At 66.6% G+C, this 57671-nt stretch carries 54 protein-coding genes, 2 tRNA genes and 1 pseudogene (2 of these 57 cut by a window edge); 23 read left to right on the top strand and 34 right to left on the bottom strand.

Features of this window, described 5'->3' with window-relative positions; translation table 11 throughout:
* Both E0T84_RS11655 and fmdA read right to left on the bottom strand, forming a co-directional pair.
* The coding region annotated (locus E0T84_RS11655; RefSeq protein ID WP_171054988.1) for a serine/threonine-protein kinase crosses the window boundary (this coding region is incomplete at its 3' end): on the bottom strand, positions 1–164 show 164 of its 878 nt. Its footprint begins 714 nt before the window's first position.
* Between the two features lie 100 nt (positions 165–264).
* Positions 265–1521: a formamidase gene (gene fmdA, locus E0T84_RS11650; protein ID WP_075909552.1), complete on the bottom strand. Its 1257-nt coding sequence runs from the start codon at positions 1519–1521 to the stop codon at positions 265–267.
* A 482-nt stretch (positions 1522–2003) separates the two neighbouring features.
* Between fmdA and E0T84_RS11640 the strand changes: the two genes are divergently transcribed.
* From E0T84_RS11640 to E0T84_RS11625, 4 genes are all read left to right on the top strand, one after another.
* On the top strand, positions 2004–3938 hold the full coding sequence (locus E0T84_RS11640; protein ID WP_138744519.1) for an ABC transporter ATP-binding protein/permease: 1935 nt from the start codon (positions 2004–2006) through the stop codon (positions 3936–3938).
* Positions 3939–4078: 140 nt separating this feature from the next.
* Complete coding sequence (locus E0T84_RS11635) at positions 4079–6946, top strand: RND family transporter (protein ID WP_070186961.1); 2868 nt, start codon at positions 4079–4081, stop codon at positions 6944–6946.
* A 308-nt stretch (positions 6947–7254) separates the two neighbouring features.
* Entirely contained in the window at positions 7255–9723 is a 2469-nt protein-coding gene (ponA2, locus tag E0T84_RS11630; RefSeq protein ID WP_075909549.1) for a transglycosylase/D,D-transpeptidase PonA2, read from the top strand.
* A 117-nt stretch (positions 9724–9840) separates the two neighbouring features.
* Positions 9841–9996, top strand: coding sequence for a hypothetical protein (locus E0T84_RS11625; protein ID WP_110765202.1), 156 nt, complete (start codon positions 9841–9843; stop codon positions 9994–9996).
* 63 nt (positions 9997–10059) lie between these two features.
* Here E0T84_RS11625 and E0T84_RS11620 read toward each other — a convergent pair whose 3' ends face one another.
* From E0T84_RS11620 to E0T84_RS11610, 3 genes are all read right to left on the bottom strand, one after another.
* Positions 10060–11340: an acyl-CoA dehydrogenase family protein gene (locus E0T84_RS11620; RefSeq protein WP_070943404.1), complete on the bottom strand. Its 1281-nt coding sequence runs from the start codon at positions 11338–11340 to the stop codon at positions 10060–10062.
* 127 nt (positions 11341–11467) lie between these two features.
* Positions 11468–12070 (bottom strand): sensor domain-containing protein, encoded by a 603-nt coding sequence (locus E0T84_RS11615; protein ID WP_083339160.1) that lies wholly within the window; start codon positions 12068–12070, stop codon positions 11468–11470.
* Positions 12071–12364: 294 nt separating this feature from the next.
* A tRNA-Ile gene (locus E0T84_RS11610) sits at positions 12365–12438 on the bottom strand.
* A gap of 112 nt (positions 12439–12550) precedes the next feature.
* On the opposite strand from E0T84_RS11610, the gene E0T84_RS11605 reads away from it, so the two are divergent.
* Positions 12551–13609 carry a low specificity L-threonine aldolase gene (locus tag E0T84_RS11605; RefSeq protein ID WP_138744518.1) on the top strand — a complete coding sequence of 353 codons (1059 nt, stop codon included), beginning with the start codon at positions 12551–12553 and terminating at the stop codon, positions 13607–13609.
* On the opposite strand, the pseudogene E0T84_RS11600 reads toward E0T84_RS11605, so the two are convergent.
* The 5 genes and pseudogenes from E0T84_RS11600 to E0T84_RS11580 all read right to left on the bottom strand — a co-directional run bounded on the left by E0T84_RS11600 (position 13600) and on the right by E0T84_RS11580 (position 18691).
* Positions 13600–14385: pseudogene (locus tag E0T84_RS11600) on the bottom strand (carboxymuconolactone decarboxylase family protein). The gene E0T84_RS11605 and the pseudogene E0T84_RS11600 overlap by 10 nt on opposite strands.
* A gap of 139 nt (positions 14386–14524) precedes the next feature.
* On the bottom strand, positions 14525–15223 hold the full coding sequence (locus E0T84_RS11595) for a TIGR02206 family membrane protein (RefSeq protein ID WP_171054987.1): 699 nt from the start codon (positions 15221–15223) through the stop codon (positions 14525–14527).
* 1 nt (position 15224) lies between these two features.
* On the bottom strand, positions 15225–16586 hold the full coding sequence (locus E0T84_RS11590; RefSeq protein WP_138744516.1) for a TldD/PmbA family protein: 1362 nt from the start codon (positions 16584–16586) through the stop codon (positions 15225–15227).
* Complete coding sequence (locus E0T84_RS11585; protein ID WP_075909546.1) at positions 16583–18100, bottom strand: TldD/PmbA family protein; 1518 nt, start codon at positions 18098–18100, stop codon at positions 16583–16585. The genes E0T84_RS11590 and E0T84_RS11585 overlap by 4 nt, the downstream gene beginning before the upstream one ends.
* 36 nt (positions 18101–18136) lie before the next feature.
* Positions 18137–18691 carry an AAA family ATPase gene (locus tag E0T84_RS11580; protein ID WP_138744515.1) on the bottom strand — a complete coding sequence of 185 codons (555 nt, stop codon included), beginning with the start codon at positions 18689–18691 and terminating at the stop codon, positions 18137–18139.
* A 33-nt stretch (positions 18692–18724) separates the two neighbouring features.
* On the opposite strand from E0T84_RS11580, the gene E0T84_RS11575 reads away from it, so the two are divergent.
* Positions 18725–20392 carry a sulfatase-like hydrolase/transferase gene (locus tag E0T84_RS11575; protein ID WP_138744514.1) on the top strand — a complete coding sequence of 556 codons (1668 nt, stop codon included), beginning with the start codon at positions 18725–18727 and terminating at the stop codon, positions 20390–20392.
* Between the two features lie 74 nt (positions 20393–20466).
* Positions 20467–21453 (top strand): NAD-dependent epimerase/dehydratase family protein, encoded by a 987-nt coding sequence (locus E0T84_RS11570; protein ID WP_070943411.1) that lies wholly within the window; start codon positions 20467–20469, stop codon positions 21451–21453.
* A gap of 18 nt (positions 21454–21471) precedes the next feature.
* On the opposite strand, the gene E0T84_RS11565 is transcribed toward E0T84_RS11570, so the two are convergent.
* Positions 21472–22254, bottom strand: a complete 783-nt coding sequence (locus tag E0T84_RS11565; protein ID WP_075909545.1) for a cutinase family protein — start codon at positions 22252–22254, stop codon at positions 21472–21474.
* 197 nt (positions 22255–22451) lie between these two features.
* On the opposite strand from E0T84_RS11565, the gene E0T84_RS11560 reads away from it, so the two are divergent.
* From E0T84_RS11560 to E0T84_RS11545, 4 genes are all read left to right on the top strand, one after another.
* Positions 22452–23324, top strand: a complete 873-nt coding sequence (locus E0T84_RS11560) for a carbohydrate ABC transporter permease (RefSeq protein ID WP_070189125.1) — start codon at positions 22452–22454, stop codon at positions 23322–23324.
* Positions 23311–24123, top strand: a complete 813-nt coding sequence (locus E0T84_RS11555; RefSeq protein WP_070943414.1) for a carbohydrate ABC transporter permease — start codon at positions 23311–23313, stop codon at positions 24121–24123. Before E0T84_RS11560 ends, E0T84_RS11555 begins: the two co-directional genes overlap by 14 nt.
* Positions 24124–24241: 118 nt before the next feature.
* Positions 24242–25528: a sugar ABC transporter substrate-binding protein gene (locus tag E0T84_RS11550; RefSeq protein WP_075909593.1), complete on the top strand. Its 1287-nt coding sequence runs from the start codon at positions 24242–24244 to the stop codon at positions 25526–25528.
* A gap of 114 nt (positions 25529–25642) precedes the next feature.
* Entirely contained in the window at positions 25643–26572 is a 930-nt protein-coding gene (locus tag E0T84_RS11545) for a DUF4349 domain-containing protein (protein WP_165688706.1), read from the top strand.
* On the opposite strand, the gene E0T84_RS11540 is transcribed toward E0T84_RS11545, so the two are convergent.
* Positions 26462–27304, bottom strand: a complete 843-nt coding sequence (locus E0T84_RS11540) for an energy-coupling factor transporter transmembrane protein EcfT (RefSeq protein ID WP_070943416.1) — start codon at positions 27302–27304, stop codon at positions 26462–26464. The two genes, E0T84_RS11545 and E0T84_RS11540, sit on opposite strands and share 111 nt — an antisense overlap.
* Entirely contained in the window at positions 27301–29346 is a 2046-nt protein-coding gene (locus E0T84_RS11535; protein WP_070943417.1) for an ATP-binding cassette domain-containing protein, read from the bottom strand. The genes E0T84_RS11540 and E0T84_RS11535 overlap by 4 nt, the downstream gene beginning before the upstream one ends.
* Positions 29347–29442: 96 nt before the next feature.
* Between E0T84_RS11535 and E0T84_RS11530 the strand changes: the two genes are divergently transcribed.
* From E0T84_RS11530 to E0T84_RS11515, 4 genes are read left to right on the top strand one after another with little or no spacing between them, the layout of a single operon-like run.
* Positions 29443–29931: a MarR family winged helix-turn-helix transcriptional regulator gene (locus E0T84_RS11530; protein WP_120764852.1), complete on the top strand. Its 489-nt coding sequence runs from the start codon at positions 29443–29445 to the stop codon at positions 29929–29931.
* Between the two features lie 14 nt (positions 29932–29945).
* Positions 29946–31166: an MFS transporter gene (locus tag E0T84_RS11525; RefSeq protein ID WP_138744513.1), complete on the top strand. Its 1221-nt coding sequence runs from the start codon at positions 29946–29948 to the stop codon at positions 31164–31166.
* Between the two features lie 53 nt (positions 31167–31219).
* A complete protein-coding gene (locus tag E0T84_RS11520; RefSeq protein ID WP_075909542.1) occupies positions 31220–31897 on the top strand; it encodes a YoaK family protein in 678 nt (225 codons plus the stop codon).
* Between the two features lie 28 nt (positions 31898–31925).
* Positions 31926–32339: a VOC family protein gene (locus E0T84_RS11515; RefSeq protein ID WP_070189149.1), complete on the top strand. Its 414-nt coding sequence runs from the start codon at positions 31926–31928 to the stop codon at positions 32337–32339.
* 53 nt (positions 32340–32392) lie between these two features.
* Here E0T84_RS11515 and E0T84_RS11510 read toward each other — a convergent pair whose 3' ends face one another.
* Both E0T84_RS11510 and E0T84_RS11505 read right to left on the bottom strand, forming a co-directional pair.
* A complete protein-coding gene (locus E0T84_RS11510) occupies positions 32393–33454 on the bottom strand; it encodes an esterase-like activity of phytase family protein (RefSeq protein ID WP_075909541.1) in 1062 nt (353 codons plus the stop codon).
* Positions 33454–34188 (bottom strand): VIT1/CCC1 transporter family protein, encoded by a 735-nt coding sequence (locus E0T84_RS11505; RefSeq protein ID WP_138744512.1) that lies wholly within the window; start codon positions 34186–34188, stop codon positions 33454–33456. Before E0T84_RS11505 ends, E0T84_RS11510 begins: the two co-directional genes overlap by 1 nt.
* Positions 34189–34284: 96 nt before the next feature.
* On the opposite strand from E0T84_RS11505, the gene E0T84_RS11500 reads away from it, so the two are divergent.
* On the top strand, positions 34285–36207 hold the full coding sequence (locus E0T84_RS11500; RefSeq protein WP_138744511.1) for an acyl-CoA dehydrogenase: 1923 nt from the start codon (positions 34285–34287) through the stop codon (positions 36205–36207).
* A 5-nt stretch (positions 36208–36212) separates the two neighbouring features.
* Here the strand turns inward: E0T84_RS11500 and E0T84_RS11495 are convergent, their stop codons facing one another.
* On the bottom strand, positions 36213–36704 hold the full coding sequence (locus E0T84_RS11495) for an LppP/LprE family lipoprotein (RefSeq protein WP_070943423.1): 492 nt from the start codon (positions 36702–36704) through the stop codon (positions 36213–36215).
* A 108-nt stretch (positions 36705–36812) separates the two neighbouring features.
* On the opposite strand from E0T84_RS11495, the gene E0T84_RS11490 reads away from it, so the two are divergent.
* On the top strand, positions 36813–37127 hold the full coding sequence (locus E0T84_RS11490) for a hypothetical protein (protein ID WP_070943424.1): 315 nt from the start codon (positions 36813–36815) through the stop codon (positions 37125–37127).
* A gap of 23 nt (positions 37128–37150) precedes the next feature.
* Here E0T84_RS11490 and E0T84_RS11485 read toward each other — a convergent pair.
* Positions 37151–37223, bottom strand: a tRNA-Asn gene (locus E0T84_RS11485).
* 176 nt (positions 37224–37399) lie between these two features.
* Here E0T84_RS11485 and E0T84_RS11480 point away from each other — a divergent pair.
* Positions 37400–37663 (top strand): hypothetical protein, encoded by a 264-nt coding sequence (locus E0T84_RS11480; RefSeq protein ID WP_019343335.1) that lies wholly within the window; start codon positions 37400–37402, stop codon positions 37661–37663.
* A gap of 2 nt (positions 37664–37665) precedes the next feature.
* Here the strand turns inward: E0T84_RS11480 and E0T84_RS11475 are convergent, their stop codons facing one another.
* From E0T84_RS11475 to E0T84_RS11465, 3 genes are all read right to left on the bottom strand, one after another.
* Positions 37666–37962, bottom strand: a complete 297-nt coding sequence (locus tag E0T84_RS11475) for a hypothetical protein (protein ID WP_083339162.1) — start codon at positions 37960–37962, stop codon at positions 37666–37668.
* Between the two features lie 61 nt (positions 37963–38023).
* Positions 38024–39934 carry a DNA primase gene (gene dnaG / locus E0T84_RS11470; RefSeq protein WP_138744510.1) on the bottom strand — a complete coding sequence of 637 codons (1911 nt, stop codon included), beginning with the start codon at positions 39932–39934 and terminating at the stop codon, positions 38024–38026.
* Positions 39935–39938: 4 nt separating this feature from the next.
* Positions 39939–41213 (bottom strand): deoxyguanosinetriphosphate triphosphohydrolase, encoded by a 1275-nt coding sequence (locus tag E0T84_RS11465; RefSeq protein ID WP_070189113.1) that lies wholly within the window; start codon positions 41211–41213, stop codon positions 39939–39941.
* Between the two features lie 59 nt (positions 41214–41272).
* On the opposite strand from E0T84_RS11465, the gene E0T84_RS11460 reads away from it, so the two are divergent.
* Complete coding sequence (locus E0T84_RS11460) at positions 41273–43312, top strand: YgcG family protein (protein ID WP_138744509.1); 2040 nt, start codon at positions 41273–41275, stop codon at positions 43310–43312.
* A 17-nt stretch (positions 43313–43329) separates the two neighbouring features.
* Here the strand turns inward: E0T84_RS11460 and E0T84_RS11455 are convergent, their stop codons facing one another.
* Positions 43330–44736 (bottom strand): glycine--tRNA ligase, encoded by a 1407-nt coding sequence (locus E0T84_RS11455; protein ID WP_138744508.1) that lies wholly within the window; start codon positions 44734–44736, stop codon positions 43330–43332.
* Between the two features lie 173 nt (positions 44737–44909).
* On the opposite strand from E0T84_RS11455, the gene E0T84_RS11450 reads away from it, so the two are divergent.
* Both E0T84_RS11450 and E0T84_RS11445 read left to right on the top strand, forming a co-directional pair.
* Positions 44910–45203 (top strand): helix-turn-helix transcriptional regulator, encoded by a 294-nt coding sequence (locus E0T84_RS11450; protein WP_234998594.1) that lies wholly within the window; start codon positions 44910–44912, stop codon positions 45201–45203.
* Complete coding sequence (locus E0T84_RS11445) at positions 45200–45598, top strand: Fur family transcriptional regulator (protein WP_070943427.1); 399 nt, start codon at positions 45200–45202, stop codon at positions 45596–45598. The genes E0T84_RS11450 and E0T84_RS11445 overlap by 4 nt, the downstream gene beginning before the upstream one ends.
* Before the next feature lie 3 nt (positions 45599–45601).
* Here the strand turns inward: E0T84_RS11445 and E0T84_RS11440 are convergent, their stop codons facing one another.
* Genes E0T84_RS11440 through recO form a run of 4 tightly spaced genes read right to left on the bottom strand, consistent with a single transcriptional unit; the run spans position 45602 to position 48149 of the window.
* Entirely contained in the window at positions 45602–46021 is a 420-nt protein-coding gene (locus tag E0T84_RS11440; protein WP_138744507.1) for an NUDIX domain-containing protein, read from the bottom strand.
* Positions 46018–46464 (bottom strand): hypothetical protein, encoded by a 447-nt coding sequence (locus E0T84_RS11435; protein ID WP_070943429.1) that lies wholly within the window; start codon positions 46462–46464, stop codon positions 46018–46020. Before E0T84_RS11435 ends, E0T84_RS11440 begins: the two co-directional genes overlap by 4 nt.
* Before the next feature lies 1 nt (position 46465).
* On the bottom strand, positions 46466–47359 hold the full coding sequence (locus tag E0T84_RS11430; RefSeq protein ID WP_070189106.1) for a decaprenyl diphosphate synthase: 894 nt from the start codon (positions 47357–47359) through the stop codon (positions 46466–46468).
* Positions 47295–48149: a DNA repair protein RecO gene (recO, locus tag E0T84_RS11425; protein ID WP_070943431.1), complete on the bottom strand. Its 855-nt coding sequence runs from the start codon at positions 48147–48149 to the stop codon at positions 47295–47297. The genes E0T84_RS11430 and recO overlap by 65 nt, the downstream gene beginning before the upstream one ends.
* Positions 48150–48212: 63 nt before the next feature.
* Here recO and E0T84_RS11420 point away from each other — a divergent pair, with 63 nt between their 5' ends.
* A complete protein-coding gene (locus E0T84_RS11420; protein WP_138744506.1) occupies positions 48213–49721 on the top strand; it encodes an amidase in 1509 nt (502 codons plus the stop codon).
* A 5-nt stretch (positions 49722–49726) separates the two neighbouring features.
* On the opposite strand, the gene era is transcribed toward E0T84_RS11420, so the two are convergent.
* The 8 genes from era to hrcA all read right to left on the bottom strand — a co-directional run bounded on the left by era (position 49727) and on the right by hrcA (position 57040).
* Positions 49727–50635 carry a GTPase Era gene (gene era, locus E0T84_RS11415; protein WP_138744505.1) on the bottom strand — a complete coding sequence of 303 codons (909 nt, stop codon included), beginning with the start codon at positions 50633–50635 and terminating at the stop codon, positions 49727–49729.
* Positions 50632–50949, bottom strand: a complete 318-nt coding sequence (locus tag E0T84_RS11410) for a cytidine deaminase (RefSeq protein ID WP_138744504.1) — start codon at positions 50947–50949, stop codon at positions 50632–50634. The genes era and E0T84_RS11410 overlap by 4 nt, the downstream gene beginning before the upstream one ends.
* Positions 50942–52243 carry a hemolysin family protein gene (locus E0T84_RS11405; RefSeq protein ID WP_070943434.1) on the bottom strand — a complete coding sequence of 434 codons (1302 nt, stop codon included), beginning with the start codon at positions 52241–52243 and terminating at the stop codon, positions 50942–50944. Before E0T84_RS11405 ends, E0T84_RS11410 begins: the two co-directional genes overlap by 8 nt.
* Complete coding sequence (gene ybeY, locus E0T84_RS11400) at positions 52240–52776, bottom strand: rRNA maturation RNase YbeY (RefSeq protein ID WP_070943435.1); 537 nt, start codon at positions 52774–52776, stop codon at positions 52240–52242. The genes E0T84_RS11405 and ybeY overlap by 4 nt, the downstream gene beginning before the upstream one ends.
* The gene (locus E0T84_RS11395; RefSeq protein WP_070943436.1) at positions 52773–53819 is read right to left on the bottom strand and encodes a PhoH family protein; all 1047 of its coding nucleotides are present in this window, start codon (positions 53817–53819) and stop codon (positions 52773–52775) included. The genes ybeY and E0T84_RS11395 overlap by 4 nt, the downstream gene beginning before the upstream one ends.
* 238 nt (positions 53820–54057) lie before the next feature.
* The gene (locus tag E0T84_RS11390; protein ID WP_138744503.1) at positions 54058–54807 is read right to left on the bottom strand and encodes a 16S rRNA (uracil(1498)-N(3))-methyltransferase; all 750 of its coding nucleotides are present in this window, start codon (positions 54805–54807) and stop codon (positions 54058–54060) included.
* A gap of 15 nt (positions 54808–54822) precedes the next feature.
* Positions 54823–55965, bottom strand: coding sequence for a molecular chaperone DnaJ (dnaJ, locus tag E0T84_RS11385; protein ID WP_070943438.1), 1143 nt, complete (start codon positions 55963–55965; stop codon positions 54823–54825).
* A gap of 43 nt (positions 55966–56008) precedes the next feature.
* Entirely contained in the window at positions 56009–57040 is a 1032-nt protein-coding gene (gene hrcA, locus E0T84_RS11380; protein ID WP_070943439.1) for a heat-inducible transcriptional repressor HrcA, read from the bottom strand.
* A gap of 205 nt (positions 57041–57245) precedes the next feature.
* Here hrcA and E0T84_RS11375 point away from each other — a divergent pair, with 205 nt between their 5' ends.
* Positions 57246–57560, top strand: coding sequence for a type II toxin-antitoxin system VapB family antitoxin (locus E0T84_RS11375; protein WP_036394222.1), 315 nt, complete (start codon positions 57246–57248; stop codon positions 57558–57560).
* A 6-nt stretch (positions 57561–57566) separates the two neighbouring features.
* Here the strand turns inward: E0T84_RS11375 and E0T84_RS11370 are convergent, their stop codons facing one another.
* Positions 57567–57671, bottom strand: the end of a protein-coding gene (locus tag E0T84_RS11370) for an MbtH family protein (RefSeq protein ID WP_070943440.1). It continues 114 nt past the right edge of the window; only the last 105 of its 219 coding nucleotides appear in the window; the start codon falls outside the window, past its right edge; its stop codon occupies positions 57567–57569.

The following is a 57671-nucleotide window of genomic DNA, read 5'->3' as shown; positions in this document are numbered from 1 at the left end:
TCGGCGGCGATCTCGGTGCGCAGCAGTTTGACCGCCACCATGCGTTCCTTGACGGTGTCGTAGGCGCGGTACACCTCGCCCATTCCACCGACGCCGATCAGCGACTTCAGTTCGTACGGCCCGAACCGGGTGCCGAGGCGCGAGGCACCGGGAGGCGGCGTCATTGCACGATCCTTTCAGCCCTCCCCGACTGTCAACGGTCCGCCGACCGTGCCGCACCGGCGCGGCGAATCGGGGTCCGGTGACGAGGATATACGTGCGCCGTCAGCCGAACGACGAGTGCGGAGCTCCGATGCCCGGGGCGATCTGCACCGGCCCGGTCGCCGACGGTGCGATCGGAAAATCGAAGATGGCCGTCGGAATGTACACCGTCGCACAGGCATTCGGGATGTCGACGACACCGGACAGCCGTCCTTCGATGGGCGCGGCGCCCAGCAGCAGGTACGCCTGCTCGGGGCTGTAGCCGAACTTGGTCAGATAGTCGATCGCATGCAGGCAGGCCCGCTGGTAGGACAGGTGGGAGTCCAGGTAGCGCTGCTCGCCGTCTAGGGTCACCGACGTACCGGAGAACGCCAGCCATTCGGAGTACTGCGGATCGGTGTTGCCGGGCATGAATATGGCGTTCTCGCTCACCCCATAGGTCTCCATGCCGCCGGGAATGACGTCGACGCGCAGGTCGATGAACCCGCCCATCTCGATGGCGCCGCAGAAGGTGATCTCGCCGTCGCCCTGGGAGAAGTGCAGATCGCCGACTGACAGGTTGGCCCCGTCGACGAACACCGGATAGAACACCCGGCTGCCCTTGGTGAGGTTCTTGATGTCCTGGTTGCCGCCGTTCTCGCGCGGCGGCGCGGTGCGGGCGGCCTCGGCCGCCGCCGAGGTGGCGGCGTCACCGGTCAGTCCGCCGAGGATCGCGTCGCGCGGTTCGGGGGGCAGGGCCAGCGGCGGCACGCGGTCGGGATCGGTGGCGATCAGCGCGGCTTCGCGCGTGTTCCACTTGGCCAGCAGCCCGCGCGAGGGCGCGGTGCCCATCAGACCGGGGTGCACGATGCCGGTGAACTCCACCTGCGGCACGTGACGCGACGTGGCCTTTTGTCCGGAGAAGTCCCAGATCGCCTTGTACGCGTCAGGGAACTGGTCGGTGAGGAAGCCGCCGCCGTTGAGCTTGGGGAAGATGCCGGTGTAGCCCCAGCCCTGACCGGCCAGCGGCCCCGAATCCTCTTGCGGAATAGGGCCGACGTCGAGGATGTCGACGATCAGCAGATCGCCCGGCTTGGCGCCCTCGACGGCGATCGGGCCCGAGAGCACGTGCACCGTCGTCAACGGAGCGTTGAGGATGTCGTCGGCAGAATCGTCGTTGACGATGGCACCGTCGAACCATTCGCGGCAGTGCACCCGGAACGAATCGCCCTGTTTGACCGTCACCGCCGCCGGGATGTCGGGATGCCACCGGTTGTGGCCGAGTTTTTCCTGATCGGTGAACTTCTTGGTCGAGTCGAGCGGGAAGACAACCTCGGGCATTGATCCTCCTTCAGGGGCGGGGCAACTTTTGATGAAGTGGGTTGGTGGTTACTTTCCGTCGCCGGGTGCCCGGTGGCGGGCCGGCGGTGACCGTCGGACGATCGGCGGTCGCGCGGGTGGCGTCCTGAAGTGCCATGGCGGAGGTGTCGGCACGGCTGAGGTTCGGTGAGCAGATCGTTCGGCGTGCGGGCCCGCCACAGCTCGGACAGTCGACCACGTCGGGGCGGGAGTTCATCGAAAATCGCCGCTCGATGGAAGCACAGCCGGACGCACAACGAAACACATAGAGCACCAACGGTTTTCCTCACATTCGCGAAGAGGTGCGACATATGCAACCGTACCTATAAATGCTGATCTTGGCGCGGGATCCGGCTCAACGCCCCGGATTGTCCCGGGCGGATCACTGCGGCGTAGCGCCCACGACTCGATCCCTGGGTGCGGTAGCTTCACGCAGGTCCGTCGGCGGATCAGGAGGGGCCCTGGTGAGTGATCTGAAACCGTTCTCGCCCTCGATCGATTGGGGCACCGAACTGCTGCACTCCCTGTGGTGGCTGGCCCAAGCCTGGACCGTCACCGCGATCTGCACCATGGCGGTGCTGACCCTGCTCGCCCGTTACACCACGTGGGGCCGGCAGTTCTGGACCGTCACCGGGGCCTACTTCACCGGAGGCCACAGCCTCAAGCCCTGGCTGACGCTGGCCGCGATGTTGCTGTCGGTGATCGTCGGGGTGCGGCTGGCGGTGTTGTTCAGCTATCAGAGCAACGACCTGTACTCCGCCGCGCAGGTCGCGGTGCAAGGTTGGGCCACCGGCGACGACGCGGTGAGAGCCTCCGGTGTCAGGGGCTTCTGGACCGCATTGCTCATCTTCTCGGTGCTGGCGGCGATCCTGGTCACCCGGGTGCTGGTCGACCTGTTCATGACGCAGCGCTTCATGCTGGCCTGGCGGACCTGGCTGACCGACCGGCTCACCGGCGACTGGCTCGACGGACGCGCCTACTACCGTTCCCGGTTCATCGACCAGACCATCGACAACCCCGATCAGCGCATCCAGTCCGACATCGACGTGTTCACCGCACTGTCGGGCCCACAACCCAACACCCCGCACCAAACCAGCAATGGCACGCTGCCGTTCGGGGCGATCTCGTCGATCGTCTCGGTCGTCTCGTTCACCTCGATCCTGTGGAACCTCTCGGGCGACCTCAGCGTGTTCGGCATCGAGATACCGCGGGCGATGTTCTGGTCGGTGTTCGTCTACGTCGCCTTCGCCACCGTGATCGCCTTCGCGCTCGGCCGTCCGTTGATCCGGCTGTCGTTCAACAACGAAAAGTTCAACGCCGCATTCCGTTACGCGCTGGTGCGCCTGCGCGACGCCGCCGAGTCGGTCGCGTTGTACCGCGGCGAGAACGTCGAGCGGTCACAGTTGCGGGAACGCTTCCGCGCCGTCGTCAGCAACTACCGGCACTTCATCAATCGGACCATGGTGTTCACCGGATGGAACCTGTCGATGAACCACATCATCATCCCGCTGCCGTGGGCCCTGCAGGCGCCGCGGTTGTTCAGCGGCCAGATCCAGCTCGGGACGGTCAACCAATCGGTGGCCGCCTTCGGCGCCATCCAGGATGCGCTGTCCTTCTTCCGCAATTCGTATGACACGTTCGCCGGCTACCGCGCATCGATCATCCGTCTGCACGGGTTGGTCACCGCCGACGAGCAGAGCCGCGCGCTTCCCCAGCTTGATGTCGTCGGCCTCGCCGCGGGCACCGACAGCCTGGTCGAGCTCGGCGATGTCGAGGTCCGCAACCCGGCCGGCGAGCAGTTGATCGAGGATCTGAGCCTGTCGCTGGGCGTCGGCGAGGCGATGATCATCACCGGCAAGTCGGGCACCGGCAAGACGACCCTGTTGCGCAGCATCGCCCAGCTGTGGCCCTACGCTTCGGGCTCGGTGCGCTGCCCGCAGGGCGATGACGAGACGCTGTATCTGTCGCAGGTGCCCTACGTTCCGTTGGGCGATCTGCGAACCGTGGTGTCCTACCCGCACCAGCCGGGCCACCTACCCGACGAGGCGCTGCGCGATGCCCTGCTCGCGGTCGCCCTGCCGCGCTACGTCGACCGGCTCGACGAGGACGGCGACTGGGCCAAGGTGCTCTCCCCCGGCGAGCAGCAGCGCGTGGCATTCGCCCGGGTGCTGCTGACCAAACCCAAGGTGGTCTTCCTCGACGAGGCCACCTCCGCGCTCGACGAGCCGCTGGAATTCATGATCTACAGTCTGATCCGACGGGAACTGCCCGATACGGTGTTGGTCAGCGTCACCCACCGCACCACGGTGCATCGCCACCACACCACCCACCTGGAACTACTCGGCGAGGGACGGTGGCGGCTGGGACGTGTCGACCAGAGCGAACCGGCCGGCGTGTAGTGCCTGCTGGAGACGGCTGACTGTCCGCCGCCCCTGCCGGTCTGGTAAGACGGGGAAACGACACCACGTAGTAAGGTAAGCCTTCGCACAATGCCCAACTGCTGCATCGTGCTCACCCCACCGACCACCAAGGGTTCCTGATGGCCGATTCCAGAGCTCCCCACAAGGGGATCGCTCGATGGATCCGTCGATTCGCCATTCCGGTGATCGTCGGCTGGATCGCACTGCTGGCGTTTCTGAGCGCCACCGTCCCCCCGCTCGAGGTGGTGGGTCAGATGCGCTCAGTGTCGATGAGCCCCGACGAGGCACCGTCGGTGATCGCGATGAAGCGCGTCGGCAAGGTGTTCGACGAGTTCCACTCCGACAGTTCGGCGATGATCGTGCTGGAGGCCCAGGGGGACGGGAACAAGCTCGGCGACGATGCGCACCGCTTCTACAACGACATGGTCGACCGGCTGGAAGCCGACAAGAAGCATGTCGAGCACGTCCAGGATTTCTGGGGCGATCCGCTGACCGAGGCCGGCGCCCAGAGCAACGACGGTAAAGCGGCGTATGTGCAGGTCTACCTGGCCGGCAACATGGGTGAGGCGCTGGCCAACGAGTCGGTGGAGGCCGTCCAGAAGCTCATCAAGGAGCTGTCTCCGCCGCCCGGGCTCAAGGTGTACGTCACCGGGCCCACCGCACTGGCCGCCGATCAGCAGATCTCCGGTGACCGCAGCGTCAAGATCATCGAAGGCGTCACCTTCGCGGTCATCATCACGATGCTGCTGCTGGTGTACCGGTCGATCATCACCGTGATCCTGGTGCTGGCGATGGTGGTGGTCGAACTGTCGGCCGCCCGCGGGTTCGTCGCCTTCCTCGGCTACCACAACCTGATCGGCCTCTCGACCTTCGCCACTCAGCTCCTGGTCACCCTCGCGATCGCCGCGGCCACCGACTACGCGATCTTCCTGATCGGCCGATATCAGGAGGCCCGCAGTGTCGGCGAGGACCGAGAACAGGCGTACTACACGATGTTCCACGGCACCGCGCACGTGGTGCTCGGCTCCGGTATGACGATCGCGGGCGCGACACTGTGTCTGCATTTCACCCGATTGCCGTATTTCCAGACTCTCGGCATCCCGATGGCAGTGGGTATGACGGTCACGGTGTTGGCGGCACTCACGCTGGGGCCCGCGATCATCACGGTGGCCAGCCGGTTCGGCAAGGTGCTCGAGCCCAAACGCGCCATGCGCATCCGCTTCTGGCGGCGCCTGGGAGCCTTCGTCGTGCGCTGGCCGGGTCCGGTGCTGCTGGGCACCATCCTGCTGTCGTTGGTGGGGCTGCTCACGCTGCCGGGGTATCGGACCAATTACAACGACCGCAACTATCTGCCCACCGACCTGCCCGCCCAGGAGGGCTACGCCGCAGCTGACCGGCACTTCTCGGCGGCGAAGATGAATCCCGAGTTGCTGCTCATCGAAACCGACCACGACGTACGCAATTCGGCGGACTTCCTGGTGATCGACAGGATCGCCAAACGCGTCTTCGAGGTGTCCGGGGTGGGCAGCGTGCAGGCCATCACCCGCCCGCAGGGTGAGCCGCTGGAGTTCAGCACGATTCCGGCCCAGATGAGTATGGGCGGGGTCATGCAGACCATGAACCGCAAATACCTCACCGACCGCGCCGATGACATGCTGCTGCAGGCCGACGAGATGCAGAAGACCATCAACACGATGGACCGGATGATCGTGCTGATGGAGGAGATGAGCTCCATCACGCACAACATGGTCGGCAAGATGGACACGATGGTCGTCGACGTCAAGGAACTCCGGGACCACATCTCCGATTTCGACGATTTCCTGCGGCCGCTGCGCAACTACCTGTATTGGGAACCGCACTGCTACAACATCCCGGTGTGCGCCTCGATGCGTTCGGTGTTCGACGGCCTCGACGGTGTCGACACGATGACCGAGAGCATCGAGCAACTGATGCCCGACATGCACCGGCTCGATGACCTGATGCCTCAGATGGCGACGATGATGCAGCCGCAGATCGAAACCATGCGGACCATGAAGACCATGATGCTGACCATGTATCAGACCCAGAAGGGTCTGCAGGATCAGATGGCAGCGATGCAGGACAACCAGACCGCCATGGGTACGGCATTCAACGACGCCAAGAACGACGACACCTTCTATCTGCCGCCGGAGATCTTCAACAACGCCGACTTCAAGCGGGGCATGAAGAGCTTCATCTCTCCCGACGGCAAAGCGGTGCGCTTCATCATCTCGCACGAGGGTGACCCGCTGACGCCGGAAGGCATCAAGCTCATCGATGGGATCAAATTGGCCGCCAAAGAGGCCATGAAGAACACCCCGTGGGAGGGCTCCAAGATCTACATGGGCGGCACCGCCTCGGCCTTCAAGGACATGCAGGAAGGCAACAACTACGACCTGATCATCGCCGGCATCTCGGCGCTGTGCCTGATCTTCATCATCATGCTGATCATCACGCGCAGCGTGGTGGCCGCCGCGGTGATCGTCGGCACGGTCCTGGTGTCCCTCGGAACCTCGTTCGGCCTGTCGGTCCTGGTGTGGCAGCACCTGCTCGGGATCGAGTTGCACTTCATGGTGATGGCCATGGCGGTGATCGTGCTGCTGGCCGTCGGTGCGGACTACAACCTGCTGTTGGTGGCCCGGCTCAAAGAGGAACTGCCGGCCGGGATCAACACCGGCATCATCCGGGCCATGGGTGGCAGCGGGTCGGTGGTGACCGCGGCCGGGCTGGTGTTCGCCTTCACCATGATGTCGATGGTGGTCAGCGAGATGATCGTGGTGGCCCAGGTGGGTTCGACGATCGGATTGGGCCTGCTGTTCGACACTTTGGTGATCCGGTCGTTCATGACACCGTCGATCGCGGCGTTGATGGGCCGTTGGTTCTGGTGGCCACAGCTGGTCCGCCAGCGCCCGCCCCGCGGCGTGGTGGCGCAGGCACTGGCGCGGGAACGGGAACGGTCGAACGCTTAGCGCACGCCGCGTCGTCTAGGTGTCGGATTCCAGTCAAGATCAAGCAGTGATCCGCCACTTTGAACACAAGCGCTGCCGGGCAAGAGGTGGGCGGCCAAACCGGCGAATCCCGAATGCAGTCGCGGAGATCGTTAGCGACGCCCTTTCGCGCAGGTTGCGCACCAGGCGCCGTAGCGCTGACTGTTGCCGGCGTCATCCGCATGCTGTCCATCAGGACGGATACCTAGGCGTTATGAAATCACAACGTAGCCAACGTGTTGCGTGCGATCTACCCATCGCCGACCACTGATCCCCTTACGCTAGAGGGCATGTCCGGCCCGTCCGCGGGTTCGCGGTCCACGGTTGCCAAGCTGGCCCTGCACTGTGTGCTGGCCGGATTGCTTGCGGCGGTGTTGATGTTCCCCGTCGTCGGCGGTATCGGCATCATGACCGCGCGACTCTCCGACACCGTGGCACAGGATTCGGCTCAGGTCCTCGAAGGCGAGGCGCCGATCGTCACCACCATGGTCGACACCTCGGGCGAACCGATCGCGTGGCTCTATGAGCAGCGCCGGTGGGTGGTACCCAGCGATCGCATCGCCGACACCATCAAGCTGGCGATCGTGTCGGTGGAGGACAAGCGCTTCGCCGAACACAACGGGGTGGACGTCCAGGGAACGCTGAACGGACTGATCGGATACCTGCGCGGCATCGAAAACGTGCGCGGCGGGTCGACCCTCGAGCAGCAGTACGTCAAGAACTACAACCTGCTGGTCAATGCGAAGACCGACGCCGAGCGCCGAGCCGCCGTCGAGATCAGCCCCGCCCGTAAGGTGCGCGAGATCAGGATCGCGCTGGCGATGGACAAGGCCCTCCCCAAGGGAGAGATCTTGGCCCGATATCTCAATCTGGTGTCATTCGGCAACGGCGCCTTCGGGGTTCAGGACGCGGCGCGCACTTACTTCGGCGTCGATGCCGCCGACCTCACCTGGCCGCAAGCGGCCCTGTTGGCCGGCGTGGTGCGGTCCACCACCGCGTTGGATCCCTACACCAACCCCGACGGTGCCCTCGCCCGCCGCAACGTCGTGCTCGACACCCTGATCGACTATCTCCCGGACCGGGCTGAAGAGCTTCGCGCCGCAAAAGCCGAACCCCTGGGTGTACTGCGTCAGGCCGAGCCCCTCCCGGAGGGCTGCATCGCCGCAGGCGACCGCGCCTTCTTCTGCGAATATGTCCTGCAGTACCTGGCGCGCGCCGGGCTCACGATGGAAGACGTCGCCCGCAACGGGTATCTGATCCGCACCACGTTGGACCCCAAGGTTCAGGACAGCGTCAAGGCAGCGCTGGACAAGTACGCAGACTCCGACGCCGCGGGTGTCGCCAGCGTGATGAGCGTGATCACGCCGGGCAAAGACACCCATCGAGTGGTCGCGATGGGTGACAGCCGCACGTACGGACTCGACCTCGATGCCAATCAGACGGTGCAGCCGCAACCTTTTTCGTTGGTCGGTGACGGTGCCGGGTCCATCTTCAAAATCTTCACCACCGCGGCCGCCATGGAGATGGGCATGGGCATCAACACTCAACTCGATGTCCCCGGGACGTTCATGGGCAAAGGGCTGGGCAGCAGCGACACCCCCGGCTGCCCCAGGGAAACCTGGTGTGTGCGCAACGCGCACGGCTTCCGCAGCCCGCTCAATGTCACCGACGCGCTGGCACAATCACCCAACACCGCGTTCGCCAAACTGATCTCACAGATCGGGGTACCGCGGGCGGTGGACATGGCGGTGCGGTTGGGCTTGCGGTCCTACGCCGAACCCGGCACTGCGCGCGATTACAACCCCGACTCCAACGAGAGCATCGCCGATTACGTCAAGCGGCAGAACATCGGATCCTTCACGCTCGGCCCCTTCGAGCTCAACGCACTCGAGTTGGCGAATGTCGGGGCGACCCTGGCCTCGGGCGGTATGTGGTGCCCACCGAGCCCGATCGACAAGATCTTCGACCGGCACGGACGTGAAGTGGGCGTGGAGACGGTGCCCTGCGACCAGGCGGTGCCCGAGGGCCTTGCCAACACGTTGGCCAATGCACTGGGCAAAGACCACTCGGGCGGAACCGCCACCGGTGCAGCGAGTTCAGTGGGCTGGAAGCTGCCGATGTCGGGTAAGACCGGCACCACCGAAGCCCACCGGTCATCGGGATTCCTCGGTTTCACCAACCAGTATGCGGCCGCCAATTACGTCTTCGACGACTCCTCGTCGCCCTCGGGACTGTGCTCGTACCCACTGCGAAAGTGCGGCAACGGCACCCTTTTCGGTGGCACGGAGCCCGCGCTGACCTGGTATGCCGCGATGAATCCCATCGCCGAGAAGTTCGGTCCGATCGCCCTGCCTCCCACCGACCCGCGATATGTCGACGGCGGCCCCGGCGGTCAGGTACCCAGCGTGACCGGACTGAAGGTCGAGGAGGCGCGTAAGCGCTTGTTGGCCGCCGGTTTCCGAGTGGCTGACAAACCCACAGCCGTCAACAGCGAGGCCACCAAGGGTTCGGTCGTCGGGACAACCCCCAGCGGCAGAACAATTCCCGGATCGATCATCACGATCAACACCAGCACGGGGTACGTGCCGCCACCGGTCTACATCCCCCCGCCCGACCTTCCGCCGCCTCCACCAACACTCGCCGAACTCGGACCACCGCCACCGCCCAATGTCATCGAGATCCCCGGGCTACCGCCGATCACCTTGCCGCCTCCGGCTCCGCCTCCCCCGCCACCACCGCCGGCGCCGCCGCCGGCCTGACGGCAGTGGTGCCGAGGATGCTGTCGGCGCCAACACATCCGACGTTTGAATATCGACGGATCGGGCAATTCTTCTCGCCGACAGCCCCACGGGGTTCCTACGTCGAACGGATTGACCATGATCGTGCTCGGCATCATCCTTCTGCTGATCGGCTATTTTGCCGGTATATCGATCCTCTACACCATCGGTGGGATCCTCTTGGTGATCGGCGTCATCCTCTGGATCCTCGGCGCGGTCGGCCGTCCGGTCGGCGGGCGAAAAGTCTGGTATTAGAACAGTCACACCACCGGCCGCGATGGGCGTTCCCGCCCATCGCGGCCGGTGGTGTCCGAGCGTCTAGCGGTGGCGTTCGAAATACTTCTGGTAGGCCTCGGCGGACGCCGCCAGATCCGGACGGGCGGCCAGCACGGGTTCCATCTTCCTACGAGCCTCTTCGCGCTTGTACGGGATGAACTCGGTCGGGAAATTCCCCTCGTGAGGGTGGTAGTCCCGCAGCACCCGACGCGCCACGGTGGCCTTGTGCACCTCGTCGACTCCGTCGGCGATGCCCATGGTGGGAGCACCGGCATACATCGCCTGAATGGGCGTGAGATCCGTGGTGCCAAGCGAACCCAGAATGTGCAAGGCGTTGAACGACACGTCACGCAGCACTTTAGCCATGGTGAATTTCACGGCGGCGATCTCGGTGCGCGCTTCCTGCGTCGAGGTGTGGTCGATCTTCCACGCCGTCTCCAATACGAACAGCCGCAACATCTTGATCATCGCGTAGGACTCGGCGATCTTCTCCTGCACCATCTGATGTTCGGAGATGACCTTGCCGTGAGATTGACGGCTGAGCGCCCGCTCGCACATCATGTCGAACGCCAGGTTGCACTGAGCGATGGTGCGCATGGCGTGGTGGATCCGTCCGCCGCCAAGACGCCTCTGCGCCAATACCTTTGCCCCGTCCTCCGGGCCGAGCAAGTGGTCCAGCGGCACTCGGACGTCGCGGTAGACGATGTGGTTGTGGTTTCGCGGCTGGGGCATGATCTCCACCCCTGGCGTCGTGCGGGGCACCACGAACATGCCGTTGGTACACATCACGAACAAGATGTCGGCGACCCGTCCCGCGGAGGTGAACCACTTCTCGCCGTTGATCACCCATTCGCCGCCGTCCCGCACCGCATGGGTCTTGAACAGACTGGGGTCGCTACCGCCTTGCGGTTCGGTCATCGAATATGCCGAGAACATGTCCTGGTTGAGCAGTGGGACCAGCCAGCGTTCCTTTTGTTCGTCGGTGCCGTAGGCGGCGAGCATCTCCATGTTGCCGGTGTCGGGCGCCGACGCTCCGAACATGTGCGGAGCGCCGGCGTATCGGCCGATGATCTCGTTCAGTAGGCCGAGCTTGAGCTGTCCGAAGCCGGGACCGCCGAGCTCCCGATCCAGAAAGATGGCCCACAGGCCCTGATCCTTGACCTCCTGTTGCAGCTCGCGGACATAGGATTTCACCACCGGATCGGGTGACCGCACGGCGTACGGGAAGACGTGGTCGAGCGGCTCGACCTTGTCCTCACAGAACTGCTTGACCCAATCGAGCTTCTTCTGAAACTCCGGTTCGGTGCTGAAATCCCATGCCATATCGGCCTCCTCGCGTGATGCCCTGACAGTCAGGCACGTGCTCCTGTCTAACATCCGCCGCACGGTCCGCGAGGGAAAAGACTCCGAGGGCAGGTGAGTCCTCGGCTGAACGCAGGACGGGCTGGGCCTACGACACGATCGGCGGTGCGTCGATCCGCGCCGAAATCTGTTTGGCGATATTGACGGCCGAATCTCCAGGGTTGGCACTGCAGGTGTTGACGTCGATCACGATGTTGTTGTTCGCGGACAACGCCCGACCACAGGCCCAGCCGCCCGCCTGCGCATTGGTCTGGGTGGTGATCAGGCTCAGCACACCACCGTCGGTGGAAATGGGTCCGGCCTCCCACTTCGTTCCGGTCTGCGTGTGGGTGTACTTCGTGCACGCCGGCCACTGTCGCACCGAGGCGTCGTAAAAAGCCTTGGCCTGGTCGGCGTCGACGAAGCGAACCACTGCCTGCTTGGCGTAGTGGGCGGTGCCGTCGGGCTCCCGCAACGACATCTCCTGCTCGTCGGTGAATCCACTGTCGGCATATACGGGTGCCTGCGCCGAGCCGTCAACCGCGAGGCACTCTCGGGGCGCCATCGTCGCGCTGTCGTCGGACATTTGAGAGCCGGTACTGGTGACAGCCATGCCCCCGGCCGACATGGCCGCATTGATTTGTTCGGGCGAAAGCAACAACCGAGGCAATGTTTTCTGCCTCAGCGGAGTCGGAGGAAACGATGTGATCATCGGTCTTTCCGACGTGGTCTCGGCTGCCTGTTCTGTCGATTGACCGCATCCTGCGGCAAGGGCACAAGCAGCGGCGATGACGACCGCCCTCGTCACAATGCGCATTCGTTATCCCCCCATCTCTGCGCTGTCAGATCTGAGTCGTTGTGGCTTTGGCCAATATGGACATATCCAGGGAAGCAACGATGTCGTCCTCAAACGTACGACATCGCTGATCAGTTCGAAGACTTTTCGGAACCGTTACCGAAACACCATCAACGTCGGCGCCCCGGCTGTTGGATGGGGCTTTTCCAGTGGGGCGGGCGGGGCTCGAACCCGCGACCTAGGGATTATGAGTCCCCAGCTCTGACCAACTGAGCTACCGCCCCCGGGCGCATCTGCGCGGCAATATGGTCGCACACGCTGCGGGCCCAAATACCAGTCAGGGGCCGCAGGCAGGCCCGGCACTGATCTTCATGGGCCTTCCGGGTCGGTGGGATCATGGCGGACGTGCCTTCTCACGCGTTTGCCTCGGACAATGCCGCGCCCGCACACCCGACGGTGATCGCCGCGATCGCCGAGGCCAACAACGGCGCGGTCGCGTCGTACGGCAACGACGACCTGACCCAACGCGCAGCCGAGGCCGTCAAGACCACGTTCGACGCCCCCGACGCCGAGGTGCTGTTCGCGCTCACCGGCACGGCGGCCAACGTCATCGCGCTGGCATCGGCAGTGCGGCCGTGGCAGGAGATCCTGTGCAGCGACGTCGCGCACACTCTCTTCGACGAGGCCGGTGGACCGGTCCGGCTGTCCGGTGCCTCGGTGACACCATTGCCCAGTGACAACGGCCTGATCGACCCGGCCCTGCTGGATGCCGCGGTAGCCCGCCGCGGGCCGGTACATCACTCACAGCCACGCATCATCACCATCACCCAGTCCACCGAGAACGGCCGCGTCTGGACGCCGCACGCCGTCAAGGACTTCGTCGGCCATGCCCACGATCTCGATCTCCTCGTCCACGTCGACGGCTCCCGGGTTGCGAATGCGATTGCTGCCTCGGGCACCTCGCCCGGGAGCGCGGTCGCCGACGCCGACATCATCACCGTCGGCGGTACCAAGAACGGCATGTTGATGGGCGATGCGATCCTGGTGCGCCGGCCCGAGTTGTTCGACGGCATCCACTTCGTGCAGAAACAGATCGGTCAGCTGGCCAGCAAGCAACGTTTCATCGCGGCCCAGTTCGAGGCGATCTTGCGCGACGGACTGTGGCTGCAGACCGCCACCCATGCCAACCGGCTGGCCGCGCGGCTCAGCACGGGTTTAGGGGCACTGGGCCTGAGACTGGCCGCTCCCACCGAAGCCAACGAGATCTTCGTCGACCTCGAACCCGCTGTCTACGCCGCGGTCGCCGCTGAGTATGCCGTGCACCGTCCCGACCCGCAGCTGCCCACGGTGCGGTTCGTGTGTTCCTGGGCGACCACCGAAGCCGAGGTCGACGGAGTTCTGGGGGTGGTGCGGCGCGCACTCCACGCCGCCAACCCCGATAACCCTCAGCTGTAGATCGGCTGCCCGTCGGGGCCCAGCCGGTACTCCTCGGTGCCTTCGTCGATGCGCGCGGCGTCGGCACCCAGTGCGACAGCCACCTTGTTGCACGCATTGCGCATCACGTCGAGGGTCAGTTCGACGGCTTCGTCCTGCGAAAAGTGTTGACGGAGTTCGTCGCCGGACACCTAGGCCGGGGCCCAGATGAGTGCGTCGACGTAGCGCAGTGCGGCCTTGTGCCGATCCGACAGGTCCGAGTTCTCGAAGTCGTCGATGGCGTCGTAGTCGGACTCGGTGGCGCCGGCCTCCAGCGCCGCGGACTCCCGCAGTGACTTGCACAGCCGGCAGTTGTGCTGGCGCGCCCCGCGCAGGCGCACCATCTCGGAGGTCACCGGATCCAATCCGCGCATCCGGCCGACCGACGGCACGAACGTGTCCAGCACATAGTCCGCCGGATTGGTCTGGTGGTCCCAGACCACGTCGTCGGTGACCCAATCGACGCCCAGGGCGGTGAGCCCGGCCCGCATCCGCGGCACGAAGTCGGCCACATAGATCAAGGTCGCCACCGTGAACACATCGGGTCCGAGCAGATCGGAGAAAGCCGCGCGCTGCGCGTCGTTGATGCCGGTGACGTCGATGCTGAACTGCTCGGCGAACTCCGTCACCATCGGGTCGACGGCGCCGCCCCGAGTCTCGGCAGGCAGGGGCGCCAGCCCTAGCGTCGAAGCACACACCTCACGCACCGCGGCGTTGACATCGGCCAACTTCGGTGGCGACACCGCGACCAGGTGCATCAACTCATTGAGCACATCGGCAGACACACCGGCAGTATCCACCAACGCGCCCCGCCCCGTGTGATTACCGCCCGCCGATTCCGAATACCATGCCCAGCCTCGTGGCCGGCGCGGGTGCTTCAGGTGCGCGACGCCGGGCTCAGCGGCCAGGATCAGGCCGGCGTTCCCATGGCCACGTCATGAGCGCCCACACGCCGGCCACCAGTGTGCTGGCCACCAGCACGTAGACCGGCCATGGCCCCATCAGGTCGAGTAGCGACGCGGTGGCGGGCTTGGCGTTGAGGAAGCCGTAGTTGGTTTCGGCAAGGGCGTTGAACGTCATGGTGAATGCGGCCCACACCGCGGTCACCACCACCACGAATCGATAGTCACGCCAATTCGGGCGCATCCCGCGGCCCCAGGCCAAATAGATTGCGGCCCAGACCACCAGCAAATGAATCGACCAGAACGCCAGGAACTCATAGTGCGGGAAATCCGGGCTTTTGAGGACCGGAGAGATGAGCGCCTGTGTACTCAACACCAGACCCCAGTAGTAGGTGAGCACGAAGGCCCAGTGTCGTTGCGACCACAGCGCATAGGCGCCCACGACGGTCGCCAGGTCGGTCAGGCGCAACGGGACGGAGCGTTCGACCGACGGCGGGATGAACGTGTAGACGAGCATCGCGGCATAGATTGCGGCTGTCAGCGTTCCGAGAACCCGGCCCAAAGTCCGTGACTGCCATTCGCTCTGGCGCCGGCCGAGCCAAACCAACACCGCTGCCCCGACGACGAAAACGGCGATGGCGGCCCAGTGTGACGGGCCGTACACCGCGAAAAGCCGTTGGGACAACACCGTCAACTCATTGGGCCTGGCTCACCGAGGACATGTGGAAATCCGGGATCCGCAGTGTCGGCATGGAGGCCCGGGTCGCCCAGTCGCCCCACTCGCGCGGCAGGGTGACCTCGCTGATCCCCGCCTCGGTGGCGCGCCGCAAAAGGTTCAGCGGGCTTTCGTTGAACCGGAAGTTGTTGACCGCGGCGGTCACCTCTCCGTCCTCGATCAGGTAGACACCGTCGCGGGTCAGTCCCGTCAGCAGCAGTACGGTCGGATCGACTTCACGTATGTACCACAGTGTGGTCAGCAGCAGGCCGCGCTCGGTGCCGGCGATCATATCGGCCAATTCAATTGTGCCGCCGGTCATCAGCAGGTTGTCGGCGGGAACCGCGACAGGTGCGCCATATTCAGCGGCCACCGCCCGCGGATAGGCCAGCGCATTGACCACCCCGTCGCGAATCCAGTCCACCCGGCCGATGTCCATGCCGTTGTCGAAGATCGACACCCGTTCCGAGGAACTCGGCACCGCGACAAACGGTTGGCAGGCGAGTTCCCCTGCGAACGGGTCGGAGTACAGCGTCAGGCCCAGATCGGTGAGCTTCTCCCCCACCCGCGTCCCACCCGGGGCCGACAGCGCGCTGCGCCCCTCCTGCGCGCCACGACCATCCATGGCCCAGGTCAGATAGATCAACATGTCGGCCACCGTCGAGGGCGGCATGAGTGTCTCGTAGCGGCCGGCCGGCAGCTCGACCGTCCGCTCCGCCCACCCCAACTTCAGCGACAACTCGTCGAGCAGTGAATCCACCCGCACGTCAACGAAATCCGGGGTACTCACCCCCGTCCACACGCTCGCCCCGTTCCGCTTGGCGTTGACCTCCACCGACCCGGTCGGCTGGGTGTAGCGACGACGCAGGCCGGTCGAGGTCGCCAGGAACGTGGTCTCCATGACATGGCGGGCGTAACCGTAGAGCTGGTCGGAACCGGCAAAGCCCTTGGCCAGGTCATCGGCGATACCGGCGAACACGTGCGCACCCGTGCCCACCACCGGGGCGTCCCAATCGTCGGGCACCCCGGTGCCCGGCAACGGTGCTGCGGCGTCGCGAGCCTCGGGTGAGGCCTCGGCAGCACGCTGCGCGGCGAGCACCAAGTCGCCGATCACCGCCGGATCTACCTCGGTCGAGCGCACCGACCCGACATGTGCCTTGCCTCCGCTTCGCATGATCGAGATCACCGTGATGGTCCGGCTGATGGTCTCACCGTTGGTGGTCATCGAGTTACCGGCCCACCGCAGCGATGCGTCAGATCGATCAGTGACCAAGACCATGGTTTCCATACCGGGATCCGCTGCCCCCAAGGCGATGTCGACCACCTGCTGCGCGCCGATCATCGTCCGCCCTCCGTCCGGGTGTTCAGTACGTTGATGCCGCGGAACAGCGCGCTCGGACAGCCGTGGCTGACCGGTGCCACCTGCCCGGGTTGAGCCTTGCCACAGTTGAACGCCCCACCGAGGCGCCAGGTGGACGGCCCGCCGACCGCTTCCATCGCACCCCAGAAATCGGTGGTGGTGGCCTGATACGCCACGTCGCGCAGCTGCCCGTCGAGCCGACCGTCACGAATCCGGTAAAACCGCTGACCGGTGAACTGAAAGTTGTACCGCTGCATGTCGATCGACCATGATTTGTCCCCGACGACGTAGATGCCGTCGGACACCCGCGAGATCAGATCCTGTGTGCTGAGATCCTCGGGCCCGGGCTGCAACGACACGTTGGCCATCCGCTGGATCGGAACGTGATGTGGCGAGTCGGCATACGAGCAGCCGTTGGAGCGGGCCTCGCCGAGTCGCGGGGCGAACACCCGATCCAGCTGGTAGCCGACGAAGACACCGTCGCGCACCAGGTCCCAGCTCTGTGCCCGCACCCCTTCGTCGTCGAAACCAACGGTGGCCAAACCGAACTCCACCGTTCGGTCAGCGGTCACGTTCATCACCGGCGAGCCGTAGCGCATGGTGCCGAGCTTGTCCGGGGTGGCGAACGACGTCCCGGCGTACGCCGCTTCATAGCCGATGGCCCGGTCGTATTCGGTGGCGTGCCCGATCGATTCGTGGATGGTCAGCCACAGGTTGGACGGGTCGATCACCAGGTCGGTGGGCCCGGCGACGACCGACGGCGCCTTGCTCTTCTCGGCCAGCAGCGTCGGCAGCTCGGCCAGCTCAGAGGTCCAGTCCCACACCTCATCACCAGCCAATGCCTCCCAGCCCCGCGCCGTCGGCGGGGCCAGCGTGCGCATGGTCTCGAACGACCCGGCCGCCGAGTCCACGGCCACCGCCTCCATCGTCGGCATCACCCGGACCCGCTGCTGGGTGATCGAGGATCCGAACGTATCGGCGTAGAAGGTCTGCTCCTTGACCGCATGCACTCCGGCCGACACGTGGTTCACACCGTCGGCTGCCATCAGCCGACCGGAGTACTCGCCCAGCACGGCCATCTTGTCCGCAGCGGGAACGGTGAACGGGTCGACAACGTAATCGGACACCCACGACACATCGGTGTAGACCGGTTCACCGGCCAGCTCTATCCGCTCGGCATTGAGCGGCGCAAGCGTCGTGGCCACCTGCACCGCGCGACGCGCCGTCTGCGCGGCAACTTCAGGCGCCAGCTCGGCATGAGAAGCGAAACCCCACGCACCGTCCACGATCACCCGCACGGCCAGGCCCACCTCGCGGTTGACCACCGACATCTCCAACTCACCGTCACGCAATTGGATGATCTCGGTGGTGATCCGGTGAATCCGCAGATCGGCATAGCTGGCGCCGGCCGCGGCTGCCGCGGACAACGCCGCGTCAGCCAACTCGGACCGGGGCAGCTCCAGGAAGTCGGCGTCCACGCGTCGTTGAGCTGTCACGCCCCCACGGTAGCGGCGCCGCGGTGGCGAGTCGGTTCAGGTGCGGGCAACCCGGCTCAACCAGGTCTCCACGTCGCGGTGGCGGGTGAATCGGACGATGCGCAGGTGTGGCAACTGCGGCCCCAGGGTTGGGATGGAGTCGCGGAGCTTGTTTCGGGTGCGAAAGCCCCAGCGCAAGATGTGGTCCGGGTCGGTGAAGATCGTGCGCAGCGGCGGTTCGATGTTGCCGTTCCACAGCTCGACACGACCGACACGCCTGCGAACGGTGCGGCGCGTCAGCTGACGCATCGAGACCGGAGTCGGCAGATCCAGCCACAGCAGCGTGTCGGCGCGCGCCAGGATCTGGCCGCGCACGGCGCGGTACTGCCATTCGATCACCCAGGAATCTGCCGCGATGAACTCTTCGACTTCGTGGACGAACGTGGGTCGAGGTTCCCATCCTGGCCCGTGATACAGGCTGTCGATCTCGACGTACGGCAGGTCCAACTGGTGCGACAGCCGTTTGGCGAGCGTGGTCTTGCCTGATCCCGTAGTACCGGCGACGGCGATGCGCCGCGGCTCCCAGGTCACCGAATCTTGAGCCGTCAACACCAGACCGATCGTAGCGAGGCATACCGTGTGGACATGACGAAGCTCAGCAGGCGGACAGTCCTGGGAGGTGCGGCGGCGGCCGCCGGTGCAGCCGCGGCCGGATGGGGCGGCTACGAACTGCTCGGCCGTCCCCGCCCGGGCGCGGCTGCCCAGCCCAACATCCTCGTCGTCATCGTGGACCAGATGCGGGCCCCGCAGTGGTTCCCCGATACCGAGCAACTCGGTGCGCTGCTGCCGAATCTGGACCGCCTGCGGGCGGCCAGCACGGTGTTCGGCTCGCATTACAGCGCGTCCAACATGTGCACACCATCGCGCGGCGTGCTGACCACCGGCCTCTACTCCCATCAGACCGGCTGCCTGTACACCGGCGAAGGACCTACCGAGTCGACCCTGGCCGCCCGGTTTCCCACCTGGGGAACGATGCTGCGCGACGCCGGATACCGCACCTGGTGGTGGGGCAAATGGCATCTGGGCAGCCTGGCGGACAACACGCCCGACGGGCTGGACGTGCACGGCTTCTCCGGGGGCACCTACCCGTCCCCCAACGGTGCACCGAATCAGGGCCTGCAGCAGGATCCGTCGATTGTCGACCAGTTCTCCGGGTGGTTCGACGCCCACGCGAACGAGGGCCCCTGGTGCACCACGGTTTCGTTGGTCAATCCCCATGACATCTGCTGGTGGCCGAAAAACCCGCTACCGCACGATGTTCCGCATGTGTTCAGCGCGAAGCCGGTGAACTTCGAGACCGCCGACGATCTGCGCCGCCGGGGCAAGCCGCAGTTGCAGATCGACTACATGAATTTCATGTCGCCACTGATGACGGGTGCGATGGACCACAGCGGACCCGAGTCGGCCGCGCAGTGGGCGCGATGCCTGGACATGTACCTGTGGCTGCAACAACAGGTGGACACCCAGATCGGCCGGGTGCTGGACATTCTCGCGGCCCGACCGGACATCGACGACAACACTGTCGTCGTGTTCACCTCCGACCACGGCGAGTACGCGGGCTCGCACGGCCTGCGCGGCAAGGGCGCCGCGGTCTATGAGGAGAGCATCCGGGTGCCGCTGTACATCCGGGATCCGTTCGGTCACCTGACCCCATCGGCCGGCGCGACGCGGACACAGCTGACCTCCAGTGCCGACCTGGCTCCACTGTTGCTGACCATCGCGCACGGCGGGCCCGGGTGGCGGCCCGACTCCCGGTACTCCTACCTGTCGAGCCGTGCCGACATCGCCGGGATCGCCGCCGACGCGGCAGCATCGGGCCGGCCGTGGATCGCGCACGCCACCGACGACATGTCGGTGGAGGAAATGGCCGCGTTGATGAAATCCCCACTGGCGAAGAAGTTCTTCGGCTCCGGTGGCCCACCGACCGAGGTCCCCACCTCGGCCCCCAGCCACATCGTCGCGGTGCGGACCACAGAGGCCAAGCTCGGTATGTACACGTACTGGAAGCCGGGCTCGATGGACATCGACACCTCGCGACCGATCCATCACGAGTTGTACGACTACACAACCGATTCCGGACGCCGAGAGCTCGACAACCAGGCGGGCCGCAGCGCCAAGCAGGCCGATCTGCAGGGCCTGCTCGACCATGAGGTGTTGCCCGAACTGCGGGCGCCACTGCCGAAGTTCCTCGATGAGGCGCAGGAGCAAGGGTTGGCGAATATGAGGGAGCTCGCGGAGCTTCGCGGAGGCTGAGCCGACCAAACGGCACGGAGGCTGAGCCGACCAAATCAGCACAGCGGCACTGGTTGACGTACTAGCTTGACGTCATGCGCGTGATGGTCACTGGTGGCACCGGTTTTGTGGGTGGCTGGAGCGCGAAAGCGATTGCCGACGCCGGGCATTCCGTTCGTTTCCTGGTGCGCAACCCGGACCGGCTGCACACCAGCGTCGCCATGCTCGGCGTCGACATCTCCGATCATGCGGTCGGCGACATCACCGACCGCGACTCGGTCCTGCGGGCACTCGAGGGTTGCGACGCCGTGCTGCACAGTGCGGCATTGGTCGCGACCGATCCGAGCCAGACCGCGCAGATGATGAGCACCAACATGGATGGCGCACGGAACGTGCTCGGCGGCGCCGCAGAACTCGGCCTCGATCCGATCATCCATGTGTCGAGCATTACCGCACTGTTCAATCCCGACGTGGAGACACTGGACGCGGACCTACCGGTGTTCGGCGGGAATGACGGCTACGGGCGGTCCAAAGCACAGGTCGAGATTTACGCGCGCGGAATGCAGGACGCCGGCGCACCGGTGAACATCACCTATCCGGGCATGGTGATGGGACCCCCGGTGGGCAATCAGTTCGGCGAGGCCGGCGAGGGCGTCGCGGCCGCACTGCAACTCGGCGCCATCCCGGGGCGCAGTGCGGCCTGGACGATCGTCGACGGCCGGGATCTGGCGGCCCTGCATGTCGCCCTGCTGGAACCGGGTCGCGGTCCCCGGCGCTACATGGCCGGCGGGCATCGGATTCCGGTGGACCAACTGGCCAAACTGCTCACCGAGGTCGGCGACAAGCCGATGTTCGCCGTCCCGGTTCCCGACACCGTATTGCGCGTCGCCGGACAGGTACTCGATCGGGTGGGGCCCTTCCTGCCGTTCCAGACCCCGTTCACCGAAGCCGGGATGCAGTACTACACGCAGATGCCCGCTTCCGACGACTCACCGAGCGAACGCGACTTCGGCATCACCTACCGGGATCCGCGAATCACGCTGGCCGACACTGTGGCCGGATTCCGAGGCCTCGGCAGCTGACTGCCAGTCGTGCCGGCGTCAGTTACCGCCGATCTCGCCTGCCGTCTGCACCATCGGCGCCGAGGGGGCCGCACCGCCGAGCTGACGGGCTGCGAAATCGGCTGCCTGGATTGCCATCCCGTTGTCCTTGTAGGAGCTGTGGGCGGCGCGGTTCAGGCCACCGGGGAAGCAGATCGGGTCGCCGGGAGCACACAGCTGGATGGTCTTGGCCAGGTAGGGCTGCCCGATCGCGATGGGCGGTGCGCTGCGATCGGCCAGGCCCAGGATCCACTCGTCCGGCGTTCCGAACAAGGCCACGGCCGCGACGTGCGAGGCGATCGATGCCGGCATCGGACCGCTGATACCGGCGGGCAGGACGAATCCGGCGGGCACGGAGCTGGAGGTGGTGTAACCGGCCACGGCGGCGCCTTGCGAGTACCCGCCGAGCACGATCTTCGTCGCCGGGCAGTTCGCGGCGATGGACTGGATCCGGTTGCTGGCATCGGCGACACCGTCGGCCGCCTGGCCGAAGTTCAGCGATGCCGGGTAGTTCACCCCGTACACGTCCACCGTCTTGCCGGGTAGGTCTGCGGTGAGCGCGTCGACGAAAGCCTGGCCGGTGGCACCCACGCCGGGTGCCTCATTGGTGCCGCGGGCGAACACGACCTCGACGTCGGCACACGCGTCGGCCGCATTGGCCGAGGCGATCGGACCTGCCACCGATGCGAAGGCCAGGGCGGCCAGGCCGAGCACGGTGAACAGCACGGACTGCGCTGCCCTGGTTATCGAAGCGCCCGGTTGGACACGCTGCGCTGTGCTCATGAGTTGGCCCCCAGTCCTCTGCGTTTGTTACTTGCTAAAAGCGCAGAGCCGGGTCTCCGATTCCGGAACAGTCAAGTGATGTACGTCATCTGAGCAAACTGCCCGCATCGGGATTGCCCAGCAGGCTTTCGGCGTTGAGGTGGGGCTGCGCCTGCCCGGCGTGGCGTCCGCAGGTCGTGAACCGCTTTAATGGCCCGATGGCCACCTCGCGTGTCCGCACGACCGCACTGGGGTACGCGCTCGTCGCCCCCAGCCTGTTCGGCGTGGTCACCTTCCTGTTACTGCCCATGCTGGTGGTGGTCTGGCTGAGCCTGCAGCGGTGGGATCTGCTCGGCCCGATCGAGTATGTGGGGCTGGACAATTGGACGTCGGTGCTCACCGATTCCTCGTTCGCCACCTCGCTGGGGGTGACGCTGCTGTTCGTGGTACTCGTGGTGCCGGCCCAAACCGTTCTGGGGCTGGTCGCGGCCTCGCTGCTGGCGCGCGGACTCCCCGGCAACGGCTTCTTCCGCACCGTGTACGTGTTGCCGTGGATCTGCGCGCCCCTGGCCATCGCGGTGTTGTGGAAATGGATCCTGGCTCCCACGGACGGGGCGCTGAGCACTGTGCTCGGTCGGCAGGTGGACTGGCTCACCGATCCGGGGCTGGCCCTGCCGGTGGTGTCGGCGGTGGTGGTGTGGACCAACGTCGGCTATGTGACGCTGTTCTTCCTGGCCGGCATCCTCAACATCCCGGCCGATGTGCACAACGCCGCCCGCACCGATGGCGCCACCGACTGGCAGCGGTTCTGCCACATCACCCTGCCGATGCTGCGTCCGACCATGTTCTTCGTCCTGGTCACCGGCATCGTCAGCGCCGCGCAGGTATTCGACACGGTCTACGCGTTGACCGCGGGTGGGCCGCAAGGTCGCACGGACTTGGTGGCCCACCGGATCTACGCCGAGGCGTTCGGCGCGGCAGCGGTGGGCCGCGCCTCGGTGATGGCCATCGTGCTGTTCGTCATCCTCGTCGGCATCACGCTCCTTCAGCACGTCTACTTCCGCCGCAGGATCAGCTATGACCTCACGTAACGCGTTGATCTATGTGGGGCTGGCCCTGGGTGCTGTGATCACCTTGCTGCCTTTCGGCCTGGGGCTACTCACCTCGTTCACCTCCGCTGAGCAGTTCGCCACCGATCGCCCGCTGTCGCTGCCCGAGCCGCCGACGCTGGAGAACTACATCGGGCTGGCCGATGCCGGTTTCGGTCGCGCCGTCGTGGTCACCGCGTTGATGACCGCTGTCATCCTGCTGGGCCAGCTGGTGTTCTCGGTTCTGGCCGCCTATGCCTTTGCCCGGCTGCGGTTTCCCGGCCGCGACGCGCTGTTCTGGGTTTACCTCGCGACGTTGATGGTGCCCGCGACGGTGACCGTGGTCCCGCTGTATCTGATGATGGCCGAGGCGGGGCTGCGCAACACCTTCTGGGCGCTGGTGCTGCCGTTCATGTTCGGCTCGCCGTACGCGATATTCCTGCTACGCGAGTACTTTCGGACCATTCCGCGTGATCTGATCAACGCGGCCCGCCTCGACGGCGCCCACACGCTGGACGTCATCACCCACGTGGTACTGCCGGCGAGCCGGCCGATTCTGGTCACGCTGGCGCTGATCACAGTGGTGAGCCAATGGAACAACTTCCTCTGGCCGTTGGTGATCACGAGCGGCAGCAAGTGGCAGGTGCTCACGGTCGCTACGGCCGGGCTGCAGTCGCAGCACAACGCGCAGTGGACACTGGTGATGGCGGCGACCACGGTGGCGATCGTGCCGCTGATCGTGTTGTTCATCGTGTTCTCGCGCAACATCGTCCGTTCGATCGTCGTGACAGGCATCAAGTGATCGCCGAGATCAGCACCAGGGCTGTGAACTCAGCGCCTCGACGACCCTCGCGTCGATCTCGTGACAGGACACCGTCGTGAGGCGCTCGACGGCATTGGCCACCGGCCTGGCTCTGACCATGGCCGTCCTGCTCGTCGCCGCCGTCCTGCTCGGTCGCACGACCGAACAGGACGAAGGCCGCACGGTCGTCACCGTGCGGCTGTGGGACCCTCAGGTCGCGGCCGCCTACCGGGAATCCTTCGCAGAGTTCAGCAAGGAACACCCCGATATCGAGGTGCGGGTCAACACCGTGGCGTATTCGGCCTATTTCGACAGCCTGCGCACCGATGTGGCCGGTGGCAGCGCCGATGACATTTTCTGGCTGTCCAACGCCTACCTCGCCGGCTATGCCGACAACGGCCGGCTGCTCGACATCGGACAGATGTTGGGTGCCAACGCCGCCCGCGCCTGGGAACCCTCGGTGCTCAACCAGTTCACCCGCAACGACGCCCTGTGGGCGGTCCCGCAACTGACCGATGCCGGCATCGCGGTGTACTTCAACGCCGATCTACTCGACGCCGCCGGAGTCGATCTCGCCGAACTCACGGCGTTGCGTTGGTCCAACGGACCCGACGACACGCTGCGGTCGCTGGCCGCCCGGCTCACCGTCGACGAGCAGGGCCACGCGGCCGGCACCGACGGCTTCGACGTGGGGCGCGTCCGGCAGTGGGGCTACAACGCCGCCAACGACCTGCAAGGCATCTACCTCAACTACATCGGCTCGGCGGGCGGCATTTTCACCATCGGCGACCGCTTCGCGTTCGACAACCCGCAGGCCGCCGAGGCCTTCGAGTACCTGGTTCGGCTGATCAACGACGATCACGTCGCCCCGCCGGCCTCGGCCACCAACAACAACGGAGACTTCTCCCGCAACATGTTCCTGCAGGGCCGCATGGCGCTGTTCCAGTCTGGCACCTACAACCTGGCGGCCATCGCGAATCAGGCGCACTTCCGTTGGGGGGTGGTGATGCTGCCCGCCGGCCCGAAAGGTCGAGTCAGCGTCACCAATGGCATTGCCGCAGCCGCGAACTCGGCGACGCGCCATCCGGATGCGGTGCGCACGGTGTTGTCGTGGATGGGCAGCAAGCGCGGCAACGAATACCTTGGTGTCAAAGGTGCCGCCATCCCGGCCGTGCTGGCCGCCCAGCCGGTCTACCACGACTACTGGAAAGCGCGCGGTGTCGACGTCAGCCCCTTCTTCCGGGTGTTGAACGGGCCGCGGATCCCAGCACCTGGCGGGGCCGGCTTCCCGGCCGGATATCAAGCCCTCCAGCCATATTTCGACGAAATGTTCCTGGGCCGCCGCGATGTCGAGAAGACCCTGGCCGATGCGCAGTGGGCGGCCAATTCCGCAGCGGCCCGCTGATCGGGAGAAAACCCGGGCCCTGACGTCCCGCACTTCGCCTACATTGGGCTGATGCCCCAGCACACCAGTGCATCCCGCCACCGGATCACGGTCGCTCTGTTTGCCGCGGCCACCATGGCCTTCGCCCCGGCCTGCGCGGCCGGTCACTCACCCAATTCCTCGGCGCCGGCCGCGCCCCAGAGCGACGCCGGGTTCGCCCCAGCGGCCCCGGCGCCGGAAGCCGGGCCGGGAATGAAGACCGCGCCGGTGCCCGCCGAGGTCAAACGCGACATCGTCAAGACGGCATCGATGTCGATCACCACCGGCAGTCCGGCCGCGGTAGCGGACAAGGCCGTCTCGCTGGCCACCGATGCCGGCGGACGGGTCGACAGCCGCTCGGAGGACGCCGGCTCCAGTTCCGGCCGGGCCCACATCGCTCTGGCGCTTCGGGTCCCAGCCGCCAAACTCGAAGGCACCCTCGACGAGTTCAAGAAACTCGGCACGGTGCAGACCGTCGAGGTCCGCGCCGACGATGTGACATCACAGCGTGTCGATCTCGACGCCCGCATCACCGCCCTGCAGACCTCGGTGGACCGACTGCTGGGAATCATGCGCGACGCGAAGGACCCCGAGGCGTTGATCCAGGCAGAACAGGCGTTGTCACAGCGCCAGGCCGACCTCGACAGCCTGCGCGCGCAACGGACCCAGCTTGGCGATCAGATCGACTACAGCACAGTCAATCTCGATATCACCGCCGAGCAGATCGGCGGCCCGGCCCCGCAGTATCAGGGGTTCTGGGGGCAAGTCGAGCGTGGGTGGCACGGCTTGGTCTCGGTGGCCTCAGCAGCGGTGATGCTGTTCGGCCTGCTCCTGCCGTGGCTGGCGGTCGTGGTGATCGCGGCCGGGATCATCCTCGCGGGGGTCCGGCTGACCAGGTCACGTCCCGGTCCGCGGTCAGCGGCGGGGCAGGCTGGTCGGCAGGATGGTCAACTCCAGAGCCAGGGCGCTGCCGCAGACCAGGACGAGGACGGCGAAGGCGATCCAGTCCCGCCGGCGAGGGCGTGACGGCGCTGCCGAGATCTGGCCGGCGCCCCCGCGCGCGGTGATCGCATCGCCCATCTCGTCGCCGCGGCGCAATGCCACGGTGACGGCGGCAGCCAGCAGATCGATCAGGTTGGCCACGCGTTGTTTGCGCCGCGCCCGGAACGTCTCGGCCGGCTCGACGGGCCGCAACCGGTGCGCCGCATACAACGTCCGGAACTCGTCGATGAGCATCGGGAAAGCCCGCAGCGCCAAGGCAATCGTCACCGCCCAGTCATGCACGGGGATGCGCAGCAGTCGCAGCGGGCGGCCCAGCGTGGCCACCGCCGGCGCGACGTCGGCGACATTCGTGGTCCAGGACACCAGTGCGCCGAGACCCAGCAGCACGACCGACAACGCGGTGATCCGCAGGAAATTGAGCAACCCGCCCAGACCGACCTGCACCGATCCGATGTCGACGAACGGCGAGCCACCGGCCAGAGCGGCCAGCGCACCACCGATCAGCAGCAAGATCCACAGGAAGAACGGGATCGACGGCAGCACGCCACGCGGGATGCGTGCCAGCCGCGCGGTCACCAGGATCAGCACTGCGACGAACCCGATCGGCACCCATCCGGGGTAGAACGTCAGCAGCACGCCGATGCCCGCCACACCCAGCAACTTGGTGCCGGCCCACAGTCGATGGATCACGGTGTCGCCGGGTACCGGGCGCAGCAGCACGACGGGCTTGCGTTGGCCCTGTGCCGGGGCGCTCATCGGGAACCTCCGGCGGCCGTCGGGGCCAGGGCCAGTTCACCCTGGTGTAGGTGCAGCGTGCGCGGGCACAGGCCTTCCAGGCCGGTGAAGTCGTGCGAGATGACCACCACGGTCAACCCGTTGTTGTGCCGCAGATCCTCCAGCAACCGCAGCAGCCCCCGCTGACTGGCGGCGTCGAGTCCGGCCAGCGGCTCGTCGAGGATCAGCGCGCGCGGAGAGCGGGCCAGCAATCCGGCCAGCACGACGCGGCGCATCTGACCGCCCGACAGCTGATCGATGCGGCGCTGGGCCAGCGCCGCATCCAGTCCGACCATCTCCAATGCGCCCGAGATGCGAGCGTCCTCACGCACCGAGAACCCCGCGGCCGAGGCGATTTCACGGCCCACGGTGCTGCGCATCAATTGCAGGCGGGCAGCCTGGAACGAGATCGCCACCGAGCCCACCTGCTGGGACACGGGCGCCCCGTCGAGCAGGCAGGCGCCATAGGTGGGAACCGTCAGCCCGGCCATGATCCAGGCCAGCGTCGACTTGCCGGAGCCGTTCAGGCCGTGCACCAGGACACCGTCACCCTCGTTGACGGTGAACGTGATGTCGCGCAAAGCCGTTTTCGCCCAAGGGGTTCCGCTGGCGTATTCGTGTCCCACACCCGTGAGCTCGAGCACCGGAGCGCTGTGGTGGGCGGTGGTCGTCGCAGCCACGGGCACCGCGGAGGTCTGCACCATGTCGGTGTTGTCGGCGGTGCCACCGTTGCCGCTGAGGGCCACCGTTCGATCGGCGGAATCAGCCTCGTCGTTGTAATGCGTGATGTGCACCAAGGACATCCGGTGGTGATCGGTCAGCCCCGACAAGACGTTCATCAGTGTGTCGCGGCCCTGCTGATCGACCATGCTGGTGACCTCGTCGGCGATCAGCATCGAGGGTTCGCGAGCCAGCGCGCCGGCAACTGCCAGCCGTTGCAGTTCGCCACCGGACAGTCCCCCGGTGTCACGCTCGGCCAGGCCGTCGAGCCCGACTTCAGCCAGCAGCCGCTCGACATCGGCGGTCGCGCCGACGGGAAGTCCCCACACCACGTCGTCTGCCACGCGGGTCCCCAGCACCTGGCTTTCCGGATGCTGCATCACCACTGCGGTGCCGCCGATGCGGCCCAGCCCCACGGCCCCGGCCCGCTCGATGCGGCCCGACGTGGGTTGGCGCCCGGCCAATATGAGCATCAGGGTGGTCTTTCCCGAGCCGTTCGGCCCGGTCACCGCGACATGCTCGCCGGGTTGTAGTTCCATCGACACCGGACCCAACGCGTCACGCTCGACGCCCGGGTACCGGAACCGCACGTCGGTCAGCCGGGCAGGCACCGGTGCGGGTGTGGCTCCGTCGTCCTCGTCGGCGCCATCGAGTTTGTGGACGTCGGGAACGCCGAGCAGCCGCGCCAGGATGCGCGACAACGCCCACCAACCGATCATGCTGACCGAGGTGATGCTGGTGATGCCGAGGAGCAGCATCAGCAGCGGCCAATAGTCCAGCATGGTGGCGAATGTCGCGCGCAGCGGTGCGGCCGCCGCGTCCAGCACCGGGATGCGATCGAGGACCTTGGCGATTCCCTCGATACCTGCGCTCAGTGAGTCGAAGATCAGGCTGCGCAGTCGCGTCAGCACGGTCAGCGCCACGATGATCGCCGCTCCGAACAGCGCACCGGCCACGATGGACGCACAGAACGCCGTGCCGGTACCGCGGCCACGGCGCTTGACCACGCCGGTGAGCCCGCCGATGTAGGCGCAGTCGACGACCGTCATCGCGCCGCCCATGCCCGCGATCAGAAACGCGATGGTGCCGGCCGCGACGGTGGCGGCCAGCAGGACCCTCAGCCGGTAGCGGTAGGCCAGCAGCCCCATCGGCACCGTTCCCAGGACCGAAAGCCCGCCGGCGAACGGCACCACCACGGCGATGATCGCGGTGGCCGCGCACAGCGCTGCCATCACCGAGGCCTGCGCAAGCTCGCCGGGGGTAAGGCCGCGCCGAGGCGTCGTCGCCGGGGGTTTCGCGGTCATCGTTCGATTCTGCCAGCCGCGATCGCGGCTGTTGGTTGCCCGTCGTGTGAGCGAGAGCACGCCCGACGACTAGACTACATAGCAAATCTATGTAATATGGTGGTCATGTCGACTCCGACCAAGGATGCCACGGTATCCGACCACGCCGAACTCGGCGCTGACCTGCTGTCAGTCGTCGCCCGGTTGAATCGGCTGGCCACCCAGCGCGCCCGGCTGCCACTGCCCTGGGCCCAGGCCCGCCTGCTGTCCACCATCGAGGACCAAGGCGAGGCACGAATCTCCGACCTCGCCTACCTCGACCACTGTTCGCAGCCGACGATGACCACGCAGGTTCGCCGCCTCGAAGACGCCGCCCTGGTGTCACGCACCCCCGACCCCGGCGACGCCCGCGCGGTACTGATCCGCATCACCGACCAGGGCCGGCAGACCCTGGAGCAAGCCCGGGCAGATCGCGCCGCCGCGATCAACCCGCGGCTCGAACGCCTCAGCGCCGAGGAGCGCAAGACGCTGGCCGCCTCCGTCGACATCATTCGACGGTTGCTCACCGACGTCGACGAGCATCCCCTGTCGCCAGAAACCAGTTAGGAGTCAACGCCCCGATGTGGCGCCAACCCAAGGCCGTATGGGCCGTCGCTTTCGCCTCCGTCGTCGCCTTCATGGGCATCGGACTGGTCGATCCCATCCTCAAACCGATCGCCGACAACCTCAGCGCCTCGCCGTCGCAGGTGTCGTTGTTGTTCACCAGCTACATGGCGGTGATGGGCGTGGCGATGCTGATCACCGGTGTGGTGTCCAGCCGGATCGGCCCCAAGCGCACGCTGCTGCTCGGCCTGGTGATCATCATCGCCGGGGCCGGCCTGGCCGGGATGAGCGACACCGTCATGCAGATCGTCGGCTGGCGCGCACTGTGGGGCCTGGGCAACGCCCTGTTCATCGCCACGGCGCTGGCCACCATCGTCAACTCTGCCAAAGGCTCTGTGGCACAAGCCATCATCCTCTATGAAGCGGCACTCGGCCTGGGCATCGCGATCGGCCCGCTGGTCGGCGGCGTCCTCGGCTCGATCTCCTGGCGCGGCCCGTTCTTCGGCGTCTCGGCGCTGATGGCCTTCGCCCTGGTGATCACCGCGTTCCTGCTGCCGGCCACACCACGGGCTGAACGCGCCACCACCCTGGCAGATCCGTTTCGGGCATTACGCCACCGCGGGTTGCTCGGCGTCGCGATCACCGCGCTGCTCTACAACTTCGGGTTCTTCACCCTGCTGGCATTCACCCCCTTCCCGCTGAACATGACCGCCCATCAGATCGGGCTGATCTTCTTCGGCTGGGGTCTGGCATTGGCGTTCACCTCCGTGGTCGTCGCCCCGCGGCTGCAACACCGCTTCGGCACCGTTCGGGTGCTGATCCTCAACCTGCTCGCCTTCACCGCGGTGCTGACCGTGATGGCGGTGTGGACGGATTCCAAGACCGTGCTGGCCTCGGGCGTCGTGATCGCCGGCCTGTTCATCGGCATCAACAACACCCTGATCACCGAGACCGTGATGAAAGCCGCCCCGGTGGAGCGCGGTGTGGCCTCGGCCGCCTACAGCTTCCTGCGGTTCGGCGGTGCCGCCGTCGCGCCGTGGCTGGCCGGGGTGCTCGGCGAGCAGGTCAGTGTGCACCTGCCCTATTGGGTCGGTGCGGCCGCGGTGCTGGCCGGTGCCGGTGTGCTCACCCTGACCCGGCCGCACCTGGTCGGGATCGACGTCGAAGAGACGGCAGAGTCCGAACTCGACGAGCTGACCGAGGAAGCGACCGCGGTCACCGTCGGCAGCGACAGCTGACGCCGCGGGTCCAATCCGTCCCGAGCTCCGGCAAAGCTGCCCACAATGGGTGAATGTCGCAACAGCTCGACAGCGAGGCCCGATTGTCCTGGCTGCTGGCCGGCCTGGCCGGAGTGTTGGGGGCTGCGGCATTCACCCATTCGGCCGGATACTTCGTCACCTTCATGACCGGCAACACCGAACGCGCGTTCCTCGGGCTGTTTCAAGGTGAGGAATGGCTGGCGATCGGCGCGGCGCTACTCATCGCAGCCTTTGTCGCCGGAGTGGTGATCGCGTCGCTGTGCCGCCGCCACCTGTGGGTCAACCATCCTCATGGCGCGACGGTGCTGACCACGTTCGCACTCGTGGTGGCCACGGCGGTCGACACCGTGATGAAAGGCTGGACCGCCCCAGACGTGCCGTTCATCCCAATCGCGTTCGTGGCGTTCGGTATCGGTGCCCTGAACACCTCTTTCGTCAAGAACGGTGAGGTGTCGATCCCGCTGAGCTACGTGACCGGGACGCTTGTGAAGATGGGCCAGGGCATCGAACGTCACATCAGCGGGGGGAAGCTGACCGATTGGCTCGGCTACTTTCTGCTGTGGGCCGGATTCGCCGGTGGCGCCGTCGTCGGCGGTCTTGTCAGCGTGGTGGTCAGCGGATCGCAGATGCTGTTGGTCGCCACCGTCATCTGCGGGATCACCGCTGCCTACACCTACTTCTACTTTGATCGGCACGCGCTGTTGAAGTAGAAGTTCCGGGCCGCCTATGCTCGGGCCGATGTCATCGGTCTGGCCCATCCTCCACTACGACGACACCCGAACGGCGCTGCGATTCTTCGTCGAGGTGTTCGGCTTCGAGGAGGTCGTCACCGCAACAGACGACCAGCAAGACATCGTGCACGCCGAATTACGTTGGCCCGGAGGTGGATCTCTGGTTTTCGGATCGACCAGGCACACCGACAGCGTGCACGGATCGATGAAGTCCGGCGCGTCCGCCGTCTACGTTGCCACCGACGATGTAGACGAAGTACACCGCCGGGTCTCTGCAGCGGACCTCGGCACCGTGGTCGTTGCACCGGCCATGACAAAGTTCGGCTCCGGTGACGCCGCCTACGCGTTCACCGCCGCCGACCCGGAGGGCAATCTGTGGACCTTCGGCACCTATCCAGGTCGCGACGCAAGAATCACGTGATCCGGCAGGTCACGACCTCTGAGCACAATCTCGACGGCGTTACCCCAAAACTCTCACAGCGCGAACAACAGGAATTGCGTCACCTGGGTGGGCGAGAAATTGTCGTCGCTGACCCCGATCACCGCCTGCCGACCGTCGGGGAGCTTGGGCCCCAACGTGATTCCCTCGATGTTGTCCAGCGGCGACAGGCCCGGCGTGGTGGTGAGATCGGCCACCAGCGTCTTGCTCAGCTCTGTGGAGCCCTCGACCACGCTCGCGCGGTAGATCCGCACCGCCACGTGCGTGCCGAATCCGCGCTCGATCACGAGAAAGTTCTCGTCGTCGAGGGCGACCAGGTCGGACAAACCGTTCATGCCGCCCGGCCCGGCACTCACCGGGTCCAGCCGGTACCGGTATTGGCCGTCGACCGCCCCGGAGTCCGCGTCGAAGCAGACAACGCGAGTCGATGCGCCGTGCTGTGCGTCGGGCGGTGGACCGTCGTCGTAGCCGGGCCCCTCCATGGCTGCCCACAGATGGCGTCCATCCGGGGTGAGCGTCAGACCTTCCAGCGTGTTGTTGCGCCGTGGCCCATGCTCATCGGCCGACATCCGGAAGCCCCCGGGCAACGCGAACTCACCCAGGAAGCTGCCGTCGAGGCCCGCGGTCCGAACCCACGGGTCCAGCAGGATCGGCGCACCCGGGCCCTGGGCCCGCCGCTCCCCCTCGCTGGTCCAGTACAGCCGTTGTCTTCCGGCATCGAACGCGATGGCCTCGGGATCCGGTGGAACCGCAGGTGGCACCGCGGCAGTGTCCAACGGGCGGAACGGTTGTCCGTCGCGGTCCAGCCAGGGGCGGGTGCCGACGAATTGGACCTCACCGACACCGTTGTCCGACAGCGTGATCCGCGCGGTGTAGAAGCGCGCCGAGTTCTTGGCGGAACGGTCGTCGCTGATGATGTAGTACAAGTCGGCAGCCGGGTCGTAACTGATTCCCGACAGCCCGCCGATCACCGTACCGTCCAGCATCGCGCCGGAGGCAATCTGGCGCTGTCCCAGAAACTCGAAACCTGCTGCGGCGTTCGAGGGGGCACAACCGGCCACGACCAGGAGCCCGGCGGCCAGGATTCGGTACCGCATCAGGTGATGACGGCCCCGACCAAGATGCCGACGACGTAGGTCGCCGCGATCGCGACGGCTCCGAACAGCAGTTGCCGCAACCCAGCCACGGCGATCGGCTTACGGGTGAACTTGGCCGCCACCGCACCGGCGATCAAGAGACCCACGCCACCGCAGGCCAGCCCCGCCCACAAGGACTCGAAGCCGAGCAGGTACGGGATCAGCGGGATGATCGCACCGATCGCGAACATGACGAAGGACGAGCCACCGGCCACCCACGGCGACGGCTTCTCGGTCGGGTGCACGCCCAGTTCCTGCACGAGATGAAAGTTCACCGCCCGATTCTCGTCACGGTGGATCTCCTCGCCGGCTTTGGTCGCCGTCTCGGCCGTCATCCCCATCTCCTGGAGCATGGCCACCAGTTCGGCCTGCTCTGCCGTGGGGTTCTTCAGGAACGACCGACGCTCCACCCGTACCTCGGAATCGACCTGCTCGTTGGCGGTGGTCACCGAGGTGTACTCGCCGAGCGCCATCGAGAACGCGCCGGCCAGCAGCCCGGCCACGCCGCTGAGCACCACGGTCTGAGCCGAAGCGCTGGCCCCGACACCGGCGATCAACGCGGTGTTGCTGACCAGACCGTCCATCGCGCCGAAGGTCGCCGCACGCAGCCAGCCCCCGGTGACGTCGGCATGCCGGTGATACGTCACATGCGGCAAGCCGGTGGGCGACAGGGATTTACCGACGGAGTCCGGCATGGCGCCAGTCTTTCGCGCACAGCTGACGCTTGTCCAGCAAGGCTTGCCTTGCCACCAACCGCAGCACAGCGGCGGCCATACGCGTTACCGTCGGATATGACCTCCACTGCCGAACATCTGCGAAATGCGCTGGACGGCCGCTGGCGCGACGTCAAAAATGCCATGCGAGCCAGGTTGTCCGACGAGATCTTCCGACCCCACTACACCCCGAACACCGTCATCGCCCGGGCCAAGGTGGCCGAGCAACTCAAGATCATGGCCGCGGCCGGGGCAGCCGAGGACGGCTTCCGCAAAGAGCACGGCGGCAACGGCGACGTCGGCGCCGCCATCACCCAGATCGAGATGCTGGCCATGAGCGATCTGTCGCTCATGGTGAAGGCCGGCGTGCAATGGGGCCTGTTCGGCGGCGCCATCGAGAATCTGGGCACCGAACGTCACCACAAGGCCTATGTGCGCCGACTCATCGACCTGGACCTGCTGGGCTGCTTCGCGATGACCGAGACCGGCCACGGAAGCGACGTCCAGTCGCTGGAGACCACCGCCACCTACGATCCGGCGACCCAGGAATTCGTCATTCACTCCCCCACTCCCACCGCACGCAAGGACTACATCGGTGGTGCTGCCGAAACCGCGAGGGTGGCAGCCGTTTTCGCGCAGTTGATCACCCCGGACGGCGAGGGGCACGGCGTGCACTGTCTCGTGGTGCCCATCCGTGACGACATGGGCAACGACATGCCCGGCGTGACCACGTCGGACTGTCACTACAAGGGCGGCCTGCCCGGCGTCGACAACGGGCGCATCGTGTTCGACCACGTACGGGTTCCGCGCGAAAACCTGCTCAACCGCTACGCCGACGTCGCCCCCGACGGCACCTACAGCTCACCGATCGAGAACTCCGGCCGACGGTTCTTCACGATGCTGGGCACCTTGATCCGCGGCCGCGTCACCGTCGGTGGCAGCGCGTCGGCCGCGGCGCGGGTGGCCCTCGACATCGCCACCCGATATGCGTTGGAACGCAGGCAGTTCGAAGCACCCAAGAGCGATGACGAAGTCCTCATCATGGACTACCTGGTGCATCAACGCCGACTGCTGCCGCTGATCGCCAAGTCCTACGCGCTGCAGTTCGCTCAGAACGAGCTGGTGGCCAAATGCCATGAGTTGCAGACCTCCGACGATCCCGACGCCGAGGAGCAGCGCGAACTCGAGGCCCGCGCGGCCGGTCTGAAGGCCGCCAACACCTGGCACGCCAGCCGGGCCATCCAGGAAGCGCGCGAAGCCTGTGGCGGTGCGGGCTATCTGGCCGAGAACCGGCTGATCGCCCTGCGCGCCGATACCGACGTCTTCACCACGTTCGAAGGCGACAACCATGTGCTCACGCAGCTGGTGGCCAAGGAACTACTCACTGCCTACGCCGACGACATCAAGGGTATGAGCCCAGTCGAATGGGTCCGGTTCGCGGCCAACTACGCCGGTGAACGGGTACTGAAACGCACTGCCGCAGAGACCATCATCCAGACGATCCTCGACACCCGTCAGGACAACGAGGAGGAAGGCAGCCTCTTCAACCGCGGCACGCAGGTCAAGATGTTCGAAGACCGCGAGGAGTACATGCTGGCCTCGGTGGCGCGGCGGCTGCAGGGCAAGTCCAAGGAGATGTCGGCCTTCGAGGCGTTCAACCATGTGCAGGACCACGTGCTGCACGCCGCACAGGCCCACATCGATCGCGTCATCCTGGAAGCGTTCGTCGCGGGCATCGACGCCTGCGAGGACGAGACCGCACGCGAACTCCTCCAGGATGTCTGCGACCTCTACGCGCTGTCGGTGATCGAGGACGACAAGGCTTGGTTCATCGAGCACCGGTTCCTGTCCACCGAACGCGCCAAGGCCGTGACGCGGGGGATCAACGAACGCTGCCGCTCACTGCGCCCGCACGTCGAAACCCTCGTCGACGGGTTCGGCATCCCCGAGCAGTTGCGCTACGCAGCGATGCTCGACCCGGACGAACTGGTCAACGGCTGAGTGGCTCAGGGCTTCGGAATCGGGTCGACGGCAACGAGTTTGCCGTCGTCTCCGATCCGGAACCGCACGGTGGCGATACCGGTCGGTGACGTGGCCGAGTCCTGGCCCTGCTGCCACTGGTAGTTCACCACCACGCTGTCATCGGCATTGGTGACGACGTTGATGTAGGGCCGCGGCTCCGGGGTGGCCGGACCGATCGGACTCTGCCGGTCGAAGAACAGCAGCTGCCCGACACTGTTGGGCTCGGGGTTGGTCTGGCCCACCTGGACCCAATAGAGCCGGCAGTTGAGCGTGTGGCCCGTGCCGATCTGTCTCCACTGCCGGCCGGCTTCCGGCGCGGGCAGTTTTGCTATCTCATCGGCGATCGTGTCGGCGCTCGGGCCATCCGACGGCGCGCAAGTATCGGGCTTCGGGGGCGGCGCCGACGGTGGGCTCCAGCCGCAACCAACCGCGAGGAGACCGACAAAGGCGACGATGGCGATCAGCCGTGGGTGCACACCCCGAGGGTAGCGAATCAAACCGGCTCAGCGAGTGGGCTGACGGCGGCGCGTCGATAGGTGAGACTGTTTGCGATCCGACTCGCACACACCCCCAAGGAGACACCGATGGCTTGGTTCCTCGCCATGGAAGGCCCCGCCAACAAGGCCGTGCTCTACCAACTGCAGGAATCGGTCAACGTCCAGCAGATCGCCGAGGAGATGGCCAGCGCGGCCACCCTCGATCGCGCCGTACCCGTCCCGGCGGTGCTGCAGAACAACCGGCAACAGGTGACGGTGTACGTGCGGCCGGCGGCCTGGGGTGTGTGGACGTTCTATCAATTGTCCGAAGAGGAGCGGAAAGCGCTCGCGTCGGCATCCAATCCGCTGGTGGAGGCGCTCACCCAGGCGGCCCGTCAGGCCCAGACCCGGCCCCAGTCCTAGAGGCTGGGAGTTTCGAGAACTTGCTCCCCCGGATGGACTCGAACCATCAACCGCCCGATTAACAGTCGGGAGCTCTGCCAATTGAGCTACAGGGGACTACCTTCCGCGGAAGCTCCGCGGCCGAGCGTTGACTCTAGCGTACGGACCGCCGCTGTCGCCAACTCGCTCCCGGACGGGCGCGCCGGGGCGGCGGTGAGGCAGGATGGAGCCCACACACCTGCAGTCTGGGGAGCACATCGCTGCGGGAGGCCCGTCGCTTTGGGAGGAATTCTGTGATCCGCTACGCCGCCGTGATCGCCGTCGGCTATGTGCTGGGCGCCAAGGCCGGACGACGCCGCTATGAGCAGATCGCCAGCACCTACCGGGCGGTGACCGCCAATCCGGCCACCAAGGCGGTTCTGGACGCCGGGCGGCGCAAGATCGCCAAGCGGGTGTCGCCTGACCCGCAGTTCCTCACGTTGACCCCCATAGACGCAGAAACGTCGGTGTTCTCCACGAAGGAGAGCACCGACGGTTCGGCGAAAACTCGCTGGTAGGGCTAGCCGATCCCCTGGTTGATCGACGTGCCGGGCAGCAGCGGGCCGGTGACGAATCCGCCATTGCCGCCTGCGCCGACCCACGGCGTGCCGACGTTGGCAGGCATGCCGTTCGAGTAGGACAGGCACTTGCCGTCCTCCTTGTTGCCGAACCAGGCCAGGCAGGCCGGCTGGGCCGAGACCTCGGGACCGGCGGTGGACGTCGCCAAGAACGCCGGGGCGGCCGCTGCAGCGCCGGTGGCCAGCGCGAATGCGCCGACTGCGACGTAGCGCCGTGTCTTCGTGCTGAACAGTGTCACCGGGTTCGCCTCTTTCGCGTGTAGTGGCCCGACTGCCCTCACCCTATCGCGATGTGGGCCCTCACGCAGTCAGGTCGTCGCCGCTGGCCTGTTCGAGCAGGCTGCGCCGGTAGGACTCCATGGCCACCAGGTCACCGAAGAGAGCGTGATATTCGTCTCCCTGCTCTACCGGCGACATGCGTTGCAGCTTGGACTTCACCTCGGCGATCTGGCGGCCCACCCACACCTCCTGCAGGCGGGCCAGCACGCTGCTGATGTAGCGCGGCAGGTGCTCGTCGTCCTCGACGTTGATGGCCTCCACGCCCAGCTCGTTGACCAGGCCGGCCGCCGCAGGCGCCGCGGCCTGCTCACGGACGGCTTCGATCCACTGCGCCCCGGATTTGCCCGCCGCCGTGCCGCCCGCCGCCTCGATTGCCGACCGCACCGCGGCATAGCCGGGATGGGTGAAGCTCTCGACGGTCAGCGAGTCGAACACCGGCCCGGCGATCGCCGGATATTGCAGCCCGGCCTTGAGCGCCTCACGCTGCGGCCACAGTGTCGGGTCGGAGGGATTGGGGCGGCCGATGTGTTCCGGTACGGGGGTCTGCCTGGGCCTCGCCTGTTGTCGCGCGGACTGACGCCGTGAGTCCTTGCGGCCGCCACTGGCTTCCTCCCGCACGCGGCCGATCACCTGTGCGACGTTGTCCCAGCCGACCCAGCCGGCCAGCTGCCGGGCGTACTCGTCGCGCAGTGTCGGGTCTTTGATGCGAGCCGCCATCGGCACGCAGCGCCGCAGCGCGGCCACCCGACCCTCGGCGCTGTCGAGGTCGTGTTCGGCCAGCGCACTGCGAATCACGAACTCGAACAACGGGGTTCGCCGTGCCACCAGATCGCGTACGGCGCCGTCGCCGGAGCGCAGTCGCAGGTCGCACGGGTCCATACCGTCGGGAGCCACCGCCACGAACGACTGTCCGGACAGGTTCTGCTCACCCTCGAACGCTTTCACCGCGGCGGCCTGACCGGCGGCGTCACCGTCGAACACGTAGATGAGCTCGCCGCGGAAGAAGTTGTCGTCCATCATCAGCCGGCGCAGCATCGACAGGTGCTGTTCGCCAAACGCGGTGCCGCACGAGGCCACGGCCGTGGTCACCCCGGCCAGGTGCATGGCCATCACGTCGGTGTAGCCCTCGACGACCACGGCCTGATGCCCCTTGGCGATGTCGCGTTTGGCGCGGTCCAGCCCGAACAGCACCTGCGACTTCTTGTAGAGCACGGTTTCGGGGGTGTTGACGTACTTGGCCTGGTTCTGGTCGTCGTCGAACAATCGGCGGGCCCCGAAGCCGATGGTCTCACCCGAGGACACCCGGATCGGCCACAGCAGCCGGCGGTGGAACCGGTCCATCGGCCCGCGCTTGCCCTCCCGGCTCAGCCCGGCGGCCTCCAGCTCTTTGAACTCGAAACCCATGCGCCGCAAGTGCTTTGTCAGTGTGTCCCACCCCGACGGCGCGAACCCGCAACCGAACTGGGCGGCCGCGGCGGCGTCGAAGTTGCGCTCGGTCAGGTACTTGCGCGCCTCAGCCGCCTCATCCGAGGCCAGCGCCTGGGCGTAGAACTCCTGGGCGGCGGCATTGGCCGCCAGCAACCGGCTGCGACTGCCCCGGTCTCGCTGGACATTGGTCGTCGACGCGCCCGTGTAGGTGACGGTGTAGTTGACCCGATCGGCCAGCAACTCGACCGCCTCGACGAAACTCACGTGTTCGATCTTCTGGACGAAGGCGTACACGTCGCCGCCCTCACCACAGCCGAAACAGTGGAAGTGGCCGTGATTGGGCCGCACGTGAAACGACGGAGATTTCTCGTCGTGGAACGGGCACAGGCCCTTCATCGAGTCGGCCCCGGCCCGCCTCAGCTGGACGTAGTCGCCGACGACATCTTCGATACGAACTTTTTCACGGATGGCCGCGATATCGCGATCTGAAATCCGGCCGGCCACCGGCTCATTCTAGAGGTCTGGGTGAGCGTGCCTCGTGCACTCTTTCCAACCGGCTCTCGGTGTAGGACGCAATCTGGTCGATCACCACACGCAGCTTGGCGCCGTCGTCGGCGGCGAGATCGAATTCGGGCGCGAACTGGGGGTCGAGGCTGCCCGGAGCCTGCGCCCACAGCGCCAGGGCGACCTCATGGATGAGGGTGCGTTGGTCGGCCTGGATCTGCAGGTGCCGGTGGTCGGACATGATGAATTGCAGCGCCAGCATCTTGAGCAGCACCACCTCGGCGCGCACCAGAGGCGGCACCGCGAGCTCGGCGTCAAAGCGGCGCAGCGGCCCATCGCCGGCGACGGCCCTGGTCTGGGTGATCGCCGCATTCGCAAACCGCCCCACGAGTTCACTTGTCATGGTCTTCAGCGCGACCGAGGACGCCAACGTGCCGTCGTAGCGCCCGACCGCGGCCACCACCGGCACCCGGGACAACCGCTCGGCCGCAGCCAGTAGATCGTCGTGGGTGACACTGGGAAAGCTTCGGGCGCCCAGACCGGCCAGCGAGGCAGCGGCGTCGCGATCCCCGAGCACCCGCAGGTCGATGCGCCCGGAGATCACGCCGTCCTCGACGTCGTGCACGGAATACGCGACATCGTCGGCCCAGTCCATCACCTGCGCCTCCAGGCACGGCCGATCGGCAGGCGCACCTTCACGCACCCAGGCGGCGGCCTCGGCGTCGTCGTCGTAGAACCCGTACTTCTTCCGCGTGCCCAAACTGGACCACGGATACTTGGCCACCGCATCCAGCGCGGCCCTCGTCAGGTTGAGGCCCGCCGACCGCCCTTCGGCATCAAGAACTTTGGGCTCCAGCCGGGTGAGGATCCGGAAATTCTGGGCGTTGCCCTCGAACCCGCCGAACGATTTGGCGATCTCGTCGAGGGCCCGCTCGCCGTTGTGCCCGTACGGCGGATGCCCGATGTCGTGGGCCAGCCCGGCCAGATCCACCAGGTCCGGATCGCAGCCGAGCCCCACAGCCATACCGCGGCCGATCTGGGCCACCTCCAGCGAATGGGTGAGCCGAGTGCGCGGGGTGTCGCCGTGCCGCGGGCCGACCACCTGGGTCTTGTCGGCGAGCCGGCGCAGGGCCGCGCTGTGCAACACCCGGGCCCGGTCACGGGCGAAGTCGGTTCGGTGCTCGGTATCGGTGCCGGGCAGCACAGCAGCCTTGGGCGCCTCGACCACCAGACGTTGCCGGTCGAAGTCGTCATACCAGGACTGCGTATCCGCGTTCACCGACGCACAGTCTGCCAGGAAGCGACGCGCCAACCCCGCAGCGCACTAGATTGGCGGTCATGCGTATCGCCCGTCTGCTGTCCATGCTGCTCGCGATCCTGATGACCGGTCTCGTGGTCGCTCCCGCCGCCACCGCCGAACCGCCACTGCGGCTGGCAACCCAACTGACCGACAACGCGGGTGTGTTGTCGGCGGCCCAGCGCGGCAACGTGCAGCGTGCCATCGACCGGCTCTACGACGACCGCCACATCAAGTTGTGGGTGGTGTTCGTCGAGGACTTCGGCCGGCAGAATCCGGTCGGCTGGGCGCAGAACACCATGCGGCTGAGCGATTTCGGTGACGACGATGTGCTCCTGGCGGTCGCCACGGTGGACCGGGCATTCGCGTTCCAGGTGCCCGACACCGTCACCAATTCGGCGCGCGCCGACGACATCCGGCGCAACAGCGTCACACCGGCCCTGCGCCGGGACGACTGGCCAGGGGCCGCGATCGCCGCGGCCAACGGCTTGAACGCCGAACCCGAATCCCCTGCCGCGACCGGTGTGTCGTGGCCGGCCATGTTGATCGGCCTCGGCGTGGTACTGGTGCTGGTCGGCTTGCTGTGGTGGTGGTCGCGCCGGCGCCGGGCCAAGCGCCGCCGCGCCGAGTTCGAGGCCGCCAAGCGGGTCGACCCGACCGATCCCAACGCCCTGGCATCGGTGCCGCTGGAGGCGCTGGACGAGCTGTCCCGCTCGATCGTGGTCGACGTCGACAACGCCGTGCGCACCAGCGAGGCCGAGCTCGAGCTGGCCGTGGAGGAGTTCGGGGCCAAGCGCACCGAACCGTTCAGTGCGGCGCTGACGAACGCCAAAACGGCTCTGGCCCAAGCCTTCACCGTGCGCCAGACGCTCGACGACGACGCACCCGAGACCCCGCTGCAACAACGCCAGATGTTGACGCAGGTGGTGGTGTCAGCGGCCGGCGCCGACCGTGAGCTGGAAGTCCAGAGCCAGGCGTTCGAGCAGCTGCGCGATCTGGTGATCAACGCCCCGAGCCGGCTGGACGCCATGACCCGGCAGATGGTCGATCTCACCGCCCGCATCGATCCGTCCAGACAAACCCTGGACACCCTGCACACCCAGTTCGACGCGAGCGCCCTGACGTCGGTGGAGACCAACGTGGACACCGCCGAGGAGCGACTGGCCTTCGCCGACCGCAATATCACCGCCGCCCGCGACCTGGTATCCCGGCCGGCCAACGACCAGACCACGTTGGTGGACGCCGTCCGCTCCGCCGAGTCCGGGCTCGACCAAGCCCGCACCCTGCTCGACGCCGTCGACAGCGCGGCCTCCGACATCAACCGGGCCCTGGCCGGTCTGCCCGCGGCCATCACCGACATCCAGGCTGGCATCGAGCAGGCGAATTCGCTACTGGGTCAACCCGGTACGCCCCAGGCCGACAAGCTGAGCACCGCCCGGGACGCCGCCAAGAAGGCTGCCGACGACGCGACGGCCAACGGCAAGACCGACCCGCTGGGCACGTTCACCCGGTTGACCAAGGCCGACGCCGAACTCGATCAGCTGCTGGCCGGTGTCCACGAACAACAGGAGGCAGCCGAGCGGCTGGCCCGCGCGCTGGAGCAGGCGCTGTTCACCGCGCAGTCGCGGGTCAAGGCGGTGTCGGACTTCATCGAGACCCGGCGCGGCAGTATCGGCCCGGAAGCGCGTACCCGCCTGGCCGAGGCGCAGCGACAATTGCAGGCCGCCGATGCCAAGCGGGTCGCAAATCCGAACGAGGCGGTGGCGCACGCCAACGGCGCGTCGACGCTGGCCGCGCAGGCACAGGGTCTGGCCAACGATGACGTCCGCGCCGCGCAGCGGTCCTACACCTCGCAGTACGGCGGCGGTGGCGGGTCCGACATGGGTGCGGTGCTCGGCGGCATCCTCATCGGCAACATCCTGCGCGGAGGTGGCGGCTTCGGCGGCGGGTACGGAGGTGGCTTCGGCGGGGGCTTCGGCGGCGGCTTCGGCGGGGGCCGCGGCATGGGCCGCCCGACGTCCTACGGCGGCTCGTCCCATTCGTCGGGCCGCAGCTACAGCGGCGGTGGCGGTCGCTTCTGATCCGTGAGCGGAGAAAGTCAGCAGCCCTTGAGCCGCACCGCCAGGTAGTCGGACACCTTGTCCAGCGCGATGCGTTCCTGGGTCATGGCGTCGCGCTCGCGAATGGTGACCGCGTTGTCCTCCAGGGTGTCGAAATCGACCGTCACGCAGTACGGCGTGCCGATCTCGTCCTGGCGGCGATAGCGGCGACCGATGGCACCGGCGTCGTCGAACTCGACGTTCCAGTTCCTGCGCAATTCGGCGGCCAGGTCGCGGGCCTTGGGTGACAGGTCGGCGTTGCGCGACAGCGGCAGCACGGCAGCCTTGACGGGCGCCAGGCGCGGATCGAGCTTGAGCACGGTGCGCTTGTCCACACCGCCCTTGGCGTTGGGAGCCTCGTCCTCGGTGTAGGAGTCGACCAGGAACGCCATCAGCGAGCGGGTCAAACCGGCCGCCGGCTCGATCACGTACGGCACGTACCGGGTGTCGGCGCCCTGATCGTAGAAGGACAGATCGACACCGGAATGCTTTGCGTGCGTAGATAAGTCGAAGTTGGTGCGGTTGGCGACGCCTTCCAGCTCACCCCACGGATTGCCGGCGAAACCGAACTTGTACTCGATGTCGACCGTGCCGTCGGAATAGTGCGACAGCTTCTCCTTGGGGTGGTCGTACAGGCGCAGGTTGTCCCGGTCGATACCGAGGTCGACGTACCACTGCAGCCGGGTCTCGATCCAGTACTTGTGCCATTCGCCGGCGGTGGAGGGCTCGACGAAGAACTCCATCTCCATCTGCTCGAACTCGCGGGTGCGGAAGATGAAGTTGCCGGGGGTGATCTCGTTGCGGAAGCTCTTGCCGATCTGGCCGATGCCGAACGGCGGCTTCTTGCGCGCAGTGGTGACCACATTGGCGAAGTTGACGAAGATGCCCTGGGCGGTCTCCGGGCGCAGGTAGTGCAGACCCTCTTCGGACTCGATCGGGCCGAGGTAGGTCTTGAGCATCATGTTGAAGTCACGCGGCTCGGTCCACTGGCCCTTGGTGCCGCAATCGGGGCAGACGATCTCGTCCATCGACACCGCGTCGGGACTCGCGAGGCCCTTCTTCGCTCCGGCCTTTTCGAAGTAGGCCTCCTGCATGTGGTCCTGCCGGTGCCGCTTGTGGCAGTTCAGGCACTCCACCAGCGGATCGTTGAAGACGTCAACGTGACCGGAGGCCACCCACACCTGCCGCGGCAGGATGATCGCGGAGTCCAGGCCGACGACATCGTCGCGGCCGGTGACCATGGACTTCCACCACTGCCGCTTGATGTTCTCCTTGAGCTCGACACCTAGCGGCCCGTAATCCCACGCGGACTTGGTGCCGCCGTAGATCTCTCCGGACTGGTAGACCAGGCCACGGCGTTTCGCCAGGTTCGCAACGGTGTCGATGATCGAAGAAGACGGAGCCACGGTCCAACAGCGTAGCGACCAGCGCACCGGCAGCGATAATCCGCCGCGACCGTCGGGGCGGTTGACATGCGATATCACGCATGTATCCTGGCCCCATAATGGAAACGATTTCCAATATCACCGTAAACCAGCACGACGACGCACGCGAGCACAACGCCACCCCAGCGTCGGAAATGCCGCCGCGCGAGGTGCTCGTCACCGCAGGTGAACTGCTGCGTGCCCTGGCCGCGCCACTGCGAATCGCCATCGTCCTGCAGCTGCAACAGTCCCAACGCTGCGTCCACGAATTGGTCGACGCGCTTGCCGTGCCGCAGCCGCTGGTGAGCCAGCATCTGCGGATCCTCAAGCAGGCCGGCGTGGTCGCCAGCGAGCGCTCGGGACGTGAGGTGCTCTACCACCTCGTCGACCATCACCTGGCCCACATCGTCGCCGACGCGGTCGCCCACGCCAGCGAGGAACCGCGGTGACGGGCGCAGTCCGGTCGACGCGCCAGCGCGCGGCCATCGCCGATCTGCTCAACGAGACGGAGGGATTCCGCTCCGCCCAGGAACTGCACGACGAGTTGCGCCGCCGCGGCCAGGGCATCGGTCTGACCACGGTGTACCGCACGCTGCAGACGATGGCCACCACCGGCAGCGTCGACACACTGCGCACCGACACCGGGGAATCGGTGTACCGGCGCTGCTCGGAGCACCACCACCACCATCTGGTGTGCCGGGAATGCGGCGCCACCGTCGAGATCTCGGGTGGTCAGGTCGAGAAGTGGGCCGCCGACGTGGCCCGCGAGCACGGCTTCTCCGACGTCAGCCACACCATCGAGATCTTCGGGATGTGCCGCGCCTGCGCCAGCGAGGGCAGCTGAGTTTCACACCTGGGGCCGCTGAGCCCGATCGCGTACCAGCGCCAGCACGGTGTGCTCGGTGAGCGGCGCCAGCCGAATCCCGCCCGGCGCGAACGGGTCAACCCACAGCATCTCCTCGATCTCGGCCCGCACCTGCGCCGCACCGTCCAAGCTGACCAGGTAGAGCCACGCATCGACGAAGTGGCCGGGTTCATTGGCGGCCGGCGCGGTGAAGTGGCCGAGCTCCTCGGCCGCCGAAGTATCGAATCCGACCCCGAGTTCCTCACCGACCTCGCGAGCCAAGGCCTCGACAGGCTGCTCCCCCGGCTCGATTTTCCCACCGGGTTGCATGAACGCCGTCGTGCCGCGCTTGCGGACCACCAGTAACCGGTAGTGCTCATCGAGCACCACGGCCGCGACGATCCGGATGACCGGAACGCTCACGACATCAGATCGCGGCGCACATCGGCACCCGTGGCCAGCACCATCAGGATCAACGTGCGCAGCGCGTCATCGGTGAGCCCGGCCGCCGGGAAGTTGTAGCGCAGCATCACATCGGCGACCTTCTTGGCCGGCCGCTTGCGGGAAGCACCCTTGGGAGTCGCACCGTTCGTGGGGGTCTCGACCAACTTCTCCACCAGCACCACCGTGCCCAGCATGGTCTTGCCGGCATGCTCGGATACCCGCTCGCGAATCTTGTTGTTCAGCGGCAGATCCCAAGCCAAGGGCTGGGTCAGCGAAACCATCTCCAAGCCCTCCGCGATGGCCACCACCCGCACCGAGGCCACCGAACCGTCGACCGTCACGGTCAGCGCGGCGTCCGGTTCCTCGACGACAGACATCACCTCGCTCAGCGCCGAGGACAACTGCTGCAGGAGGCCGGGCATATCAGGCCCTGCCGAAGCGACGGTTACGGTTCACGTACTCCTCGCAGGCCGCCCACAAGTCGCGCCGGTCGTAGTCGGGCCACAGCTTGTCCTGGAACACGAACTCGGCGTAGGCCGCCTGCCACAGCAGGAAGTTGCTGGCCCGCTGCTCCCCCGAGGTCCGGATGAACAGATCCACGTCGGGAATGTCGGGACGGTGCAAATGCTTGGCGAACGACGCCTCGCTGATGCGGCCCGGGTTGATCTTGCCCTCGGCGGCCTCGGCGGCCAGGGCCTGCGCGGCCTCGACGATCTCGGTGCGCCCGCCGTAGTTGACGCAATAGTTGACGGTGATGACGTCGTTACCGACGGTCATCTGCTCGGCGATGTCGAATTCCTTGATGACGCTGCGCCACATCTTGGGCCGCGACCCGACCCAGCGCATGTTCACACCCATGGCGTTCAGGTTCTCCCGGCGGCGGCGCACCACCTCCCGGTTGAACCCCATCAGGAACCGGACCTCCTCGGCGCTGCGCTTCCAGTTCTCGGTGGAGAACGCGTACACGCTCAAATGCTTGATGCCCAGTTCGATCGCACCGCAGGTGATGTCGATCAGCACCGCCTCGCCCATCTTGTGGCCCTCGGTACGTCCCAGGCCGCGCTGGGTGGCCCACCGACCGTTGCCGTCCATCACCACGGCGACGTGGTTGGGGACCTGATCGGCCGGGATCCTCGGCGCAACCGCCTTGGAGGTGTGCTGAGGTGGGCGCGCGAAGCGGCCGTTGGTGCCGGCCGGGATCTCGGGGAAGACGACGGGCCAAGTCGAGGTGTCCGGGAAGACCGGATAGTCCTCAGGCGCCGGGGGCAGCTGTGGGTAGGCCGACTTGCCCCGCTTCCCGTCCTTCGTCAATGCCATGGCTCATATCCTGCCTGACCAGCGTGGCGCGCTGTTCGGCGACTGTCCGATCGATCCGGTACACCCGCTCGACCAGAGGCAATGTCCGAAGTTGGCGCTCCAGATGCCATTGCAGATGCGCCGCGATCAGTCCGCTGGCCTGGCTGCGATGTCCCGAAGAGGAGGCCTCGGCGTACTCCCAGTCCCCCTCGTGCAGCGCCGACATCAGTTCCAGTACGGGCTGCGGCGGGGTGCTGGATCCGCTGGGCCGACAGTGCACGCACACACTGCCGCCCGCGGCGACGTGGAACGCCCGGTGCGGACCCGGCGCGGCGCAGCGCGCGCACTCGGTCAGCGCCGGCGCCCACCCTGCGATCGTCATCGCCCGCAGCAAGTAGGAATCGAGAATCAGCTCACGGGCCCGACGGCCGTCGGCGATGGCGCGCAGCGCAGCCACCGTGAGCCGGTGCAGCTCAGGCATCGGCGCCCGCTCCTCCCCGGCCAGCCGCTCGGCGGTCTCCAACATCGCGCACGCGCTGGTGTAACGGCCGTAATCGCTGACGATGTCGGCGGCGAACGCGTCGATCGCCTGAACCTGGGTGACGATGTCGAGGTTGCGTCCCGGGTGCAGTTGCACGTCGATGTGAGCAAACGGTTCCAGCCGGGCACCGAACTTGCTGCGGGTACGCCGAACCCCTTTGGCCACCGCGCGCACCAAACCATGGTCGCGGGTGAGCAGGGTGACAATCCGGTCGGCCTCGCCGAGCTTGTGCTGGCGCAGCACCACCGCCCGGTCCCGGTACAGCCGCATCGTGACAGTGTCGCACCAAGGCCGGACAGGTTCTGTTACGCACCGCCGATATCCTCGAAAGTGATGGCCAAATCTGCGACTTCCGACCCGACTTCCCGCCCTTCTGCGCCCCTTTTCCCTACGTTGACCCATCAGCTGTACCAACTTGCCAGCGGCGCAATCACTTCTGACGAACTGGTACGTCAGACCCTGCATGCCATCACCGCGAGCCAATCCACCCTCAACGCATTCCGCGTCGTGCTGACCGAGCAGGCACTGGCTGACGCCGCCAAGGCCGATGTGGCTCGCTCAGCCGGCAAACAACTCCCGCTCCTGGGAATTCCGATCGCGGTCAAAGACGACGTGGACATCGCCGGCGTGCCCACCCGATTCGGCCTCGAGGGCGACGCGCGCGTCGCCACCGACGACGCCGAGGTGGTACGGCGCCTGAAGGCCGCCGGCGCGGTGATCGTCGGGAAGACCAACACCTGTGAGCTCGGGCAGTGGCCGTTCACCGGCGGGCCGGGATTCGGCCACACCCGCAACCCGTGGTCGCGCAAACACAGTCCGGGCGGATCCTCCGGCGGCAGCGCCGCCGCCGTCGCCGCGGGCCTGGTGACCGCGGCCATCGGATCCGACGGCGCGGGCAGTGTCCGAATTCCCGCGGCGTGGACGCATCTGGTGGGCATCAAGCCGCAGCGCGGACGCATCTCCACCTGGCCCCTGCCCGAGGCGTTCAACGGCATCACCGTCAACGGGGTGCTGGCCCGCACTGTCACCGATGCGGCCCTCGTACTGGACGCCGCGTCCGGCAATGCCGAGGGCGACCTGCACAAGCCGGCCCCGATCCAGGCCGCCGAGTACGTCGGCCGCGCCCCGGGGCCGCTGCGGGTGGCGATGTCGACGAAGTTCCCTTTCACGGGCTTCCCCGCCACGCTGCACCCCGAGATCCGCGACGCCCTTCAGACCGTCGCCGATCAGCTCGGGCACCTGGGCCACACCGTGGTGGCCAAAGACCCCGATTACGGCCTGCGAATGTCGTGGGACTTCCTGGCCCGCTCGACTGCGGGCCTGCTGGACTGGGCCGAGCGGCTCGGCGATGTGCCCTACGACGAGCGCACCGTGGTCAACATGAGGATCGGGCGGGTGCTGTCACAGGACATCCTGCGCAAGGCCCGCGCCCACGAGGCCGCCGCGCAACGCCGCATTTCGTGGATCTTCAACCTCGTCGACGTCATCATCGCCCCGACCACGGCCCAACCACCGCCGCTCACACACGAATTCGACCGGCGCGGCTGGTCTGCCACCGAACGCGCGTCGATCGCCGCCTGCCCGGTGACGTGGCCGTGGAACCTGCTGGGCTGGCCGTCGATCAACGTGCCCGCGGGGTTCACCTCCGACGGCCTGCCGATCGGTGTGCAACTGATGGGCCCGGCAGACAGTGAGCCGCTACTGATCTCGCTGGCGGCCGAGTTGGAGGCGATCACCGGCTGGGCCGCCAAGCAGCCCGAGGTCTGGTGGAACGCCCCGGCCCAGACCGACGCATCCCAAGCCGCGGCCGCGATCAACGGGCTCGACCGGCGGGCCGGCTAGGCGGTTCAGAACCCGAGCCGCCCCAACTGTTTGGGGTCGCGCTGCCAGTTCTTGGCGATCTTGACTCGAAGGTCGAGATAAACCTTTGTGCCGAGTAATTTCTCGATCTGAGTGCGGGCGGCAGTGCCAACCTCGCGCAGCCGGGCACCGCCCTTGCCGATCACGATGCCTTTCTGGCTGTCGCGCTCGACGTACAGGATGGCGTGCACGTCAACAAGTGGGCTCAGATCGTCGCGACCTTCTCTATCGGATACCTCTTCGATGACAACCGCCAGCGAGTGCGGCAGCTCGTCGCGCACACCTTCCAGAGCGGCCTCACGGATGAGCTCGGCCATCAGGACTTCTTCCGGCTCGTCGGTCAGCTCACCGTCGGGGTAATAGGCTGGCCCCGGCGGTAGTTTCGAGACGAGGACGTCGGTGAGCACGTCGAGTTGTTCGTTCGCGGTAGCCGAAACCGGCACGATGTCGGTGTCCGGCCCGACCAGCTCGCTGACCGCGAAAAGCTGCTCGGCCACACGATCTTTGGACACCTTGTCGGTCTTGGTGACAACGGCGATCAGGGTGGTTTTCGGCGCCACCGCGCGGATCTGCTGATAGATCCAGCGGTCACCCGGACCGATGCGTTCATCGGCCGGGATGCACAACCCGATCACGTCGACCTCGGAGTAGGTGTCCTTGACCAGATCGTTGAGCCGTTGTCCGAGCAAGGTTCGCGGCCGGTGCAGACCGGGAGTGTCAACCAGGATGATCTGAAAGTCCTCGCGGTGCACGATGCCGCGGATCGTGTGCCGCGTGGTCTGCGGCCGGTTCGAGGTGATCGCGACCTTCTGACCGACCAGGGCGTTGGTCAACGTCGACTTGCCGGTGTTGGGTCTACCGACGAAACAGACGAAGCCGGAACGGAATTCGGTCATACCGGTTTTCCCGCCCGGTCAGTGACGATCACCGAGGCGTCGCCGGACAGTTCCCGGACCGCGGCCACGCCGGCGTCCTCGGTGCTACCACCGACCAGCACGGCGGCCTCCAGCCCGGTGGCGCCGCTGGACACGGCGGCGGCCACCGCCGCCTGCAGCGCGGTCAGCTGCAATGCGGCCAATGCCACCGGCGCACCGGCATAGGTGCGGCCGTCCTGATCGCGCACCGCGGCACCCGAGGATGCCTCGGCGCGGCCCATCGCGCCGCGGGCCAGCACCACGAGCTTGTTGTCTTCTGCGTCGAGCTCACTCATCGGTACCTCGGATCTCCTGTTCCTCAGATTCAGCCGGGCTCACCAGAACTGTGCCGATCCGCACCCGCCCGCGATGGTCGGAACCGCCCTCGGCGCGCAGCCGCAGGCCATCCCACGTCACTTCGGCGCCGGGCAGCGGCACCCGGCCCAATTCGAATGCCACCAGGCCGCCGACGGTGTCCACGTCGAGATCCTCGTCGGCCTCCAGCCCGTACAGTTCGCAGAGGTCTTCGATCGCCAGCCGTGCCGACACCCGGTACTGGCGGTCACCGAGTTCTTCGACCGGGGCCACCTCGTCGGTGTCGTACTCGTCGGCGATCTCGCCGACGATCTCCTCGAGAACGTCCTCGATGGTGACCAGCCCGGCGATCGCACCGTATTCGTCGACGAGCAGCGCCATGTGGTTGCGGTCGCGCTGCATCTCGTTGAGCAGTTCGTCGAGCGGCTTGGAGTCCGGGACGAACACCGCCGGGCGCATCACCTGCGCCACACTGGTGTCGCGGCCGCCGTTGGTCGAGTAGTAGGTCTGCTGGACAAGATCTTTCAGATAGACCACACCGACGATGTCGTCGACGTTCTCGCCGACCACCGGGATGCGGGAATGTCCGCTGCGCACCGCCAACGACGTGGCTTGGCCGGCCGATTTGTCACTCTCGATCCACACCATCTCGGTACGCGGCACCATGACCTCGCGGGCCGGGGTATCCCCCAGTTCGAACACCGACTGGATCATCCGGCGTTCTTCGTCGGCCACCACCCCGCGCTGCTGGGCCAGGTCGACGACCTCCCGCAGCTCGATCTCGGAAGCGAACGGGCCGTTGCGGAAACCACGGCCCGGTGTCAGTGCGTTACCGATCAGCACCAGCAGCCGGCTGATCGGGGTGAGCAACACCGAGATGGCCTGCAACGGCAATGCCGAGAGCAACGCGATGGAGTACGCGTTCTGCCTGCCGACGGTGCGCGGGCCGACACCGATGGCCACGAAGCTCGTCACCACCATGATGGCCGCCGAGGCCACCAGACCCCAACTGACACCGAGATGTCCGTCCAGGAACGACACGAGCAGGACTGTGGCACTGATCTCGCAGGTAATCCTCAGCAGGACAACAAGATTAATGTAGCGGGGGCGTTCGGCGACCACGCGGCTGAGCCGGGCGGCGCCCGGGCGCTCGTCGCGGACCAGTTCCTCGATGCGCGCGATCGAGACGGTGGACAGCGCGGCGTCGATGGCCGCGAACAGGCCCCCGAAACCGACCAGCACCACGGCGCCGAGCAGCGGAAGTATGCCGGTCACGGTTCGTCGAAATATCGAGACTTGTCCAGCAGGCGCTGATCTTTCTCGCTCTGCCGGTCGGCGTGGTATGCCTCGACCTGATCAGCCACCCACTCCTCGAGGAGCTGACGCTGCAGCGCGAACATCTCTTTTTCCTCGTCGGGTTCGGCGTGGTCGTAGCCGAGCAGATGCAGCACCCCGTGCACGGTCAGCAGGGCCAGCTCCTGGCCCAGCGAGTGCCCGGCCTTGGCAGCCTGCTGTTCGGCGAACTCCGGGCACAACACGATGTCGCCGAGCATCGACGGACCCGGCTCGGGAGAATCCGGCCGTCCCCCGGGCTCCAGCTCGTCCATCGGGAAGCTCATCACGTCGGTGGGGCCGGGCAGGTCCATCCACCGCATGTGCAGGTCGGCCATGGCGGCGCTGTCCACCAGCACCATCGACAGCTCAGCCGCCGGGTTGACGTCCATCTTCGCGATGACGAAGCGCGCCACGCTGATCAGTTCGTCCTCGGAGACATCGATGCCCGACTCGTTCGATACCTCGACGCTCATCTGCGAGGCCGCCCGTTCGACGAACGGCGTTGGGCCCGGTTGAGCAATGCCGGCTCCTCGTGTCGGGCGTAGGCCTCCACGATCTCGGATACCAGGCGGTGCCGGACCACGTCGGCACTGGTGAGTTCGGCGAAGTGGATGTCTTCGACATCGTCGAGGATGTGCATCGCGGCCCGCAGGCCCGACCGGGCTCCGCCCGGCAGGTCGACCTGCGTGATGTCGCCGGTGACAACGATTTTCGAGCCGAACCCCAGACGGGTCAGGAACATCTTCATCTGCTCGGCGGTGGTGTTCTGCGCCTCGTCGAGGATGATGAACGCATCGTTGAGGCTCCTACCACGCATAAATGCCAGTGGCGCCACCTCGATCACCCCCGCGGCCAACAGGTTCGGAATCGCCGCCGGATCCATCATGTCGTGTAGCGCGTCATAGAGCGGCCGCAGATACGGGTCGATCTTCTCCGTCAGCGTGCCGGGCAGAAAGCCGAGGCGTTCACCGGCTTCCACTGCGGGCCGGGTCAGGATGATCCGGTTGACCTGCTTGGACTGCAGCGCGCTGACCGCCTTGGCCATCGCCAGGTAGGTCTTGCCGGTACCGGCCGGACCGATGCCGAACACGATGGTGTGCTCATCGATGGCGTCGACGTAGCGCTTCTGGTTGAGCGTCTTGGGCCGGATGGTCTTGCCCCGGCGGCTCAAGATGTCGAGGGTCAGTATCTCGGCCGGGGACTCGTCCTCGGTGCCGGTGAGGATGGCGACGCTGTGGCGCACCGTCTCCGGCGTGACCGCCTGCCCACTGGAGGCAACGGCGATCAACTCGGCAACCACGCGCTCGGCCAGCGCGACATCAGCGGGCTCACCGGTGAAGGTGATCTCATTGCCGCGGGCGTGCAGGTCGGCGGTCAGAAGTCGTTCGAGGGCCCGCAGATTCCCATCAGCCGAGCCGAGCAGGCCCACGACGATGTCGGGCGGAACAGTGATGCTGCTGCGGACCGATTCCGATGAGGTGGCCGACGAGTCAGCGGTCGTGTCGCGGGGCGTCACGTGGAGTTTGTGCCTGCTTTCCGTGTTCTCGTGACGGCCGGCTGCCGTCCGTGCTGTCGTCAGTTTACCGCTGGTCAACGACACGCCCCACCCGTTGAGCGAGCTGAGCACGGCGGCGAACCCCAGGTTGGGCGAAAAACCAGGTCAAGGCTCCCCCAACAGCGCCGCTTTCGACACCGTGGCTGCCCTTGTCCCACTGAGCACGACCCTGCGGTAGAAAACGACGCCGAGTGGAGCGCTAGATCTCCCAGCGCGCCGTCAGCGCACCGATGGCGCCCAAGGCCACCGCGGCCGCCGTCGACGTGCGCAGCACGGTCGGGCCCAGCCGGACGGCCTTCGCCCCGGCCCCGGTCAGCGCGGCGATCTCCTCGTCGGCGATGCCGCCTTCGGGTCCGATGATGAGGATCAACGAATCCGCTAGGGCCAGCGGCAGTTCAGCGAGCGGCGCGGTGGCCGACTCGTGCAGGGCGAGCACCACTGCCCCGCCGGTGACGGCGTCGCTGACCCGCCGGGTCAGCGCCGTCGTCGACACCACACCGTCCACCGCCGGGACGTAGGCGCGCCGAGACTGCCGGGCCGCCGAGCGAGCCACCGCCTCCCAGCGCCGCAGGCCCTTGTCCACCTTCGGGCCGTCCCAGCGGGCCACGCACCGAGCGGCCTGCCAGGCCACGAACCCGTCCGCGCCCGCCTCGGTCGCCAGCTCGACGGCCAGCTCCGAGCGATCCGATTTGGGCAGCGCCTGCACCACGGTGACGGCCGGACGCGGCGGCGCAATGGCGACCCGTTCGGTCACCCGCGCCGACAACCGGCCCTTGGCGGTCTCCTCGACGACACAGTGCGCCAGGGTCCCGGCACCGTCGCTGAGGTCGATGTGTTCTCCCACACGGATCCGACGCACGTTGGACGCGTGGAAGCCCTCGTCGCCGTCGACGACGGCCAACTCCCCCGCGCCCGGCAGCGCGTCGACATAGAAAAGCGCTGCACTCACGGCGTCAGCTCCGCGTCAGCGGCCGGAGAACGTCTCACGCAGCCGGCTGAACAGACCGCCCGAGCTCCCCGAGGCCTGCGTCGAACGCACTTCCGCGGCGTCGCGGCTGCGGTTCTCCTTCAGCTTGCGCAGCAGGTCGATGTCGGTGCTGTCCAGCCGCGCCGGCACCACTACGTCGACGTGAGCGTGCAGGTCACCGCGCACCCCGGAGCGCAGGTGCGGCATGCCGTGGCCACGCAACGTGGTGACAGCCCCGGGTTGCGTGCCCGCGGCGATGGTCAGCTCGGTCGGTCCGTCGAGGATCGCGTCGACGGTGACGGTGGTGCCCAGCGCAGCGTCGACCATCGGCACCGAGACGGTGCAGTGCAGGTCGTCGCCGTCGCGGACGAAGGTCTCGTGTTGCTTCTCGTGGACTTCCACGTAGAGATCACCGGCGGGACCACCGCCCGGCCCGACCTCGCCCTGGGCGGCCAGGCGCACCCGCATGCCGTCACCGACGCCGGCCGGAATCTTCACGCTGATCTCGCGACGGGCGCGCACCCGGCCGTCGCCGCCGCAGCGGTTGCAGGGATCGGGGATCACTTCGCCGATCCCCCCGCACACCGGGCAGGGGCGGGTGGTCATGACCTGACCCAGCAGCGAGCGCTGCACGGTCTGGATCTCGCCGCGGCCGTCGCAGGTGTCGCAGGCAACCGGCGTGGAGTTGCCGTTGGTGCCCTTGCCGTGGCACAGGTCGCACAGGACCGCGGTGTCCACGGCCACCTGCTTGGTCACGCCGGTCGCGCACTCCGCCAGGTCCAGCCGCATCCGCAGCAACGAATCGGCGCCGGGCCGCACTCGGCCGACCGGTCCGCGCGACGACGGCCCGCCACCGAAGAATGCCTCGAAGACATCGCCCAGACCGCCGAACCCGCTGAAGCCGCCGGGCGCGCCGCCCACCGATTCCATCGGGTCGCCGCCCATGTCGACGATGCGACGCTTCTCCGGATCCGACAGCACCTCGTATGCCACCTGGATCTCGGTGAACCGGGCCTGCGCCTCCTCGTCGGGGTTGACGTCGGGATGCAGCTCACGCGCCAGCCGTCGGTAGGCACGTTTGACCTCCGAATCGCTCGCGCCTTTGCTCACTCCGAGCAAGCCGTAATAATCGCGTGCCACGCTGACCTTGCCTGACCTTTCTGTGCCGGACGAACCGGCTGCCTTACCGAGTACCTAGGACTTCGCCGATGTACAGAGCAACCGCCGCCACGTTGGCGATAGTTCCCGGATAGTCCATTCGGGTGGGACCCACCACACCCATGCCGCCATACACCTTGCCCGAACTGCCGTACGTGGTGCTGACCACCGATGTTCCCAGCATCTGTTCGGCCTCGGTCTCATGACCGATCCGCACGGTAACCTTGCCCGCTTCCTGTTGGGCCGCCAACAACCGCAGGACCACCACCTGCTCCTCCAGCGCCTCCAGCACCGACCGCAGCGATCCGCCGAAATCGGCGGTGTTGCGGGTCAGGTTGGCGGTGCCACCGAGGAGCAACCGTTCCTCGGTGTGCTCCACGAGTGTCTCAACCAGTACGGTCGCCGACCGTCCGACCGCGTCCGCCAGGGCTCCCTGGCCGTTGAGATGGGTTGCCAGATCGCTGACCGCGATCGACGCCGCCGTCAGCGGCTTGCCTTCCAGCGCCTGTCCCAACATCTCGCGCAGCTTGGACAGCTCGTGCTCGTCGATGGCATCGCCGAGCTCCACGATGCGCTGATCGACCCGGCCCGAATCGGTGATGACCACCAACAGCAGCCGCGCCGGGGTCAGCGCCACCACCTCGAGATGGCGTACGGACGAGGTGGACAGCGTCGGGTACTGCACGATCGCGACCTGCCGGGTGAGTTGCGCGAGCAGTCGCACAGCGCGACGCAGCACGTCGTCCAGGTCGACCCCGGACTCCAGGAACGACAGGATGGCGCGACGCTCCGACGAGGACAACGGCTTGACGTTGTCGATCCGGTCGACGAACTCGCGGTAGCCCTTCTCGGTGGGCACCCGGCCCGAGCTGGTGTGCGGCTGGGTGATGTAGCCCTCGGCTTCCAGCACCGCCATGTCGTTGCGGACCGTAGCGCTCGACACACCGAGATTGTGGCGCTCCACCAGGGTCTTGGAGCCGATGGGCTCCTGGGTGGCCACGAAGTCGGCGACGATGGCACGCAGCACCTCGAATCGACGTTCGTCGGCACTCCCCACCAGTTCACCTACCCTTCGCAGCGGCGATGTCTTTATTTTGCTCGCTTCATTTTACCGATCAGCAGCGGGTTTACCGATTGCGCAGTCAGCGCCCGGCGTCACCGGGCCGACCGATACCGACGCAGGCAGCGACCCGCGAACGTATAGCCTAGGCACCTATGCCGATGGCAACACCGCGCAGCACTGCGACGGAGGCGGGCCGGCGATGATCTTCAAAGGCGTCCAGGAGGGAAAACCCTACCCGGAGCACGGGCTCTCCTACCGGGACTGGTCCCGCATCCCGCCGCGCCAACTGCGCCTCGATGAGCTCGTCACCACCACCACGGTGCTCGCCCTGGACCGGCTGCTGTCCGAGGACTCGACCTTCTACGGCGACCTGTTCCCGCACGCGGTGAAATGGCGCGGCGACATCTATCTCGAAGACGGCCTGCACCGGGCCGTGCGCGCGGCACTGCGGAACCGCACCATCCTGCACGCGAGGGTGTTCGACATGGACGCCCTCGCACCGAACCCGGCCTGACCAGCGTCAGGTGCTGCTACTCATCGCCTCACGCAGGCTGCCGGGCCGTAGATCGGTCCAGTTGGCCTCCACGTAGTCCAGGCATTCAGCCCGACCGGCCTCGCCGAAGAC

The organism is Mycobacterium sp. DBP42 (assembly GCF_005924235.1).
GTDB classification, from domain to species: Bacteria; Actinomycetota; Actinomycetes; order Mycobacteriales; family Mycobacteriaceae; genus Mycobacterium; species Mycobacterium syngnathidarum.
This window is presented reverse-complemented; position numbering and strand designations above follow the sequence as displayed.

Bases quoted from the DNA above. Each gene is read 5' to 3' on its own strand.
- E0T84_RS11615 (WP_083339160.1), bottom strand. From the start codon at position 12,070: ATGATCACATCGTTTCCTCCGACTCCGCTGAGGCAGAAAACATTGCCT.
- E0T84_RS11375 (WP_036394222.1), top strand. From the start codon at position 57,246: ATGATCTTCAAAGGCGTCCAGGAGGGAAAACCCTACCCGGAGCACGGG.
- E0T84_RS11460 (WP_138744509.1), top strand. From the start codon at position 41,273: ATGCGTATCGCCCGTCTGCTGTCCATGCTGCTCGCGATCCTGATGACC.
- E0T84_RS11505 (WP_138744512.1), bottom strand. From the start codon at position 34,188: ATGCCGGACTCCGTCGGTAAATCCCTGTCGCCCACCGGCTTGCCGCAT.
- E0T84_RS11525 (WP_138744513.1), top strand. From the start codon at position 29,946: ATGTGGCGCCAACCCAAGGCCGTATGGGCCGTCGCTTTCGCCTCCGTC.
- E0T84_RS11435 (WP_070943429.1), bottom strand. From the start codon at position 46,464: ATGCCCGGCCTCCTGCAGCAGTTGTCCTCGGCGCTGAGCGAGGTGATG.
- E0T84_RS11620 (WP_070943404.1), bottom strand. From the start codon at position 11,340: ATGGCATGGGATTTCAGCACCGAACCGGAGTTTCAGAAGAAGCTCGAT.
- E0T84_RS11420 (WP_138744506.1), top strand. From the start codon at position 48,213: ATGGCCAAATCTGCGACTTCCGACCCGACTTCCCGCCCTTCTGCGCCC.
- E0T84_RS11430 (WP_070189106.1), bottom strand. From the start codon at position 47,359: ATGGCATTGACGAAGGACGGGAAGCGGGGCAAGTCGGCCTACCCACAG.
- ybeY (WP_070943435.1), bottom strand. From the start codon at position 52,776: ATGAGCGTCGAGGTATCGAACGAGTCGGGCATCGATGTCTCCGAGGAC.
- recO (WP_070943431.1), bottom strand. From the start codon at position 48,149: ATGCGGCTGTACCGGGACCGGGCGGTGGTGCTGCGCCAGCACAAGCTC.
- E0T84_RS11410 (WP_138744504.1), bottom strand. From the start codon at position 50,949: ATGAGTGAGCTCGACGCAGAAGACAACAAGCTCGTGGTGCTGGCCCGC.
- era (WP_138744505.1), bottom strand. From the start codon at position 50,635: ATGACCGAATTCCGTTCCGGCTTCGTCTGTTTCGTCGGTAGACCCAAC.
- E0T84_RS11590 (WP_138744516.1), bottom strand. From the start codon at position 16,586: ATGATCGGCGCGCAGCAGGTGGTCGACATCGCCTTGGGGGCAGCGGAT.
- ponA2 (WP_075909549.1), top strand. From the start codon at position 7,255: ATGTCCGGCCCGTCCGCGGGTTCGCGGTCCACGGTTGCCAAGCTGGCC.
- E0T84_RS11560 (WP_070189125.1), top strand. From the start codon at position 22,452: ATGGCCACCTCGCGTGTCCGCACGACCGCACTGGGGTACGCGCTCGTC.
- E0T84_RS11570 (WP_070943411.1), top strand. From the start codon at position 20,467: ATGCGCGTGATGGTCACTGGTGGCACCGGTTTTGTGGGTGGCTGGAGC.
- E0T84_RS11545 (WP_165688706.1), top strand. From the start codon at position 25,643: ATGGCCTTCGCCCCGGCCTGCGCGGCCGGTCACTCACCCAATTCCTCG.
- E0T84_RS11520 (WP_075909542.1), top strand. From the start codon at position 31,220: ATGTCGCAACAGCTCGACAGCGAGGCCCGATTGTCCTGGCTGCTGGCC.
- E0T84_RS11450 (WP_234998594.1), top strand. From the start codon at position 44,910: ATGCCGCCGCGCGAGGTGCTCGTCACCGCAGGTGAACTGCTGCGTGCC.
- E0T84_RS11515 (WP_070189149.1), top strand. From the start codon at position 31,926: ATGTCATCGGTCTGGCCCATCCTCCACTACGACGACACCCGAACGGCG.
- E0T84_RS11565 (WP_075909545.1), bottom strand. From the start codon at position 22,254: ATGAGCACAGCGCAGCGTGTCCAACCGGGCGCTTCGATAACCAGGGCA.
- E0T84_RS11510 (WP_075909541.1), bottom strand. From the start codon at position 33,454: ATGCGGTACCGAATCCTGGCCGCCGGGCTCCTGGTCGTGGCCGGTTGT.
- E0T84_RS11575 (WP_138744514.1), top strand. From the start codon at position 18,725: ATGACGAAGCTCAGCAGGCGGACAGTCCTGGGAGGTGCGGCGGCGGCC.
- E0T84_RS11635 (WP_070186961.1), top strand. From the start codon at position 4,079: ATGGCCGATTCCAGAGCTCCCCACAAGGGGATCGCTCGATGGATCCGT.
- E0T84_RS11530 (WP_120764852.1), top strand. From the start codon at position 29,443: ATGGTGGTCATGTCGACTCCGACCAAGGATGCCACGGTATCCGACCAC.
- E0T84_RS11555 (WP_070943414.1), top strand. From the start codon at position 23,311: ATGACCTCACGTAACGCGTTGATCTATGTGGGGCTGGCCCTGGGTGCT.
- E0T84_RS11490 (WP_070943424.1), top strand. From the start codon at position 36,813: ATGGCTTGGTTCCTCGCCATGGAAGGCCCCGCCAACAAGGCCGTGCTC.
- E0T84_RS11540 (WP_070943416.1), bottom strand. From the start codon at position 27,304: ATGAGCGCCCCGGCACAGGGCCAACGCAAGCCCGTCGTGCTGCTGCGC.
- E0T84_RS11605 (WP_138744518.1), top strand. From the start codon at position 12,551: ATGGCGGACGTGCCTTCTCACGCGTTTGCCTCGGACAATGCCGCGCCC.
- E0T84_RS11625 (WP_110765202.1), top strand. From the start codon at position 9,841: ATGATCGTGCTCGGCATCATCCTTCTGCTGATCGGCTATTTTGCCGGT.
- E0T84_RS11550 (WP_075909593.1), top strand. From the start codon at position 24,242: ATGGCCGTCCTGCTCGTCGCCGCCGTCCTGCTCGGTCGCACGACCGAA.
- E0T84_RS11500 (WP_138744511.1), top strand. From the start codon at position 34,285: ATGACCTCCACTGCCGAACATCTGCGAAATGCGCTGGACGGCCGCTGG.
- fmdA (WP_075909552.1), bottom strand. From the start codon at position 1,521: ATGCCCGAGGTTGTCTTCCCGCTCGACTCGACCAAGAAGTTCACCGAT.
- E0T84_RS11535 (WP_070943417.1), bottom strand. From the start codon at position 29,346: ATGACCGCGAAACCCCCGGCGACGACGCCTCGGCGCGGCCTTACCCCC.